44 protein-coding genes and 1 pseudogene (2 of these 45 cut by a window edge) are annotated in these 57,671 nt (G+C 63.6%); 21 read left to right on the top strand and 24 right to left on the bottom strand.

The features are described 5' to 3' along the window. Positions 1-558, bottom strand: partial view of a tetratricopeptide repeat protein gene (locus tag IVB12_RS37320; RefSeq protein ID WP_247307966.1) — the 5' portion only. Its footprint begins 2,283 nt before the window's first position; only the first 558 of its 2,841 coding nucleotides appear in the window; the start codon lies at positions 556-558; its stop codon lies beyond the left edge, outside the window. A gap of 197 nt (positions 559-755) precedes the next feature. Here IVB12_RS37320 and IVB12_RS37325 point away from each other — a divergent pair, with 197 nt between their 5' ends. The 4 genes and pseudogenes from IVB12_RS37325 (at position 756) to IVB12_RS37340 (ending at position 3,695) form a co-directional block, all read left to right on the top strand. Next, entirely contained in the window at positions 756-1,175 is a 420-nt protein-coding gene (locus tag IVB12_RS37325; RefSeq protein WP_247307969.1) for an organic hydroperoxide resistance protein, read from the top strand. A 34-nt stretch (positions 1,176-1,209) separates the two neighbouring features. Then, positions 1,210-2,238, top strand: coding sequence for an alpha/beta hydrolase (locus tag IVB12_RS37330; protein WP_247307972.1), 1,029 nt, complete (start codon positions 1,210-1,212; stop codon positions 2,236-2,238). Between the two features lie 71 nt (positions 2,239-2,309). After that, on the top strand, positions 2,310-2,873 hold the full coding sequence (locus IVB12_RS37335; RefSeq protein ID WP_247307975.1) for a cytochrome P460 family protein: 564 nt from the start codon (positions 2,310-2,312) through the stop codon (positions 2,871-2,873). A 1-nt stretch (position 2,874) separates the two neighbouring features. Then, positions 2,875-3,695, top strand: a pseudogene (locus IVB12_RS37340) (SDR family NAD(P)-dependent oxidoreductase). 12 nt (positions 3,696-3,707) lie between these two features. On the opposite strand, the gene IVB12_RS37345 reads toward IVB12_RS37340, so the two are convergent. The 6 genes from IVB12_RS37345 to IVB12_RS37370 form a co-directional block, all read right to left on the bottom strand. After that, positions 3,708-7,217, bottom strand: a complete 3,510-nt coding sequence (locus IVB12_RS37345; protein WP_247307977.1) for a PAS domain-containing hybrid sensor histidine kinase/response regulator — start codon at positions 7,215-7,217, stop codon at positions 3,708-3,710. Between the two features lie 172 nt (positions 7,218-7,389). Further along, complete coding sequence (hemA, locus tag IVB12_RS37350) at positions 7,390-8,619, bottom strand: 5-aminolevulinate synthase (RefSeq protein WP_247307979.1); 1,230 nt, start codon at positions 8,617-8,619, stop codon at positions 7,390-7,392. Between the two features lie 339 nt (positions 8,620-8,958). After that, on the bottom strand, positions 8,959-10,020 hold the full coding sequence (locus IVB12_RS37355; protein ID WP_247307981.1) for an MBL fold metallo-hydrolase: 1,062 nt from the start codon (positions 10,018-10,020) through the stop codon (positions 8,959-8,961). A 283-nt stretch (positions 10,021-10,303) separates the two neighbouring features. Next, positions 10,304-12,445, bottom strand: coding sequence for a HAMP domain-containing methyl-accepting chemotaxis protein (locus tag IVB12_RS37360; RefSeq protein WP_247307985.1), 2,142 nt, complete (start codon positions 12,443-12,445; stop codon positions 10,304-10,306). Between the two features lie 164 nt (positions 12,446-12,609). Then, positions 12,610-13,335, bottom strand: a complete 726-nt coding sequence (locus tag IVB12_RS37365; protein WP_247307988.1) for an outer membrane protein — start codon at positions 13,333-13,335, stop codon at positions 12,610-12,612. Between the two features lie 224 nt (positions 13,336-13,559). Continuing rightward, positions 13,560-13,880: a hypothetical protein gene (locus IVB12_RS37370; RefSeq protein ID WP_247281732.1), complete on the bottom strand. Its 321-nt coding sequence runs from the start codon at positions 13,878-13,880 to the stop codon at positions 13,560-13,562. A 184-nt stretch (positions 13,881-14,064) separates the two neighbouring features. On the opposite strand from IVB12_RS37370, the gene IVB12_RS37375 reads away from it, so the two are divergent. Continuing rightward, positions 14,065-14,349, top strand: coding sequence for a hypothetical protein (locus tag IVB12_RS37375; protein WP_247307991.1), 285 nt, complete (start codon positions 14,065-14,067; stop codon positions 14,347-14,349). On the opposite strand, the gene IVB12_RS37380 is transcribed toward IVB12_RS37375, so the two are convergent. The 8 genes from IVB12_RS37380 to IVB12_RS37415 all read right to left on the bottom strand — a co-directional run bounded on the left by IVB12_RS37380 (position 14,275) and on the right by IVB12_RS37415 (position 23,160). Further along, positions 14,275-15,300, bottom strand: a complete 1,026-nt coding sequence (locus tag IVB12_RS37380; RefSeq protein ID WP_247307993.1) for an AEC family transporter — start codon at positions 15,298-15,300, stop codon at positions 14,275-14,277. The two genes, IVB12_RS37375 and IVB12_RS37380, sit on opposite strands and share 75 nt — an antisense overlap. A 120-nt stretch (positions 15,301-15,420) precedes the next feature. Next, the gene (locus IVB12_RS37385; RefSeq protein WP_247281729.1) at positions 15,421-15,630 is read right to left on the bottom strand and encodes a hypothetical protein; all 210 of its coding nucleotides are present in this window, start codon (positions 15,628-15,630) and stop codon (positions 15,421-15,423) included. After that, on the bottom strand, positions 15,627-15,800 hold the full coding sequence (locus tag IVB12_RS37390) for a hypothetical protein (protein WP_247307996.1): 174 nt from the start codon (positions 15,798-15,800) through the stop codon (positions 15,627-15,629). The genes IVB12_RS37385 and IVB12_RS37390 overlap by 4 nt, the downstream gene beginning before the upstream one ends. Positions 15,801-16,159: 359 nt before the next feature. Beyond that, entirely contained in the window at positions 16,160-17,779 is a 1,620-nt protein-coding gene (locus IVB12_RS37395) for an ABC transporter ATP-binding protein (RefSeq protein WP_247307999.1), read from the bottom strand. A 2-nt stretch (positions 17,780-17,781) separates the two neighbouring features. After that, entirely contained in the window at positions 17,782-18,621 is an 840-nt protein-coding gene (locus IVB12_RS37400; RefSeq protein WP_247281726.1) for an ABC transporter permease, read from the bottom strand. Further along, positions 18,618-19,589, bottom strand: a complete 972-nt coding sequence (locus IVB12_RS37405) for an ABC transporter permease (protein ID WP_247308001.1) — start codon at positions 19,587-19,589, stop codon at positions 18,618-18,620. The genes IVB12_RS37400 and IVB12_RS37405 overlap by 4 nt, the downstream gene beginning before the upstream one ends. A gap of 199 nt (positions 19,590-19,788) precedes the next feature. Continuing rightward, complete coding sequence (locus tag IVB12_RS37410; RefSeq protein WP_247308004.1) at positions 19,789-21,339, bottom strand: ABC transporter substrate-binding protein; 1,551 nt, start codon at positions 21,337-21,339, stop codon at positions 19,789-19,791. Between the two features lie 270 nt (positions 21,340-21,609). Then, complete coding sequence (locus tag IVB12_RS37415; RefSeq protein WP_247308007.1) at positions 21,610-23,160, bottom strand: winged helix-turn-helix domain-containing tetratricopeptide repeat protein; 1,551 nt, start codon at positions 23,158-23,160, stop codon at positions 21,610-21,612. 134 nt (positions 23,161-23,294) lie between these two features. Here IVB12_RS37415 and mddA point away from each other — a divergent pair, with 134 nt between their 5' ends. Next, positions 23,295-24,080, top strand: coding sequence for a methanethiol S-methyltransferase (gene mddA / locus IVB12_RS37420; protein ID WP_247308020.1), 786 nt, complete (start codon positions 23,295-23,297; stop codon positions 24,078-24,080). An 85-nt stretch (positions 24,081-24,165) separates the two neighbouring features. Beyond that, entirely contained in the window at positions 24,166-24,588 is a 423-nt protein-coding gene (locus IVB12_RS37425) for a GFA family protein (protein WP_247308022.1), read from the top strand. 53 nt (positions 24,589-24,641) lie between these two features. Here the strand turns inward: IVB12_RS37425 and IVB12_RS37430 are convergent, their stop codons facing one another. After that, positions 24,642-26,201, bottom strand: a complete 1,560-nt coding sequence (locus IVB12_RS37430) for a winged helix-turn-helix domain-containing protein (protein ID WP_247308025.1) — start codon at positions 26,199-26,201, stop codon at positions 24,642-24,644. 371 nt (positions 26,202-26,572) lie between these two features. Between IVB12_RS37430 and pcaB the strand changes: the two genes are divergently transcribed. From pcaB to IVB12_RS37445, 3 genes are all read left to right on the top strand, one after another. Continuing rightward, positions 26,573-27,934, top strand: coding sequence for a 3-carboxy-cis,cis-muconate cycloisomerase (gene pcaB / locus IVB12_RS37435; protein ID WP_247308028.1), 1,362 nt, complete (start codon positions 26,573-26,575; stop codon positions 27,932-27,934). Positions 27,935-28,043: 109 nt separating this feature from the next. Continuing rightward, positions 28,044-29,300: an aminopeptidase gene (locus tag IVB12_RS37440; protein ID WP_247308030.1), complete on the top strand. Its 1,257-nt coding sequence runs from the start codon at positions 28,044-28,046 to the stop codon at positions 29,298-29,300. Between the two features lie 307 nt (positions 29,301-29,607). Continuing rightward, positions 29,608-30,063 carry a cupin domain-containing protein gene (locus tag IVB12_RS37445; protein ID WP_247308033.1) on the top strand — a complete coding sequence of 152 codons (456 nt, stop codon included), beginning with the start codon at positions 29,608-29,610 and terminating at the stop codon, positions 30,061-30,063. Positions 30,064-30,148: 85 nt separating this feature from the next. On the opposite strand, the gene IVB12_RS37450 is transcribed toward IVB12_RS37445, so the two are convergent. The 6 genes from IVB12_RS37450 to IVB12_RS37475 form a co-directional block, all read right to left on the bottom strand. Then, complete coding sequence (locus tag IVB12_RS37450) at positions 30,149-31,201, bottom strand: amidohydrolase family protein (protein WP_247308036.1); 1,053 nt, start codon at positions 31,199-31,201, stop codon at positions 30,149-30,151. A 110-nt stretch (positions 31,202-31,311) separates the two neighbouring features. Beyond that, the gene (locus IVB12_RS37455) at positions 31,312-31,833 is read right to left on the bottom strand and encodes a hypothetical protein (protein WP_247308039.1); all 522 of its coding nucleotides are present in this window, start codon (positions 31,831-31,833) and stop codon (positions 31,312-31,314) included. Between the two features lie 73 nt (positions 31,834-31,906). Further along, positions 31,907-32,851, bottom strand: a complete 945-nt coding sequence (locus tag IVB12_RS37460) for an EamA family transporter (protein WP_247308042.1) — start codon at positions 32,849-32,851, stop codon at positions 31,907-31,909. 71 nt (positions 32,852-32,922) lie between these two features. Beyond that, a complete protein-coding gene (locus tag IVB12_RS37465) occupies positions 32,923-33,738 on the bottom strand; it encodes an MBL fold metallo-hydrolase (protein WP_247308045.1) in 816 nt (271 codons plus the stop codon). Positions 33,739-33,845: 107 nt separating this feature from the next. Further along, complete coding sequence (locus IVB12_RS37470; RefSeq protein WP_247308048.1) at positions 33,846-35,372, bottom strand: permease; 1,527 nt, start codon at positions 35,370-35,372, stop codon at positions 33,846-33,848. Further along, positions 35,369-36,118 carry an ABC transporter ATP-binding protein gene (locus IVB12_RS37475; protein WP_247308163.1) on the bottom strand — a complete coding sequence of 250 codons (750 nt, stop codon included), beginning with the start codon at positions 36,116-36,118 and terminating at the stop codon, positions 35,369-35,371. Before IVB12_RS37475 ends, IVB12_RS37470 begins: the two co-directional genes overlap by 4 nt. A gap of 253 nt (positions 36,119-36,371) precedes the next feature. Here IVB12_RS37475 and IVB12_RS37480 point away from each other — a divergent pair, with 253 nt between their 5' ends. The 6 genes from IVB12_RS37480 (at position 36,372) to IVB12_RS37505 (ending at position 43,209) form a co-directional block, all read left to right on the top strand. Continuing rightward, positions 36,372-37,247 (top strand): branched-chain amino acid ABC transporter permease, encoded by an 876-nt coding sequence (locus IVB12_RS37480; protein WP_247308050.1) that lies wholly within the window; start codon positions 36,372-36,374, stop codon positions 37,245-37,247. Positions 37,248-37,252: 5 nt separating this feature from the next. Further along, positions 37,253-38,404 carry a branched-chain amino acid ABC transporter permease gene (locus IVB12_RS37485; protein WP_247308052.1) on the top strand — a complete coding sequence of 384 codons (1,152 nt, stop codon included), beginning with the start codon at positions 37,253-37,255 and terminating at the stop codon, positions 38,402-38,404. Further along, positions 38,401-39,159, top strand: coding sequence for an ABC transporter ATP-binding protein (locus IVB12_RS37490; RefSeq protein ID WP_247308053.1), 759 nt, complete (start codon positions 38,401-38,403; stop codon positions 39,157-39,159). The genes IVB12_RS37485 and IVB12_RS37490 overlap by 4 nt, the downstream gene beginning before the upstream one ends. Positions 39,160-39,163: 4 nt before the next feature. After that, complete coding sequence (locus IVB12_RS37495) at positions 39,164-39,952, top strand: ABC transporter ATP-binding protein (protein ID WP_247308055.1); 789 nt, start codon at positions 39,164-39,166, stop codon at positions 39,950-39,952. A gap of 78 nt (positions 39,953-40,030) precedes the next feature. Beyond that, positions 40,031-41,869, top strand: a complete 1,839-nt coding sequence (locus IVB12_RS37500; RefSeq protein ID WP_247308058.1) for an AMP-dependent synthetase/ligase — start codon at positions 40,031-40,033, stop codon at positions 41,867-41,869. Between the two features lie 140 nt (positions 41,870-42,009). Beyond that, positions 42,010-43,209, top strand: coding sequence for an ABC transporter substrate-binding protein (locus IVB12_RS37505; protein ID WP_247308060.1), 1,200 nt, complete (start codon positions 42,010-42,012; stop codon positions 43,207-43,209). A gap of 289 nt (positions 43,210-43,498) precedes the next feature. On the opposite strand, the gene IVB12_RS37510 is transcribed toward IVB12_RS37505, so the two are convergent. After that, on the bottom strand, positions 43,499-44,230 hold the full coding sequence (locus tag IVB12_RS37510) for a transglutaminase-like cysteine peptidase (RefSeq protein WP_247308063.1): 732 nt from the start codon (positions 44,228-44,230) through the stop codon (positions 43,499-43,501). Positions 44,231-44,882: 652 nt separating this feature from the next. Here IVB12_RS37510 and IVB12_RS37515 point away from each other — a divergent pair. Both IVB12_RS37515 and IVB12_RS37520 read left to right on the top strand, forming a co-directional pair. Next, positions 44,883-50,249, top strand: coding sequence for a VCBS domain-containing protein (locus tag IVB12_RS37515; RefSeq protein WP_247308065.1), 5,367 nt, complete (start codon positions 44,883-44,885; stop codon positions 50,247-50,249). A 146-nt stretch (positions 50,250-50,395) separates the two neighbouring features. Next, the gene (locus IVB12_RS37520; RefSeq protein WP_247308068.1) at positions 50,396-52,627 is read left to right on the top strand and encodes an adenylate/guanylate cyclase domain-containing protein; all 2,232 of its coding nucleotides are present in this window, start codon (positions 50,396-50,398) and stop codon (positions 52,625-52,627) included. A 139-nt stretch (positions 52,628-52,766) separates the two neighbouring features. Here the strand turns inward: IVB12_RS37520 and IVB12_RS37525 are convergent, their stop codons facing one another. After that, the gene (locus tag IVB12_RS37525) at positions 52,767-54,362 is read right to left on the bottom strand and encodes an ABC transporter substrate-binding protein (protein ID WP_247308071.1); all 1,596 of its coding nucleotides are present in this window, start codon (positions 54,360-54,362) and stop codon (positions 52,767-52,769) included. 200 nt (positions 54,363-54,562) lie between these two features. Here IVB12_RS37525 and IVB12_RS37530 point away from each other — a divergent pair, with 200 nt between their 5' ends. The 3 genes from IVB12_RS37530 to IVB12_RS37540 form a co-directional block, all read left to right on the top strand. After that, positions 54,563-56,221, top strand: a complete 1,659-nt coding sequence (locus tag IVB12_RS37530) for an ABC transporter substrate-binding protein (protein ID WP_247308074.1) — start codon at positions 54,563-54,565, stop codon at positions 56,219-56,221. Between the two features lie 212 nt (positions 56,222-56,433). Next, positions 56,434-57,387, top strand: coding sequence for an ABC transporter permease (locus IVB12_RS37535; protein WP_247308077.1), 954 nt, complete (start codon positions 56,434-56,436; stop codon positions 57,385-57,387). Between the two features lie 4 nt (positions 57,388-57,391). Next, positions 57,392-57,671, top strand: the start of a protein-coding gene (locus IVB12_RS37540; RefSeq protein WP_247308080.1) for an ABC transporter permease. The gene runs 623 nt beyond the window's last position; only the first 280 of its 903 coding nucleotides appear in the window; its start codon is at positions 57,392-57,394; its stop codon lies beyond the right edge, outside the window.

Raw genomic sequence — 57,671 nt, forward strand, 5'->3', positions numbered from 1 at the left:
GGCATCGGCGAAGGTCTCGAGCAGGTCATGAGCGATCGCGACCGCCACGGCCGTCTTGCCGACGCCGCCGGGACCGGCGATCGTGACGAAGCGCGAGGCGATGAGCTTGTCCGAGACGGCGGCGATCGCATCGTCGCGTCCGACCATCCGTTGCAGCCGGTTCGGCAGCTTCACCGGCGACAGGCCGCCTCGCGATGCCAGGCGCCGCTCTGCCGGGATGGCCGCCCGCGAGATCGGCGCCACAAAGCAATAACCGCGGCCGGAGAGCGTGGTGATGTAGCGTGCGCCGTCCCTGCCGTCGCCGAGCGCCTTGCGAAGGGCTGCGATTTGAAAGCGCAAACTGGCTTCTTCCACGGTCAGGCCGGGCCACACCAGCGCCATCAGATCCCACTTGCTGACGACCTCGTTCGGCCGCGACATCAGCGCGATGAGCAGGTCGAAGGCTTTCGCGCCGAGCGGCAGCGCGACGCCGTCGCGCGTCACCATCCTTGCGTGCGGTGTCACGGTGAATGGCCCGAACGATAGGGTTTTTGCCGCAGACCCGGCCGGTTCAGTCATGACGAATCCTGATGCTTTCCAATGGACTCGGTAGCAGATGGCTGCGATCCAGCAAGGCGCCTGCCTGCATCGGCATCAGACCGTGGATGCAGCCCTTGTGAGGCGAGCGAGCTGAGACCTCACAACTTCTCACAACTCCAAACGGGTGTCCTGCAGCAGCCGCTGCTAGTCAGTTGCGCAATGGCAAGGAGGCCTTCATGACGCAGGCGGCAAAACTGCTTTACACGGCGAAGACACACACCAGCGGCGGTCGACACGACGGCATGTCGCGCAGTTCCGACGGTCGGCTTGACGTCAAGCTGTCGCCGCCGGGTAGCGCAGGCATCGGCACCAATCCCGAGCAATTGTTTGCGGCCGGCTGGTCGGCCTGTTTCGAAGGCGCGATGGAGATCGCGGCGCGCAAGCGGAAAATCGATCTTCCCAGGAAATGCGCGATCGATGCGGAGATCGACCTCGTGCTCGACGAGGACGCTTACTCGCTGAGGGCGCGCCTCAATATCAGTCTGCCGGGTCTCGATCGCGAGGTCGCACGCGGCATCATCGATGAAGCGCATCAAACCTGCCCCTATTCCAAGGCCGTCCGTGGCAACATAGACGTCACGGTCGCGCTGATCTGACGCACTATCACCCACCATCAGCAAGGTAGCCACCATGAAGCAGATCATCGACCAACATCGCCGCCAGTTTCTCGGCGTCGCCGCGGGAACCGTTGCCGCCGGTCTCGGCGTGATCGAACTCGCCCGCGCCCAAACGGAAGCGTCGCGATCCCAAGCATCGAACGCGTCCTTCGGTACGATCAAGCAGACCGATGCCGGCGTGCTCAATGTCGGCTATGCGGAGGCGGGTCCCTCCAACGGGCCCGTGGCGATCCTGCTGCACGGCTGGCCCTACGACATTCACGCCTTCGTCGATGTCGCGCCGATCCTGGCAAAGGCCGGCTATCGTGTGATCATCCCTTACCTGCGCGGCTATGGTACGACGCATTTCCTCTCCAGCGAGACGCCGCGCAACGGCGAGCCGGCGGCAATGGCTGCCGATATCATTGCGCTGATGGACAAGCTCGATATCAAGACGGCCGTCGTCGCCGGCTTCGACTGGGGCGCGCGCACCGCGGACGTCATCGCCGCGCTGTGGCCGGACTGCTGCCGGGCATTGGTATCGGTCAGCGGCTATCTGATCTCCAGCCAAGCCGCGGGCAACGCGCCGCTGCCGCCGCAGGCCGAACTGCAATGGTGGTACCAGTTCTATTTCGCGACCGAGCGCGGCCGCGCCGGATACGAGAAGTACACGCATGATTTTGCCAAGCTGATCTGGAAGCTCGCCTCGCCGCAATGGAAGTTCGACGACGCCACCTTCAATCGAAGCGCAGCAGCGCTCGACAACAAGGATCATGTCGCGATCACGATCCACAATTACCGCTGGCGGCTCGGGCTTGCCCATGGCGAGACGAAATACGAGCATCTCGAAAAGAAGCTCGCGGCAGCTCCCGTCATCGACGTGCCAACGATCACGATGGAGGGCGACGCCAACGGCGCGCCGCATCCCGACCCGAGCGCCTATGCCAAGAAGTTCTCAGGCCGATACGAGTTTCGCCTGATCACCGGCGGCGTCGGCCACAATTTGCCGCAGGAAGCACCGCAAGCCTTTGCCAAGGCCGTCATCGACGCCGACCGCGCCTGAGCATTTGTCAGCACCTCGGTCCAGCCAGGCTGGACCAAGGATCGCCCCTCGTTCCAGCTTGATGAAACGTCATGACAACAACCGAACCTGAAAAGAAGAAGTCTCCCTACCCCACGATGGTCGTTCTGGCGGTGGTCCTCCTCGTCGTGCTCCTGACCTGCGTGCCGTATCTCGTCACGGTCGCCTTCGCGGAAGGTCCGGCGGACCGCAGCGCGGCGGACGCCTCGCCGATCTTCGGGGTCACGATTCCGCCGGGCTACAAGCAATGGGAGCTGATCGCGCCGGCCGAAGAGGCGGCGCCGCTCGACGAGCTTCGCGCTGTCGTCGGCAACCAGATCGCGATTGACGCTTACCACACGGGAAAGCTTCCGTTCCCGGACGGCACCGTTCTGGTCAAGCGCGCCTGGAAGCGGAAACAGTCCCCTGAATTTGCGTCCGCGACGATTCCCGGCGCCGCAACTACGGTTCAGGTGATGGTCAAAGACTCCAAGAAATACGCCTCAACCGGCGGCTGGGGTTTTGGTCGCTTCGTCGACGGCAAGGCGGTCGATGAGGCCCAGCACCGCACCTGCTTCTCCTGCCACGAAGCCCGTGCCAAGAGCCGAGACTACGTCTTCACGCGGCTGGCCCCCTGAAATGTCCAAGATCTGGTTCATCAGCGGCGGCTCGCGCGGGCTCGGCCGCTCCATCGTGGAGGCGACGCTCGCGGCGGGAGATCGCGTCGTCGCTTCGGCCCGGGACCCAAAGCCGCTCGAACCGTTGCTTGGGCGCTTCGGCGAAAGGCTTCGGCTTGCAACCCTCGACGTGACCGACGAGGCGGCAGCGCAAGCGGCGCTCGGCCTGGCCGTGGAAGCCTTCGGTGGCGTCGATGTTGTCGTGAACAATGCCGGTTACGGCGATCTCGGATCGGTCGAGGACACGAGCCTGGACTCGTTTCGTCAGCAGATCGAGGTCAACCTGATCGGCACCATCATCGGTACCAAGGCGGCGATCCCCGTCCTGCGCCGGCAAGGCCGCGGGCACATCGTGCAAGTCTCATCCGTTGGCGGGCGCATTGGTGCTCCGGCTCGCGCGGCCTATTCGGCCGCGAAATGGGGGATCGAGGGCTTTTCGGAGTCCTTCGCGAGAGATGGCGCTGATCGGTGTGCAGGTGACAATCGTCGAGCCCGGCGGCTTCCGCACCGGCTTTGCCCAGACCGCGCATGCGACCGGCGAGGGGCGAGCCGAGTACGACCTGGTTGTCGGCGCAGCCGTCAGGATGCAGCGCGATTACGATGGCCGCCAGCCCGGTGACCCGGCCAAGGCTGCAGCACTTGTGCTGAAGCTCGTCGACATGAAGCGTCCACCTCTGCGGATCGCCCTCGGAAGCGACGCGGTGAACGCGATCGCGGCGACGGACAGGCTTCGGCTCGAAGAGCTAGAGAAATGGCGCGCTCAGTGTGTCGACCGACTACTGACCGGCCCCGCATTCATTCCGCCGCGACCATCTGCTGCGTGCGCCACTGACCGAGCAGGGCGCGCAGCGAGGCCGGCTTGACCGGCTTGTTGAGCACCGCGACCTTTTCATCCCGCGCGGCGACCTGCACGGCGGGGCTGCGGTCGGCGGTGATCAGGATCGCGGGGATGCCGTCGCCGAAGCGGCGGCGGATGTCGCGGATGGCGGCAATGCCGTTACCGCGATCGAGATGATAGTCGACGAGCAGGCCGGTGACGCGCCGTCCCGCGGCTTCGATCGCCGCCATCGCGCCCTCGGGATCGGCGACGGCGATAACCTCGGCGTCCCACGCTTTCAGCAGCGTGCGCATGCCGTCGAGGATCGCCGCATCGTTCTCGATGCAGACGATCAGTGCGCCCGAGATCGGCGTGCGTGCCAGCGGCGTCGCGCTGGTCACCGCCGCCGTGTGGGTGATCGCCTTCGCCGTCGGCACCGTCACGGAGAATACCGAGCCGCCGCTTGCATTGCTCTCGATGGCGATGCCGTGCTTGAGCACGCGGGCCAGCCGCTCGACGATCGAGAGCCCCAGGCCAAGGCCGCGTGCGATTCGCGCCCCCTGCTCGAGGCGATGGAATTCTTTGAAGATCTCGCCGCGCTTGACCGGCGGGATGCCGACGCCGGTATCGTAGACGCAGATCTTGAGCGAGGCGCCGTGACGACGGCAGCCGACCAGCACGCGGCCTCGGGGGGTGTACTTGATCGCGTTGGAGATCAGATTCTGGAGCAGGCGCCGCAGCAGCAGCCGATCCGACTCAACGGGCAACGAGCAGGGCACGAAGGCAAGCTCCAGGCCCTTGGCGCGCGCGATCGGCGCGAACTCGATCTCCAGCGAGCGCATCAGATCGGCCATCTTGAAGCTCGTGATCGAGGTCGTCATCGCGCCGGCGTCGAGCCTGGAGATGTCGAGCAGCGCGCCGAGGATCTCCTCGATGGCCTGAAGCGACTCGTCGATGTTCTCGACCAGCCGGGTCTCCTCGCCATTGTGCTGGCGCTCGACAAGGCTGGTGACGTAGAGCCGCGCCGCGTTCAACGGCTGGAGAATGTCGTGGCTGGCGGCGGCGAGGAAGCGCGTCTTGGAGATGCTGGCGTCCTCCGCCGTGCTCTTGGCCAGCGCCAGCTCCGAGTTCAGCCGCGTCAGCTCCTCCGTGCGGTCGCGGACGCGCTTTTCCAGCGTCGCATTGGCGCGCTCCAGCGCTTCCGCCGCCTCGAAGGTGGGCGTGACGTCGGTGAAGGTGATGACGAAGCCGCCGCCGGGCATGCGGTTGGTGAGCACCTCGATCACCATGTGGCGTTCCGGCAGGCGTTCGAGATAGGGCTCGCTGTCGGTGGTGTAGGCGGCCAGCCGCCGCTCCAGCATGGCCTCGCGCTCGACCGGGTCGTCCGGATCGCTGACGCCGATGAACTCCAGGATTTCGCGAAGCGGAGTGCCGAACTGAATGAAATGCGGAGGAACGTTGAGGAGATCGCCGAACTGCCGGTTGGAGCAGATCAGTTGCAGATCGGCGTCGAAGACCGCGATGCCCTGGCGTACATGGTTGAGCGCGGTCTGAAGGATCTCGCGGTTGAAGTGCAGCGCTGCATGGGAATCGTCGAGCAGTTTCAGCGCGGCCTTCGCCGAGACCGTCCGCTTGCGCAGCAGGAGCGACATCACGAGCCGCGAGGACGCGGCTCCAATCGACGAGGCGATCAGGTGCTCGGCATGCTGCAACAGCTCGAAATCGGCGGGCGCTCCGGGTTCGAGCCGGACATTGCGCCGCGCCGAGAAAGCCTCAAACGAATGGCGGGCGCGGTCGGGCCCGAGATATTGCGCGACCGTGGTCTGGATGTCCTGCACGGTGACGGTGGTGCGCCAGCGGCGCAAGCTCGGGGAGATCGGCGCGAGCGTGTTGGGGACAAACAGATCGGCCTGCACCAGCTCGATCGAAGATGGCCGGCGCGCGAGCGAGAGCAGCACATAGGTGAGAATATTGAGCGACAGCGACCAGATGACGCCATGCATCAGCGGCGGCAGGTCGGCGCCGAACAGCGCCTGTGGCCGCAGCGCCTCGATTCCGAACGGGCCGTGCTGGAGCAGCAGGATTCCCGTCGTCGAGGAATCCATGAAGCTCGGAACGAACAGGGTGTAGAGCCACACCACGAAGCCGACCAGCATCCCGCCGATCGCACCGCGCGCCGTCGCCCGTCGCCACAGCAGCCCGCCGAAGAAGCTTGGTGCAAGCTGGGCGATGGCGGCAAAGGACAACAGGCCGATCGCTGCGAGCTGGGTGTTGCCGAGCGCGCGATAGTAGAAATAGGCCATCACCATGATGGCGAAGATCGCAAGTCGCCGCGAGCGCAGCAGGAAATCGCTGAAATCGGCGCCGCCGGTGCGTCCCTCCGGCCGACGTTGCAGCACCAAGGGCACCACGAGGTCGTTCGAGACCATGATGGAGAGCGCGACGCACTCGACGATCACCATCGCGGTCGCCGCCGACAGGCCCCCGACGAAGACGGCGACGCTGAGCAGATCCGCGCCGCCCTCCATCGGCAGGGCCAGGACGTACATGTCGGGGTCGGCGGCGCCGAACGGGAAGGTCACGAGGCCGGCAATCGCGATCGGGATCACGAACAGATTGATGGCGACGAGATAGAGCGGGAATAGCCAGCGCGCGCGGCCGACTTCGGCGTCGGACGAATTTTCGACGACGCTGACGTGGAACTGGCGCGGCAGCAGCATGATCGCGCACAGCGACAGCAGCGTCATAGTCAGGAAGTTGCCGATCGACGGCGAGTAGTTGATGGCGCGCACCGCCTCCGGCGTCTTCATGGCGCGCTCGATCAGTTCCTGCGGCGAGAACATCCAGAAGGTGACGAAGATGCCGGCGGCGAGGAAGGCGACCAGCTTGATGATGGATTCGGTCGCGACCGCCAGCATCAGGCCGTGCTGATGCTCGGTGGCGTCGGTCTGGCGGGTGCCGAACAGCACGGCGAAGGCCGCCATCGCCAGCGTCACCATCAGCGCCATGTCGCCGAGGATCGGGATGTGGGAGAAGGCCTGGTCCTCGCTCAGGATCGTGCCGAGCGATGAGGCGACCGCCTTGAGCTGCAGCGCGATGTAAGGCACCGAGCCGATGATGGCAATCAGCGCCACGGTGGCTGCCACCGCTTGGCTCTTGCCGTAGCGCGCGCCGATGAAGTCGGCGATCGAGGTGATGTTGTGGGCTTTGGCGAGCTGGATGACGCGCCGGAGCACGCCGGCGCCCAGTCCGATCATCAGGATCGGGCCGACATAGATCGCCAGGAAGTCGGTCGAGGTTCGGGTGGCGAAGCCGACCGAGCCGAAGAAGGTCCAGGAGGTGCAGTAGATCGCCATCGACAGCGGGTAGATCAGCCCGGAGGCGCGGCCGGGCCCGGCCGGCGAGCGACGGTCGCCATGGCTCGCCACCAGGAACAGAAAGCCGATGTAGCCGAAGGCGGCGGCGATCACGCCCCAGTCGTGCAGCATGGCGAGCGCGCTTCTCCCTGGGCGCTGGCAGCGCCCGATCTCATTTTCCTAGCAAATCTAGCGCGTTGCGCGGTCGCAAGCGACAGCGAAATGCCCGGTGGAGCCCGGAACTGGAGTTGTCGTTAAGGTGCTTGCGGCAGGGCTCCCCTTCAGGGGAGGGTGGAAGCGAAGCCTACTCCGCCGCCAGCGGCTTTTGGCGCAGCGGCAGGCCCAGGCGGTCCCACACTTGCAGCAGGGCTTCGGCGAGCTGATCGATCAGACCGTCGTCGTGATAGGGCGAGGGCGTGATGCGCAGCCGTTCGGTGCCTTTGGCGACGGTCGGATAGTTGATCGGCTGGATGTAGATGCCGTGCTCCTCGAGCAGAAGGTCGGAGGCCTGCTTGCACTTCTCGGGATCGCCGACGAACAGCGGCACGATATGGGTGTCGCTCGACATCACCGGCAGGCCGGCGGCATTGAGGATCGCCTTGACGCGGGCGGCGCGGTCCTGGTGGCGCTCACGCTCCCAATTCGAGGTCTTCAGGTGCTTGATCGCGGCGGTCGCGGCCGAGCAGATCGCCGGCGGTAGCGCGGTGGTGAAGATGAAGCCCGGCGCATAGGAGCGCACGGCGTCGATGATCTGACCGTTGGCGGCGATGTAGCCGCCGAGGCAGCCGAAAGCTTTCGCCAGCGTGCCTTCGAGGATGTCGATGCGATGCATGACGCCGTCACGCTCGGCAATGCCGCCGCCGCGCGGGCCGTACATGCCGACCGCGTGGACCTCGTCGACATAGGTGATCGCGCCATACTTTTCAGCGAGGTCGCAGATCTTGGCGAGCGGGGCGATGTCGCCATCCATCGAATAAAGGCTCTCGCAGGCGATCAGTTTCGGCCGATTCGGGCCGGCCACTTTCAGCAGCTCTTCAAGATGGGCAAGGTCGTTGTGGTGGAACACAACCCGCTCACAGCCGGACTGCCGGATGCCCTCAATCATCGAATTGTGGTTGAGCTCGTCCGACAGGATCAGGCAGTTCGGAATGAGTTTTGCGATGGTGGCGATGCCGGTCTGGTTCGAGACGTACCCCGAGGTGAACAGAAGTGCGGCTTCCTTGCCATGGAGGTCGGCCAGCTCGGCCTCGAGCTGGACCAGCGGATGATGCGTGCCGGCGATGTTGCGGGTGCCGCCGGCCCCGGTGCCGACGCGGGTTGCGGTCTCGACCATGGCGCCGACCACCTTCGGGTGCTGACCCATGCCGAGATAATCGTTGGAGCACCAGATCACGACGTCGCGTTTGCCCTTCGGCGAATGCCAGACCGCGTGTGGGAACCGGCCGGCCGTGCGCTCGAGGTCGGCGAACACGCGGTACCGCCGCTCGGTGTGAAGACGGTCGAGGGCGGAACTGAAGAACTCGTTGTAATCCATCGGCAAACCTGCAGCGGAACCCGGCCCAAGGCGGCCGTTCAATTTTTAGAGCTTTTCCAGCTCCGATGTCCATGCACCTGCTCACATTTGCGGCAAGGCGGAGCGTGCCAATTGATAACGCCGGCCCAGCCGCGATTGTTGATTTGGATCAAGTGCCTAGCGCACGCGGGCGGCCGGGACCGGATTGTCGGGAAGGTGTGGCTGCCGTGGACATTTTGTCCATGGTGCACGCTCCTGTATCATTGCGGAGCCGGCCGCGCCGACGCCATCGCCTCAAGCTGCGCTTCAATTCGGCGTCTCCCCGCAAGCGGGGTGCAGGCGGGGAGAGGCGAAGGCAACTCAGGTCGTCCTGAACTGCAACACGCCGTCTTGCGTCTCCGCCCTCAGCCGGCCCTCGACGATCATGTAGTTGACGTGGGCGACCAGTTCGCCGGCGGCAAAGCCCATCTGATGCTCGTCCAGCACATGCTTGTTGAACACGACGGGCACCAAGGCGCGCGAGGTTTGCGGCACCTCGCGGCAGGCTTCCGCGATCAGGCGGCAGCGCTCCTCGTGATGGTCGGCGAGCTGTTTGATGCGGGTCTTCAAGCCGTAAAACGGCACGCCGTGGCCAGGCAGCACCAGCACGTCGTAGGGGAGCGTCGTGGTGAGGCTGGCGAGCGAGGCCAGATATTCGCCGAGCGAGTTCTGGTCGGGCTCGACCGCCCAGACGCTGACATTCGGCGAGATCTTGCTCAGCACCTGGTCGGCGGAGAGGAACAGCTTGTCGTCGGCGCAATACAGCATCACCTGGTCGAGCGCGTGCCCGCCGCCGGTGATCACCTTGAAACGGCGTGAACCGATCACGACGTCGTCGCCATGGGAGATGCGGCGGTAGGACGGCGGCAGCACGGAGACGCGCTTGAGATAATCCTGACCGCGGCCGAGCAGTTTCTCGGTGAGCGATTCGTCCATGCCATGGCGGCGGAAGAACAGCCGCTGCGCCTCGCGTCGCTCCTCGGTGCCGCGGTTCTGGTGATAGACTGATTGCAGATATTCGACCTGCGACATCACCAGCGGGCAGTTGAACCGTTCGACGATCCACCCGGCGAGACCGACATGATCGGGGTGCGAGTGGGTGACGATCAGCCGCGTGATGTTGACGCCTTTCAGCGGGCCCTCGAACAGCTTTGTCCAGGCCTCGATCGTCTCCTGGTTGCCGAAGCCGGCATCGATCATGGCATAGCCGTCGACGTCGGCGAGCAGGTAGATGTTCACGTGATTGAGGCGGAACGGCAGTTTCAGCCGCGCCCACAGCACACCGGGCCGCACCTCAACCACCTCTTCGGGGCCGGGATGCTGTTCCCAGGGGTAGCGCAAGGCCTCGGCCGAGGACTGCGCGGTGTCGGTTTTCGAATTCATGCTACCGGCTTAAACCCGCGGCGCGCGGGGCGCCAGCCGAAAAGGATGGGAGTCGACCGTCGCATGGCCGTCATACCGGTGGTTTTCCGTGATGTGGGACGCTCGTGCTCCGAACTCGGTCACCTCTCCCGCTTGCGGGGGAGGTCGGCGCGTAGCGCCGGGTGGGGGCTCTCTCCGCACGGGGATATTCTCGACACGCGGCGACAACCCCGTTGCGAAGATACCCTCTCCCCAGCCCTCTCCCGCAAGTGGGAGAGGGAGCGCAGCCCCGAGCCGCAGGCGTCTACGCCGCGCGCATGTTGTTGAGGAACGCGTCGATCTCCCCGCGCAGCATGTCGGCCTCGCGGCGCAGTGCATCGGAGGCGTTCAGCACTTCGCCTGCCGCAGCGCCGGCCTCGGCAGACGCCGTGGAGACGCCGACGATGTTGCTGGAGACCTCGCTGGTGCCGCCGGCGGCGTGCTGGATGTTGCGGGCGATCTCGCGGGTAGCGGCGCCCTGTTGCTCGACCGCAGCCGCAATCGTCGTGGTGACGTCGTTGATCTCGCCGATGATCCGGCCGATGCCCTGGATGGCACCGACCGCCGAGGTCGTTATCTCCTGCATGCTGGCGATCTGGGTGCGGATTTCTTCCGTCGCCTTGGCGGTCTGGCTCGCAAGGCTCTTGACCTCGGACGCGACCACTGCGAAGCCGCGGCCAGCCTCGCCCGCGCGTGCCGCCTCGATGGTGGCGTTGAGGGCGAGCAGGTTGGTCTGCGAGGCGATGGTCTGGATCAGATCGACGACGACGCTGATGCGGCTCGCGCTGTCGGCGAGACTCTGCACCGTCGCGTCAGTGGCGCCGGCCTCGTCGACCGCCTTCTTGGCGATCTCCGCCGAGGTCACCACTTGACGGCTGATCTCGGCGATCGAGGACGACAGCTGCTCGGTGCCGGCTGAGACCGTCTGCACATTGACCGAGGTTTCCTCCGCGGCGGAGGCGACCGCGTTCACCAGCGCGTTGGACTGGTCGGCGGTATTCGACATGCTCTGCGCCGTCGATTGCATCGAATTGGCCGATTGCGCGAGATTGTCGAGCGCGGAGCGCACCGTGCTTTCAAACTCGGCGATCTTCGCCTCCATGCGCGCGGCACGTTCGGCTTTCGCGGCACGATCCTTGTCCTGCTCGCTGGCCAGCGACCGGGCTTCGATCATGCTGTCGCGGAACACGTGAAGCGTATCGGTCATCGCGCCGATCTCGTCATTGTGCTTCGCGCGTGCGATCTCGGTTTCGAGATCGCCGGCCGAGAGCAGCTGCATGGCGCGCTGCAGGCCGCTGATGCGGCGGAGGATGTTGCGGCCGACATAGAGCCAGACGAACAGCGCCGAGCCGACCAGCATCATGGCGCCCAGAGCTAGCATCGCGGTCGTAGCGAGCGAAATCTCCTGCTGCGCCTGGAAGGTCGACGTGTTGGTCTCTTTCTGCACGGCGTCGACGAGCTGCTGCACGCTGATGCCGAGGCCGACATTGAGCTTGCGGGTCTCGTCCAGGATGGTCTGGCCGTAATCGACGGAATCGAGCTCCTTCTCGCGCAAATTGAATACGCCGGTCCTGCCGGTGCCGAGCGCGAGCAGCTTTTCTGCCGTCTCGCGCAGCATCTTGTTGCCCTGATTGTCTGGCAACAGATCGAGGTTGGACCGCAGGCGCCCCTGTGCCGTCTTGAATTCCTTCTGGATGTCGTCGAGCTTGTCGCTCGTGTTCGCCGAGAGCGCCGCGCTCATATCGGCGGCTGCGAGATTGCCGCTGGCGACGACGTTGCCGAGCTGGCCGACGGTCTGCGCGGCGTCGGTGGCATCTGCAGCGGACAGGTCGGCAGAGCCGAGAATGGCGTTGACTCGGGTCTGCGCGTCCAGCATCGCCGGACTGGCCGCGCGGACGAACGCGCCCTGCGCGTTGCGTAGCGCGTCATATTGCTTGTCATGCAGGGCCGCAATGTCCAGCCGTTCGCGGGCAGCCTTGGCCAGGCTCTGGGCCGCTTCGTTGATGCTCTTCATCGTCTCGCTGAGACCAGAGACGACGGCCTTGTCGCCGCCGAGCTCGATGATCTCGTTGAGTTTCTGCTGCGTCTGCTCCTGCAATTCCTTCAGCTTCTTGGTGCGCTCGTTCAGGGCGTCCTCGGTTTGAGCCGCAAGCAGGGCAGGTCCCTGTGCCGCAAGGCTGGCGCTCAAGGCCGACAATTGCAGGCTCGCGGCAAGGCGCGGAATGTCCCGTCCGCTCAGTTCAGTCATGCGCCCGCCGAGTTTCTGCAGCGCCAGGCCGGCGCCGGCCGAAATCACGAGGCCCATGCCGGCGATCACTGCGAAGGCCGCGAACAGGCTGCCGCGCACGCCCCATTTCGGCAATTTGAAACGCGGCTTGAATCGGCCGAGACTGAAACGGATCGCCATCGAAATTCCCCCACGCCCTTGCTTCTGTTTTGTGGCCGGGAGTATCGGGCACGCCGGTTAAAAAATCGCAATCTGTGCAATCGGTTGCGCGCGTTCCGCAGGGCGAAAAAAAGAAGGGCCGGCAACATCGCCGGCCCTTCGTGATGATAACGTTTTGCTAACGCTCAGTAGCGCGCGACGGCCGGGCTGGCCCAGTTGAAGCGGTAGTTGATCCCCGCCTTGACGGTGTGGTCGTCGGTGGTGAAGTTGCCGGTGCCGACCAGCGGGCCCGCGGTGAAGTGCGCGTCGCCGAAATTGTAGTACTGGTACTCGGCCTTGGCCGACCAGTTCGGTGCGAACATGTATTCGAGGCCGGCGCCGACGGTGTAGCCGTTGCGGTGATCGCCATCGATGATGAAGCCGGACGGTACGCCGCCGACCATCACTCTCTCGTTGTTGTCCGAATAGGCATAGCCGCCCTTCACATAGAGGAGGCCCGGACCCCAGGTGTAGCCGACCCGGCCGGTGATCGAGCCGAGCCCGCGCTGGTCGTTGGTGTAGGCGATGCCGCCCGGGAACACCGCGCCGACGCTGCCGGAGAGCCAGGAATACTGGCCTTCGACGCCGACCACGAAGTTCGGGTTGAACTGCCAGTCCGCACCGACCTGCACACCGCCGAGGAAACGGCCGTTGCCATTGTTCCCCGTGGAGAGACCGTTGAAATTGTTGTCGCTGGAGAACGCGCCGCCGACATGGCCGCCGATGTAGAAACCGGTCCAGTTGTAGATCGGTGCCGCATAGGCCGGCGCGGGTGCCTTGTAGTAGTTGCGGTTACCGAGATCGGCCCCCACGGCCGGCGCGGCCGCGCCCAGCACGAGCAGCGCAACGGTCGCAAACAGAATCTTCTTCATCGTCTTGAACTCCAACACGTAAGGTCCCCGGCAGGCGCGCTTTCGCGCCGTCGTTGGTTTTGCAGATAGCTCGCTTTTGACGAAAATGCTGTCACATGCGTGACACAGCGGGCCCCAACCTAACCTATTGGGCCCCAAATGATTTTCGTGCTTAATGGCGGCTTAAGAAATGCTGAAGGAAGGCTTAACTTCGCCCGTCGCCGGTAACTTGCGGGCGCCTCCTCTTAACCAAGACGTCGCCGCGCCTCGTCGCGCATCTGCGCGCGAAAGGCCGCGCGCTTTGCCGGGCGGTCTTCCTCGCGCACGTCGTGACGATCGAAGATGTCGAACTTTTCCAGGATCGGATACCGCTCGCTCGCCATCGCGAGCACGCGCAGCACCTTGGTCGCCGCCGGTGTCGGGCCGCTGACCTCCCAGCGCCTTATCGTCTCGGCGCCGCCTTTCTCCGGCAGCCCGCATAGCCTGGCCATGTCGGCCGCGGTGAGCTTGCGCTCAAGGGCGTCGGAGAGGTCGTTGCGGAGTTGCTTCAGTTCGGCGCCGGTCATGCTGCTTGCGTCCAGGAAAGTCACTGAAGCCAATGCACTAGCGCTGATTCGGGTTCATCCGAAGGCGGCGAGCGCGCAGCCCCCGGCACGTTCGCGCGCGCACGGAGTTATGAACGCAGACCTATGGAAATTTTCCGATGAATGAACACTTGGCATACCGGGCACGGGGCGAAAGGATCAGGCCATGACAACCATCAAACTCGCCATTGCCGCACTCGTCACTGCCGGGCTGCTTGCCGTGCCCTTTGCGGCCGAAGCGAAGAAAGCCCGGTCGAGCCGACATTACAGCACCGGTGTGGTGGCGCCGACCAATAGCGGTGCCGGAACGCCGTCAGCGCAGCCGAGCGCGTCCTATGGGTCGTCCGGACAGACGGTCGGCACCGTCACGGCGCCGTCAGTCGGCTCGTACAATTGGCCCTCGGTCGGCGTGACCAACTCGGTCCCCACCTGGAGCAACACCACGAGATAGACCGATGCCGGTCAGCGGGGCGCCAATCGCGAGGCCGGAGAGCAGATAGAGCGCGACCAGCAACGTTGCGATGGACAGCATCGTCGTGATCGAGACCGTGGCCGCAACCAGCTTCTCCTCGACCTTGTGCTCATGCGCGAGGACGTACACGGTTTTCGCCGTCGGCACGGCCGCGCAGACGACGGCGGCGACCGTGTAGAGAGGATCGAGGCCCAAGATCACGCAGAGTCCGTAGACGATCAGAGGCATGATCACCAGTTTCACCGCCGCGAGCGCAAACGATGCCTTCAGGTTGGATCGCAGGCCCTCGACGGACAAACCAAGCCCGATGGCAAACAGCGCGCAAGGCGTGAGCGCTGCAGCGATCATGTTCAGATAGGTCGCGACCGGCGCCGGAATCGGCAAGCCCGTGATCGCCCACACCAGCCCAATGAGCGTCGACAGCACCATCGGGTTGAGCAGGATCTGCTTTGCCAGTCCCGTGGGATGCGCGGGCTGGTGCGGGTCGCGTCCTTTCAGGAGGATGACCGTGATCGGAAACATTACGGCGGCCACGAACACTGTCGCTACTGCGGCGGGCAGGACGGCGGGCTGGCCGTAGATCGCGTGCAGGATCGGCAGCGCGACAAACCCGGTATTGGTCATTGCCGCCGCCATCCCATGAATGGTGCTGCTGGCGATATCGTGCTTGCCACCCGCGCGGACTGCCAGAAACACCAGCCCGAAGCAGATCAGTGAACCGCCGCCGAATGCGAGCAGGAAGCGCCATTCCAGCAGGTTGCGGGCCGGCTCCCGCGCGATCGTGACGATCAGCAGCGCCGGCATCGCCACGTTGTAAGCAAAGTGCACCAGCGCATCGGCAAGCGAGCGGGAGAGATAGCCGAACTCGCCTGCGAGCCAGCCGGTGACGATGATCGCGAATACGGGAAGAACGAGGCTGGCGACCTCCATCCGGCTTCCCCTCATTGACGAACGGCGGCGAGGTTAGCCCAGCGATGGATTGTCGTCACTGCGGGATTTAATGGAGCCGTCCCGGGTGATCGTCAATCGCAAAGGACGAAATCTTCCTCGTTAGATTCCCCTCCGGTCCTGCTTCCCAATTACGCAACGCCATGCCGCCAGGCGCTCAGCCGGATGCTGGTTCATCCATTCCGCAAGCTGCGGGGCGCCCATCAGGCAGGACTGCACCGAGACCTGAGCAAAGTCCGAGCTGGTGACAATCTGCTCGTGGCAATTGGTCGGGGAGGAGAGACTGCAAAGCACGGCAATGATCTTGATCACGAGAGGTTATCCCTGTCGCCGCCGCTGATCGTGCGGCCCGTTGCTTTATCCTGCCCATCACTGACCGGATCGGATGGCGGAAAGATGCTGTCGTAGATTGCGCGTGCCTCCTGAATGAGGCGCGCGCGCTCGCGCTCGGATCTTGAGACAAATCGAATAATTTCGCCCATGTTGGCTCCGAATATCAGTGGGGCAAGCAGGTCATGAGATGACGATGATCATCCTAATCGCATCTATGGCGTCCCCTCGGCTTTGAAACGGCGTCCCGTTCACGACGGAATAAAAAACCTGTGACCGCGCGGGCATCCCAACGCCGGGGTGTTCTTGCGCCAGGTACGGGGGCCGTTCACCGCTCTTATCGCGCTGCTGCAATTACCGCGCGAGCGGACGCCGATGACAGCTTACTCTTGCCGCACCGGCAAGGCAGTCTCTGCAAAGCAAATGCCGATCGACCAAATATGTTTCGCCGGCATCACGTGCAAGTTTTTGGAACAATCTTGCAGCTCGGCGAACTGGTCACGACCATCGTTCATGCCGCCGGCGCGCGCGCCTTCCGCCCCGGTACCGCCGCCAGCAGTTCACGCGTATAGGCGTGCTCGGGCGCGGCGAAGAGCTGCGCGGTCTGCTTGAGTTCGACGATGGCGCCGCGCTGCATCACCGCGATGCGGTCGCAGATTTGCGCCGCGACGCGCAGATCATGGGTGATGAACAGCATCGAAAGGCCGAGGCGCGCCTTGAGGTCTTCGAGCAGCTTCAACACCTGCGCCTGCACGGAAACGTCGAGCGCGGAGACGGCTTCATCTGCGACGATGATCTCGGGCTCGAGCGCGAGCGCGCGCGCAATGCCGATACGCTGGCGCTGGCCGCCGGAGAATTCGTGCGGATAGCGCTCGAGGGCGCCGGCGTCGAGGCCGACCATCCTGAGGAGATCGCGAGCGCGGTCGAACGCGACCTTCGGATCGGTGCCGGCCGCGATCGGGCCGTCGGCGATGATGTGGCCAATCTTGCGCCGCGGATTGAGCGAGGCGAACGGATCCTGGAAGATCATCTGGATGCGATGCCGTTCGGCGCGCAGCGCCCTGCCCGAAAGAGAGGTGAGATCGGTGTCGCCGATCCGCACCGTGCCGCGGTCGGCTTCGATCAGCCGCATCACGAGCCGTGCCACCGACGACTTGCCGGAGCCGGATTCGCCGACGAGGCCGAGCGTCTCGCCCTTGAGGATGTTGAAATTGACCTCGCGCGCCGCCTCGACGCGGCGGTCCTCGCGAAACCAGCCGCCCGACGTGACGTAGGTCTTGTCCAGTCCGTTCACCTCGACGGCGTGGGCCTGATCGTCGAGCGGTTTGCGCACCGGCGGGTCCATCGACGGCACGGCGGCGAGCAGCGCCTTGGTGTAATCGTGCTGCGGATCGTGGAAAACCGTCGCAGCGGGACCTTCCTCGACCACCTTGCCGTGTCGGAGCACCACGACCTGGTCGGCGATGTCGGCGACCACGCCGAAATCGTGGGTGATGAACATCACCGCCATGTTGCGGTTGCGCTGGAGATTGCGGATCAGATCGAGAATTTGTCCCTGCGTGGTGACGTCGAGCGCGGTGGTCGGCTCGTCGGCGACCAGCACCGCGGGCTCAAGCGCGAGCGCCATCGCGATCACGGCGCGCTGGCGCTGGCCGCCGGAGAGCTGGTGCGGGTAGGCGCGCACGATCCGCTCGGGGTCGGGCAGGCCGACCTCGCGCGCCAACGCGAGTGCTCTTGCGCGCCGCTCCTTCGGCGTGAGCAGGCCATAGGCCTCGAACATCTCCACGATCTGGTCACCGATCCGCATCAACGGATTGAGCGCGGTCATCGGTTCCTGAAAGATCATCGCGAGCCTGCGGCCGCGCAGATCGCGCCAGCCGTCGTCGCCCAGCTTGAGCAGGTCGCGACCTTCGAACTGGACCTCGCCGGAGGCGACCGACACGGTGTCCGGCAACAAGCCCATCAGCGCATGCGCGCACATCGACTTGCCGGAGCCGGACTCGCCGACGACGCAGACGATCTTGCCGGGCTGCAAATCGAGCGAGACGCCGTCGACGGCGAACGGACGCTCGGCGCCCTTGGGCAGCGCGATCCTCAGGTTCCTGATGGAGATGGCGGGCGGTGCGGTCATCGTCAGCGCCCCTCCCGAGAGAGTCGCGGATTGAGCGCGTCGTTGAGGCCTTCGCCGATCAAATTGAGGCCGAGCACCGAGATCAGGATGGCCACGCCGGGAAAGACCGTGATCCACCAGGCCTGGCGGATCACGGTGCGGCCGGCGCCGACCATGTAGCCCCAGGAGATCAGATTGGGATCGCCGAGGCCAAGGAACGACAGCGAGGATTCCAAGAGGATTGCGGTCGCCACCATCAGCGAGGCCAGCACGATCACGGGCGACAGTGCGTTCGGCAGGATCTCGCGCAAAATGATCCAGGTGTTGCTCTGTCCCGTGACCACCGCGGCCTGGACATATTCGCGCGTGCGCAGCGACAGCACCTCGCCGCGCACGAGGCGGGCGACCGGGGGCCAGCTCACCACCGCGATCGAAGCCACGATGGAATAGATCGAGGGCTGCAGGATCGCGACCAGCACGATCGCGAGCGCGAAGCTCGGAATGGTCTGAAAGAATTCGGTGAAGCGCATTAAGGCATCGTCGACTTTGCCGCCGAAATAACCGGCCATCGCGCCGATCGGCACGCCGACGATCAAGGCTACGAGCGTCGAGACGAGGCCAACGAGCAGCGACACGCGCGCGCCAAAGATCATGCCGGCGAACACGTCGCGGCCGAGCGCATCGGTGCCGAGCGGCACGGCCTGCAGCGTGAAGGGCGGCAGGAACGGCCGCTGCACCATGCGCCAGGGCGAGTTCGGGAACAGCATCGGCCCGAACACCGCGACCGAGATCGCAAGCAGCAGGATGACGAGCCCAATGACGCCGCTCGGGCTCTTCAGCATCGATTTCCAAAACTGTTTCATGAAGCGAATTCGATGCGCGGGTCGACCAGGCGGTAGACCAGGTCGGTGATGAGGTTGAAGATCAGCACCATGGCGGAGCAGATCACGAAGACGCCGAGCAGCAGGTTGTAGTCGCGTTGGAGTAGCGCGTCGTACATCAGCCGGCCGATGCCGGGCCAGGCGAACACGGTCTCGGTGATGACGGCGCCCCCGATCAGCGTGCCGGAATGCACGCCGGCGAGCGTCACGACCGGCAGCAGCGCGTTGCGCAGCACGTGGCGGCGCTGGATCACGGCGTCGGACAGGCCCTTGGCGCGCGCGGTCTTGACGAAGTCGAGCCGCTTTACCTCGAGCATCGAGGCGCGCGTCATGCGGGTGTAGGTCGCCATGAAGAACAGCCCGAGGGTCATCGCCGGCATGATCAGGTGCTTTGCGACGTCGATCGCGCGGGCAAGGCCGGTGAGATTGGCGCCGACCGTCTCGTAGCCGAAGCTCGGCAGCCAATCCATGGTGACCGAGAACAGCAGGATCCCCATCAGCGCCACCCAGAAGATCGGCATGGCGTAGAAGATCAGTGCAAAGACGGTGATGGCCGTGTCGAGGAAGGTTCCGGCAAAGCGCGCGGCGAAGGTGCCGAAGAGAATGCCGAGCACGAGCGAGATCGCGAATGCGGTCAGTGTCAGCAGCAGCGTTGCCGGCAGCCGTTCGCCGATCAGCTTTGCGACCGGCGCCTGCTGGCGGAAGGAAAAGCCGAGGTCGAGAGTGACGACGCCCTTGACGTAGATGAAGAGCTGCTCGGGCGTTGGCTTGTCGAGGCCGAACTTTTCCCGGAGCTGCTTGACGAAGATCGGGTCGCTGGCGCCGGCTTCGCCCGCCATCACCACCGCAGGGTCGCCGGGCGCAAGTCGGATCAGGAAGAAATTGAGGACGATGATCGCGAGCAGGACGATCACGCCCTTTAGGACACGCTGAGCGACGAAGGAGAGCATAATTAGATGGCGATCAGATCAGGTTGAACGCAGCGGCGATCGCGGTGCGCTCCCTCTCTCGCTTGCGGGAGAGGGTAGGGGAGAGGGTATTTCCGCAGAGAGGACACCGGGTGGAGAAAGCCCTCTCCCGCCGCGCTCTGCGAGCGCGTCGACCTCCGCCGCAAGCCGGGAAGGTGAAACAAGCGTGCGGCGTGCACCATCACTTGTCGAGCCATGCGTCCTTGAAGCCATCATTGACCCCGATCCCCGTGGTGATCAGGTTCTTGACCTTGCAGCGCATGATGGTCGGGAATTGCAGCTCGAGCATCCAGGCCACCGGCACGTCTTCGACCAGGATCTTCTGTGCCTTCTCATAGATCTCCTTGCGCTTGGAGTCCGGGGTCGCGACGGCGCCGTCGGCGAATAGGTTGTCGATCTCCGGGTTGGAGTAGCCTTCGACGTTATTGAAGACTTGGCCCTTGGCGATGGCGCTGGAGACGTAATTGCGTCCTACCCCGAGTGCGGGATCGCCGTACTGATAGAGATAGGTAAAGGCGATGTCATAGTCCCAGTCGCCGATCTTCTGGTTGCCGCCAGCAACGTCGGTGGCAATCGTCTCGATGTTGATACCGGCGTCCTGGAGGTTCTGCTTCACCGCTTCACCCCAGCGCTGCCAGGTTTCGCCATAGGCCAGCGGCAACAGGCGGATCTTCTCGCCCTTGTAGCCGGCTTCCTTCAGCAGCGACTTGGCCTTTGCCGGATCGTACGGGTATTTTTTCACGTCGTCGGTGTAATATTTGATGGTCGAGGCCGACGGGCCGGTCGCGACCTTGCCGAGCCCGTTCCAGATGACGTCCTTGGCGAAATCGCGGTCGATTGCATACATGACCGCCTGCCGCACCCGCTTGTCCGCGAGCGGACCCTGGCGGTTATTGAGCCAGAGCCAGGCCAACGGGGAGAAGAACTCCCAGCCGGCACCGGTGACGCAGGTGTCTTTCAGCTTGGACAGCCGCGGCACGTCGAAATTCTCGACCGAGCCGCCGGGCAGCACGTCGACCTTGCCGGTCTCATACGCCACCGAGCGCGCCGCGGCGTCAGGAATGATCTGCCAGTAGATCTCGTCGAGATAGGGCTTGCCCTTCTCATGGTAGTTCGGGTTCTTGACCAGGCGGATGAACGAGCCCTTCTGCCACTCCTTGAACATGAAGGGACCGGTGCCGATCGGCGCGTTGTTGTAGGGATTGGTCTTGAAGTCGGTCCCTTCATAAAGATGCTTCGGCACCATCGGCATCGAGCCAACCTCGAAGATGCCGAGAAACGGGCCGAACGGCTGCTTCAGCGTAAAGACCACCGTGTAGTCGTCGGGCGCCTCGACCTTGTCGACCTGGGCGAGGTTGTTGCGGGCGCGCGCGTGGGTCTGCCTCAGCATCTCGACCGAGAACAGCACGTCTGCGGCGGTGAAGGGCTTGCCGTCATGCCAGGTCACGCCCTTCCTGAGCTTGAAGGCGTAGGTTTTCGCGTCCTCGCTTACGCTCCAGCTCTCGGCGAGCTCCGGCTGCGGCTCGAGCTTGGGGCTGTAGCGCAGCAGCCCCTCGAAGATGTTGCCCGACACCATCTGGGTCGGACCGTTCTGGACTATTGCAAGCATCAGGCCGGGCGGCTCGGGCTGGATCACGGCATTGATCACGCCTCCTGTTTTCGGCTCTTGCGCCGGCGCCGGGGCCGTGAGGCCGCAAGCCAGGAGGAGACCAAGCAACACTCGTTTCGGCATGTCTAAACTTTATCAAGCGAGGTCAGCCGGTAACGCTTCGCAACGTGCTCGCGCGCAAAGCGACGGCCGGCCCATCCCAGTCCCCATCCGGTAGCGAGGCTCACATAGTCTCGCTCGGCGCCGCAAGATGAAAGTCGCGACAACGTTCGCACAAAAAATGTACAGCGTGTCCTGTTTTGATTTATCTGCCGCTTATCGCTGTGTAGCGCTGATGTCGGTCGTTGGCCGACATGACCCGCGGCTAGCGACACAGCGTCGCGGGCAGGCCCGTCATCGCAACCCCGCCCGCCGAAATCCTTCCAGATAGTGATTGCGGTCGGCGTCATTGGCCCACGGCAGTTGCGTCGCGATCCAGTGCAGCGAGATTCCGGGCTGGGCGCGGCGGAGTTCGCTCAGCGCCATCTCTGCAAGCTTTGCGTCCCCGGTCATGCCGGCGGAGACCGCGAGCACGCGGTAGGCGCCGGTGAGGTCGCCGCGGTGCCGGATCGCCTCGCGCGCGAGCGCGATCGCCTCGTCATAGTGCCGGTCGGTAAAGCGCGCATAGCCTGCAATGCCGTGATAGATCGCCAGCGAGGGATCGCGCGGCGAGAGCCGGATTGCCGTCTGCGCCGCCTCGAACGATTCCTTCGAGCGTCCGGCATAAGACAGTGCCAGCGCGTAATAGCCCTGCGCCAGCGAGAAGTTCGGATTGAGCGCGAGCGCCTGCTCGAACTCGGACAGTGCGTCGGCCAGCCTACGTGTCGAGAACAGGACGCTCCCGAGCGCGGCATGCGCCCAGGCATCCTCATGGTCGCAGCGCACGGCAGCGAGCGCGGCGGCTTCCGCCACTGGCGCCACCGCGGCAAGCTCGGCCCAGCCGAGATGCACGCCGAACATATGATTTGCCGCCAACACCGACAGCGCCTGACCATAATTCGGATCGATTCCGATCGCGCGCTCCAGCAGCGTCCGGGCGGCCTCGTGATCCTGCCGCGTCACGCGCCAGTAGTGCGACAGTGCCCGCATCAGCAGATCCCAGGCGTCCAGGCTCGCAGGCGGCTTGCGGTGAGCGCGAAAATTTTCGGCCGCGTGGATCTGCGGCTCGATCGCCGCCACGATCGCGTTGGTGATCTCGTCCTGCACGGCAAAGACGTCGATCAGCTCGCGGTCGTAGCGCTCGGCCCAGAGATGGCTGCCCGACGTGGCATCGTTGAGCTGTGCGGTGATGCGCACCCGGTTGTCCGCCTTGCGCACGCTGCCCTCGACGATGTAGCGGACGCCGAGTTCCTCGGCGATCTGCCTGATGTGGACCGCGCGTCCCTTGTAGGTGAAAGACGAGTTGCGGGCGATCACCATGAACCAGCGCTGTTTCGACAGCGCGGTGAGGATGTCCTCGCTGATGCCGTCGCCGAAATAGTCCTGCGCGGGATCGCCGCTCATGTTCTCGAAGGCGAGCACCGCGACTGCCGGGCGGTCTGTGGCGGTGTGCGGCCGGGCAGAAACGGATATGGCGGGCGCAGGCGACGCCGCCACCTCTTCCTGGACCTCGCCGACGAAACGAAAGCCTTTGCGCGGAATGGTCTTGATCAGCCGCTGGGTCGCGCCGTCGTCGCCGATCGCCTTGCGCGCGGCGTTGATCCGGCTGTTCAGGGCGGAATCGGAGACGATGCGGTCGCTCCAGATCTGGCTGATCAGGTCATCCTTACTGACCACACGCGCGCGTTGAGCAACCAGATAGAGCAACAGATCGAACACCTGCGGCTGCAACGGCACGGCTATCCCGGCGCAGGTGAGTTCCCGCAGGTCGCCGTCGAGCACGTTGTTTTCAAAGCAAAATCGCACGTTTTGTGTCGTCTCAAGCAAAAATCAATGGCGTCTCAGGCGAAAATCAATTGTCGGCGAAAGTCTCAGGCCCGTCCGAAGCGCATGGTGGGGCGACCACATAGTGCCGATGTTTTGGCACAACGGAGCTTTCCATGTCTCAGATTGATCAGGTTCATTCGATCAGCCCGGCGGTTGCGGGCTCACGCATGTTCAAGTTCGTCGCCTTTCTGTACGGAATTGCGGCATATCTCGTGTTTTTCGTCACCATTCTCTACGCCATCGGCTTCGTCATGGGGCTGGTCGTGCCGAAGACCATCGACACCGGAACCGCCACGCCCCCGCTTGAGGCCGTCATCATCAATCTCCTCCTGATGACCCTGTTCGCCATCCAGCACAGCGTGATGGCGCGTCAGAGCTTCAAGGCCTGGTGGACGCAGTTCGTCCCGAAGCCGGTCGAGCGCAGCACCTATGTGCTGCTGGCGAGCCTGTCGTTGCTGCTCCTGTTCTGGCAGTGGCGGCCGCTGCCTTCAGTCGTTTGGGAGGTCCAGGATCCCGATTTTGCCGTGACGCTGGTCACGCTGTCCTTCGCAGGCTGGGTGCTGGTTTTCACCTCGACCTACATGATCAACCATTTCGAGCTGTTCGGCCTGCATCAGGTGACCAACCATCTCGTCGGCAAGGAAGCGGCGCCTGCGCGGTTCAAGACCCCGCTGCTCTATAAATTCGTTCGTCATCCGATCTATCTCGGCTTCATCATCGCGTTCTGGGCGGCGCCGGTCATGACCGCGGGCCATCTGCTGTTCGCCGCCGTGACCACGCTCTACATCTTCGTCGGCATCGCGCTGGAGGAGCGCGACCTCGTCGCTCTCTTCGGCGACGAGTACCGGCAGTACAAACAACGCGTGTCGATGCTTATTCCCTGGCGCAGATCGGTATAGTCTTCGCCTCGCGCCAGGCGTCCACCGAAAGGAGGACGCGTGGCTGGCCCGACCAGCAATATCGATCCCAATGGAGACGAGCAAAATGAAACATGTCGGAAACTGCTTCTGTGGCGCGGTCACGATCGAGGTCACGGGCGAGCCGGAGGCGATGGGCTATTGCCATTGCCGTTCTTGCAGGTCGTGGTCGGGCGGACCGGTGAATGCCTTCAGCCTGTGGAAGCCCGAGGCGGTGCGCATCACCGAAGGCGCCCAGAACGTCGAGACCTTCGCCAAGACGCCGCTCAGCCAACGCAAATATTGCAAGAAGTGCGGCGGTCATCTCATGACCAACCACCCGCCGCTCGGCCTGATCGACGTCTTCACCGCCACCATCCCCACGCTCGCATTTTCGCCAGGCGTCCACGTCAATTATGCGGAGACGGTGCTGCCGATGCGCGACGGCCTGCCCAAGCTGAAGGACTTTCCCGCCGAGTTTGGCGGCAGCGGCGAGATGATGCAGGAGTAGGACTTTTCTTGCCCTCCCCTGGAGGCCCCCAGGGGCCGGTAAGCTGTGGCGAGCTACCTCATCCCTGCGCGCCGCAGCCCTTCCAGGTAATGCGCGCGATCCTCGTCGCGTAGCATCGGCAGCTCGCGCGTGATCCAGGCAAGCGAAATGCCAGGCTGGGCGCGGCGCAGGCCGTCCAGGGCGGAGGCGGCAAGGGCCGCATTTCCCGATATACCGGCGGCGGCTGTCAGCACACGATGCGCGCCGACGAAATCGCTGCGTTGCCGCAGCGACTCGCGCGCCATCTGCACGGCTCCTTCGTAGTCGCGGCCGATGAACCGGGCGTAGGCCGCAACTCCACCATAGATCGCGGCGAGCGGATCGCGCGGGCTCAGCCGCAGCGCACGGCGCGCGGCGGCGTCGCCGTCCTGCCATCGCCCCGCGTAGCACAGCGTCACGCCGTAGAAGGCGTACGCCATCGCGAAATTCGGATTGAGCTTGAGAGCCAGATCGAACTCCGCCAGTGCGTCGTCGAAGCGGCGGCGGAACAGATAAGTATAGGCGAGGCCGTGATGCGCCCAGGCATCGTCGCGATCGGCCTCCACCGCGGCCAGCGCTGCGCGTTCGGCGATCGGCACGGTCGCAGCCATTTCCGCCCAGCCCATATGCGCACCGAAGATGTGGCTGGTCGCGAGCAGGCCCAGCGCCTTGCCATAGGCGGGATCGATCGCGATTGCCTTTTCCAGCAGCTCCTGCGCAGCGGCATTGTCCTCGCGCGTGATGCGCCAGTAATGCGACAATGCGCGCATCACCAGATCCCAGGCATCCAGGCTGCCCGGCGGTTTCTGCTGCGCGCGAAAGCTCTCGGCGGCGTAGAGCTGCGGTTCGATCGCCGCGACGATCGCCTCGGTGATCTCGTCCTGCACGGCGAAGACGTCGGCGAGCTCGCGGTCGTAGCGCTCCGCCCACAGATGGCTGCCGGTCGAGGCATCGTTGAGCTGCGCCGAGATACGCAGGCGCTCGCCGCTGCGCCGCACGCTGCCTTCGATCACGTAGCGCACACCGAGCTCGCGTGCGACCTCGTGGATGTGCACAGCGCGCCCCTTGTAGACAAAGGACGAGTTGCGCGCGACGACGAAGAACCAGCGCAGCTTCGACAGGGCGGTGATGATATCCTCGCTGATGCCGTCGGAAAAATAGTCCTGCTCGCGGTCGCCGCTCATGTTGGTGAAGGGCAGCACGGCGATTGCGGGCCGGTCGGGTAGCGCGAGCGTGGTCTGCGCCACCGGCGCCGCGGGACCGGGTTCCTGAACGGCCGCGCCGCGCTTTGCCTCGACGTCGCCAACGAAGCGAAAGCCCTTGCGCGCGATGGTGCGGATCAGCGCCTGGTTCGCGCCATTGTCACCGATCGCCTTGCGTGCCGCGTTGATCCGGCTGGTCAGCGTCGATTCGGAGACGCTGCGGCCGTGCCAGATCTTGTCGATCAGCTCACCCTTGCTGACCACCCGGTCGCGGTTCTCCATGAGATGCACGACCAGATCGAAAACCTGAGGTTCCACGGCAACGGGAACCTGCTCGCGGCTCAGCTCGCGCCGGTCGGTATCGAGGAGATGGTCCCGGAACAGAAATTGCACGTCGAAAACTCAGTCCTTCCCACGACATCGGGCAATACTAAAACCAAATGGATTTCGACTTGAAAATCTGTAAGTCCGCCGAAGGGGCTGTCAGGTTCACCACGATCGCGTGATGCCAGTTATGCTGTCTTCGGATGGGGAATACGACCTCGATAGAATGTGGAGGCTTGGCGCAGAATGCCGCTGGGTTAATCCGCAAGTGTAGCTGCGTCCGCAGTGTCGGACACTTCCCCAGCGTCGTCCTGGCGAATGCCCGGCGAATGCCCGTGGGCATCCGCCAGGACGACCCGGTCGTATGGCAGGCATTGTCGAATAGCATGGCCCGCGTAAGCTGCCTTCACAGAGAACACTCCAACCACGAAGAAATGCCCATGCCCGCTTTTCCCACTGGGACCACCGTGCTCGACTCCATGCTGTTCCGCGACGCCTTCGGCACGCCTGAGATGCGGGAAGTGTTCTCCGATCTCGCGCTGGTGGCGCGCTATGCCGAGGTCGAGGTGGCGTTGGCGAAGGCAGAGGCCAGATGCGGCGTGATACCGCAGGACGCCGCTGATCAGATCTCGGCCGGGACCAATGTTTCCGCGCTCGATTTCGATCTGTTGCGGCAGGAGACCGACATCGTGGGCTATCCGATCCTGCCGCTGGTGCATCAGATGGTGAAGCAGTGCGGCGAGTCTGGCCGCTACGTGCATTGGGGCGCGACCACGCAGGACATCATGGACACCGCGGTGGTCCTGCAACTGCGTGCCGGGCTCGAGATCGTCGAAAGGGACATTGCCGAACTGCGCCGGATTCTTGCAGACCTGTCCAAGCGTTATCGCGATACGCCGATGGCGGGCCGCACCCATCTGCAGCAGGCGCTGCCGGTGACGTTTGGCTACAAGACCGCGATCTGGCTCGCGATGTTCGACCGTCATGCCGAGCGTCTGGCGCAGTTGAAGCCGCGCGTCCTGGTCGGCCAGTTTGCCGGCGCTGCCGGCACGCTGGCTTCGCTCGGCGACAAGGGATTCGAGGTGCAGGAGGCGCTCTGCGCCGAGCTGAAGCTCGGCGTTCCCGCCTCGACCTGGCACGTCGCGCGCGACGGCTTTGCCGAGGCCGTGAACTTCCTGGCGCTCGTCACCGGCTCGCTCGGCAAGATCGCGCTCGACATCATGATCATGGCTTCGACCGAGTTTGCCGAGGTCTACGAACCCTTCGTCAAGGGGCGCGGCGCCTCCTCCACCATGCCGCAGAAGCGCAACCCGATCTCCTCCGAACTGATGCTTGCGGCGTCCAAGGCGGTGCGCCAGCATGCAGGCCTGATGCTGGATGCGATGGTGCAGGATTTCGAGCGCGCCACCGGCCCCTGGCACGCCGAATGGATGGCAATCCCAGAAAGCTTCGTGCTGACCGCCGGCGCGCTGCACCAGGCGAAGTTTGCGCTCGCAGGCCTCATCGTGGATGAGGCGAAGATGAACGACAATCTCGCCATCAGCCGCGGCCTGATCGTGGCCGAAGCGGTCATGATGGGGCTCGCGCCGCAAATCGGGCGGCAGGAGGCGCATGACATGGTCTATGACGCCTGCCGGCTCGCCAGTGAGAAAAGTCTGTCGCTGGCGGATGCGCTTTCATCCGACTCCCGCGTCTTGAACTGCATCGACCGTGCCACAATCGAGGCACTCACCTCGCCAAGAAATTACCTCGGCCTTGCGCCGGCCATGGTCGACCGGGTGTTGAAATCGGCAACGCGTTGAAAACCAACATGCGTGAAACTGCGTATCTTATCGCTGTCGCAAGGTGCTCGCGCACTTGCGCCTTGCGATCCTAGGCTTAGATTGAACGAGAGACGGCAGAGGGCCCCGTATGACTGATCACCGCAATTCCGCTTCTCCCATCGATCCCGCGAAACTCGACCGGCTGGCCGAGGTGGCGGTGAAGGTGGGGCTGGGTTTGCGGCCGGGGCAGGATCTTCTTCTGACGGCGCCTGCGATCGCGCTGCCGCTGGTGCGGCGGATCGCCGTGCACGCCTACAAGGCCGGCGCCGGGATCGTAACGCCGATCCTGTCGGATGAGGAGATGACGCTGGCGCGCTACCGCTTCGGTCACGACGATAGTTTCGATCGTGCTGCCGGCTGGCTGTATGAGGGCATGGCCAAGGCATTCTCGGACAACACCGCACGGCTCGCCATCGTCGGCGACAATCCGATGCTGCTGTCGGGCGAGGATCCCTCCAAGGTGGCGCGCGCCAGCAAGGCCAATTCCATGGCCTATCAACCGGCGCTGGAAAAAATCGTCAATTTCGACACCAACTGGAACATCATTGCTTACCCGAGCCCGTCCTGGGCCAGGCAGGTGTTTCCTGACGATCCTGAGGACGTCGCAATCGGCAAGCTCGCGGATGCAATCTTTGCGGCGTCCCGCGTCGACCGTGAAGACGCGATTAGCAACTGGGCGAGCCACAATGCGGTGCTGCGCGAGCGCACCAGCTGGCTCAATGGCCAGCGTTTCCGCGCGCTGCAATATTCGGGGCCGGGCACCGACCTCACCATCGGACTTGCCGATGGCCATGAATGGGAGGGCGGCGCCTCGCTCTCCAAGAACGGCATCAGCTGCAACGCCAACATCCCGACCGAAGAGGTCTTCACCACGCCGCATTGCCGCCGCGTCTACGGCCACGTCGTGAGCTCGAAGCCGCTGTCCTACCAGGGCACCCTGATCGACAACATCTCGGTGCGCTTCGAGGACGGCAAGATCGTCGACGCAAAGGCCTCGCGCGGCGCGGAGGTGCTGAATAAGGTGCTCGACACCGACGAGGGCGCGCGCCGCCTCGGCGAGGTGGCGCTGGTGCCGCATTCCTCGCCGATCTCGCAGAGCGGACTGTTGTTCTACAACACGCTGTTCGACGAGAACGCGGCGTCCCACATCGCGCTCGGCCAGTGCTACTCGAAATGCTTCGTCAACGGCGCGCAGCTCACGCCGCAGCAGATCGCCGCGCAGGGCGGCAACCAGAGCCTGATCCATATCGACTGGATGATCGGCTCGGCCGAGACCGACATCGACGGCATTCTCGCCGACGGCAGCAAGGTGCCGGTGTTCCGCAAGGGCGAGTGGGCGAAGTAACCTGCTTTACCTCTCTTGTAGGAGAGGTGAGCACGGTGGTTCGCTGTCAGAACCTCGAGCGCGAGGAGCCTCCATGACTCCCTCGATGGTCACGTTCGCGCATTTTGTCGCACCCCCGGAAAAGATGGGTTCACATAGGCCAATTGGCAGGAAATCACGGCGTTAACGCGCTTTGCGGCTTCAACTACGGTCGATTGTCGAGGCCTGCGTAAGGAAGAATTAAAAGCCGATCACTAGCGTTGCGAGGATCATTGAAACAATCCGGGCTCCGACCCGGTCAAACTTATTTCATTCCCTGAGGAAACAGATGTCGCGCGCCATGATTGAGATCGGCAGTTGCAATGTGGATCTGGAGCTGCGGCCGATCGAGCCGTCCTGGATCATCGAGGGTAACCCGGTGTCGCGCTCGCGCGTCCTGTCCACCAGCGCCGACGGCACGGCCCAAACCATCATCTGGGCCTGCACTGAAGGGCGCTTCAACTGGTACTACGATATCGACGAGACGATCATGATCATGGAAGGATCGATCGTGCTCGAAAGCGACGGTATGCCGCCGAAGCGCTACGGTCCCGGCGACGTCATTTTCTTCCGCGACGGCGCGCATGCCAAATGGCATGTCGAAGGGCACGTCAAGAAGATCGCCTTCTGCCGCAAGACCAATCCGGTGATGATCGGCCTTCTGATCCGTGTGGTCAACAAGCTCAAGAAGATGTTCACCTCCAGCGGCGAGCGCCGTCCAGCTTCGTTGATGGGCGCCGGCTAGAGCCCGAACAATACGTTTTCAAGGACGCTTCCCAGCGGCTACGACGGAAGAGGGGTCGGGATCAACATCCCGGCCCCTCTTCTCGTCACGACGGCAGTTCGAGCCGATAGAAATCGATCGCGGTCTGCGAGAACAGCGCCGTCTTTTCGGCCTCGCTCAGGGCCGCTGCGATGCGCTTGAAGGCGTTGAAGATCACGTGATAGCTGCACTGGCCCTTGTCCGGCGGGAAATTGCTCTCGAACATCGCGCGCCTCGGGCCAAATGCCTCGATGCAGGTTTCGACATAAGGCCGCCAGGCTGTGGCAAGCTCCTCGGATGATGGCGGCCTCTCGCGCAGATGGAAGTCATAGCCGAGCAGGCACATCGCGAGCCCGCCGAGCTTAACCACCACGTTCTCGCATTTCGCGATCTCGCGGATCGAGGCGCGCCATTGCGAAAACACCTCCTCGCGCCGTCCCGCAAAGCGGCCGACGCCGGCGGGGCCGCCACAATGGTCGAGCACGATTCTGGTGTCGGGGAAGGCGCGCGCAAGCTCGGTCAACTCCCCGATCTGCGGATGAAACAGCCAGGCATCGAAGCTGAGGTTCAGCGGCGCGAGGCAGGCAAATCCCTTGCGGAAGGTCGAATCCTGCAAAAGGCCCTTCGGCCGGTTCGCATACATGCCGGCGACGACGGGGTCTTCGTCCCAGGCCGAGGAATGCCTGATGCCGCGGAAGCGGCCGTTGCCCGCCGCGATCTCCGCTTCCAGCACCGGCTTGGCCGCGTCGCCCAGCAGCAGATTGGCGTGGCTGACGATGCCCGCACAGATCGCCGCCCTGCCGTAACCACCGCTCGCGCTCATCGCGGCGACGCCATTGGCGAACTCGACCTCGCCGACGGGCCGGAACGCCTCTGGCCCATGCGCACGATACATCGAGCGGCAATCGACGTAGACGGTTGCGACGACGTTGTGGCCGGAGGCGATGTCGGCCGCCATCTCCTCGATCAGATAGCGGTGCCCGCGATTCCAGAGATGGTGGTGAGGATCGACGATCGGCCGGGGCGCATCGATGATCTCCTCCTGGTGCTGCGCAAGCCAGTCCTCGCGCGGCTCGACAAACAGTCCGCTCGTATTGGCGGGCAACCCACTTGCGGCCATCGGCGTTCGCTCCCTCTGTTTTTGTGCTGAGAGCCTAACACCTCATTTCGTCACGCGGCAGCGCGCGTCATGCAACCGCACCCGTCATCGCGAGCACAGCGGCACCCTCGTCAGCCCTCGCGCCGCTTTGCTTTCACATCGACCATCAGCCGCCAGTCCGCTACGGCGGCCGGCCTGACCTCCCCGAGCCAGTGGAAGGAATCGTCGGTGATCTCCGTAAAGCTCCAGCGCGTCAGCTCACCGGCTTCGGTCGTGCCTTCCTGTACGATATCGTCGCCGCGCGGACGGCCGATCTGCTGGCGGAACACGCTGCGGCCTGGATCGAACCAGGAAATCCGCCACGCGGCAATGGTTGGGTCATAGACACGTAGCGTCGTGCCGTACCAATTGCCGGCGATCGGAAAGGCCGGGCTGCCGGCGGGACGAGGAATCATCCAGACGTCCTGCACGGCGCGCCCCTCCAGTACCCAGCCGAAATGGATTTCGCCTGACGCTGTGTGTTTGGTTCCATCGAGCCCGTGGGCGGTGATTTCGGCGTCCCAGTCGCCGACAAAACGACCGTAAAGCTGCAGCGCCGCCGCGTGCTCTGGGTTCGGTCCGTCCGCATGCAACAGTCTCGCAAAATCTGTCATGTCGATCTCCTCTTGCGACGAGATCAGCACGAACGTGCCTTAGTGACTTGGAGAAAATTGCCGTCCGCGGTCGTCAGGTCTGGCGTGGCGACAGATGCCTCACGCCGCGATCGGTCGCGTCGTTCGTTCGCCGGCTCGCTGAACGTTCCGCCAGCCAGATGACGATGATGGAGACAATGACGAGGCCCGCGCCAAGCAGCATCAGACGTGAAAATGGCTCGCCCAGTATGACAGTACCGAGCAGCACTGCGATCACCGGGTTGACGAAAGTGTAGGTCGATACGAACGAGGTCGAGACGTTTTCCAGTAGCCAATTGTAGGCGACGAATCCGATCACGCTGCCTGAGATGATCAGCCAAAGCGCCGCCGCAAGCGAAGTCAGCGAGACGTCGCTCGGCCTGAAGCTTCCGATCTCGCCGGTCAGCCAACTGATTGCGAACAACACGGCACCGCCGATCGTAAGCTGCATGCCCGACAGCAGGATGGCCGACGCCTGGTGCGACATGCTCCGGGACAGGACGGTCCCGACCGACCATGACAAGGCCGCAGCCAGGAGAAGGACGACGGGAAGAATGCTGATGCCGGCCTGCTCGACGTTCTGCCGCGCCACGAGGCCAACGCCGAAGAAGCCGGGCACGAGCGCCAGCAGGGCGAGGGGCTTTGGTCGCTGATCGCCGGGGAACAAGACATCGATCAGCAAGATCCAGAACGGGATGGTAGCGAGCACGATCGCTGCCGCGCCCGAAGGAATCGATTGCTGGGCATAAGCGAGCACGCCGTGGCAGCCGACGAAGAAGAGCAGTCCGCAAAGGCTCGCCCGCGCCCACGCCTGCGAGGATATGCTTGCGACCTGCCCACCGCTCATCGCCAATAGCGCAATGCCGCCGCAGAACGAGCGGAGCGCCATCAGCAAAAATGGCGGGATCGATTTTAGGCCCAATGTGATGGCAAAGTAGGTGGAACCCCACAGCAAATATATCGCGGTGAATGAGCCGAGGATAAGAAACCGTCTGCTCATGATTGCTCCGACCAAGGATGATCTTGAAGCAAACCAAGTCAGAGGACGTTCATGTGTTCCGGCTTCGCGCGTCAGACCCCGTCGAGGATGATCACCGTCGGCTTCGACGGCAGCGCATCCCGCGAGATCCGGAACGACCGCTCGATGCGCTGATCGATCTCGAACTGCTGGCCGATCCGGCGCATGAAATCGTCGAGCGGGGTGGCGAAGCGGTGCATCGGCAGCACCACCGAGGCGCGCAGCCGTTTGGTGATCTCGGAGATGCCGTCCAGTGACATGGTGTAGGTGCCGTCGATCGGCACCATCACGATGTCGAGCCGCCCGATCTGGGCGAAATGGCTGTCGTCGAGCTTGTGATGAAGATGACCGAGATGACCGATGCAGAGGCCGGCGACCTCGAAGATGAAGATCGAGTTGCCGTCGCGGATCATGTCGGCGCCAGAATCGTCGCCGAAATAGCGGCGGATGTCGGTGGTGACGTTGCGGATGAAGGTATCGCCGATGCGCTCCGATATAATCGCCGGCTTGCCATCCACGCCCCAGCCGTGCAGCACATGAGGAATGCGCTTGTCCGGGAATAGGGTGTAGTGCGTGCTGTGCGCACGGTTCATGGTGACGACGTCGGGCAGCGGTCCCACCTGATAGGCGCCGCTATAGTCGGTGGCGATGCGCAGGCCCCCGGGCGTATCGATGAAATAGGTGGAGTGGCCGGCATAGGTGATCTCGACCTCGGCTGAGCCGGCGGCCTGCCGGAACGCGACCGGCAGCGCGCGCGGCGCCGCGTTCGCCATCGCCAGACACTCGCTGAGTTGAGGTGGCTGTTGGGCGAGGGTAGGTGCGAGGGATACGCCGAACAGCACCAAAGCCGCCCAAACCAGTCGCCACATGCATCCGTCCCCGATGACTTCACGAGAAAGTCTAGCGTGCAATGCGGCGCGTGGCCAATGGGCTGCGATCAACAGCGCGTCAGTGTCGCACCTTTCGCTGGCGTGGCTTATTCACGCCGCGGGCTGAACTTCCAGGTGATGGCAATGAGGCTAGCTGTGATCAGGCCGCTGATGAGGCCGGCGATGGGGAGAGCGAGCAGCAGCGCCGCAGTCGCGGCCCAACCGATCGAGGAGAAGGCTTCGGCAAAAGTCGCAAGCCGCGAGGAGGTCTGGCGGCGGCGGAATTGGCTGCGCCGGGCCTGCACCCGGAACCAGAGCTGGATCGCGGTGGCGGAGGCCGCACTGATGATGATTGCGCCGGCGCTAATTGCCGCCTGGATTGGCGAGGCGAAGGCCAGCGCCGCCACCAGAGGGCAGAAGATCACGGCGGTCGCGATCAGCACCACCTCGATCTTGGCACGGATGACGCTGGATGGCGTCAGCGGCGCGGTCGCGACCAGGTCGGGCGCGTCCTCGCCCGAGATGGTCAGCCAGGCAAGCCCGCCGGCGAGCTGTCCGGCCGCCATTACGATGACAGGCGTGATCAGCGTCAGCGCTGCCGAGCTATCGGCAAAATTTCGCCAGAGCAGCAGCGCCGGCGGCACCAGATAGAGCAGCTGCATCAGGGTCTGCGAGATCAGCCAGGGATCGCGCCAGAGCAGCGAAAATTCCTTGCGTCGCAGCGCCTGCTGCCGCGATCCGCCGCGGAACGGGCGCTCCTTCGCGCGCACGCGGCCGGATGCGCCATACGCCGCCGCATCGATGGCAGTATCGGCAAAGCGGCCCGAAAAGATCGCCATGACGCTTCCGAGCAGCACGAGCCCGAGCGCGAGAAGCAGCAACAGCGCCTCGCAGTCGCCCATGGTCGCCCGCGCCGGCCACCACCAGATGCTGTCGACATCGGGCGCGTAGGCGGCGAGGCTACCCGAGGTCAGGATGGTGAAGCGCGACAGCGTGCCGTAGGACATGATCGCGGCGACCTGGAGCGCGATCACGAAGCCAGCGCCGATGACCGCGGCGAGGATCTGGGCGATCAAGCGCGTCCGCGCCGGCCCGATCAGCCGAAACAGGAGAATGGTGACGGCAATAGCGATCGCCGCCGCCGACAGGCCCATCGCGACCACGACGCCCAACGCGCTGAGCCATCGCGCACCGCCGCCGATCACCAGCACGTCGATGAAGGGCGTCGAGAACAGCAGCGCCATCACCGTGACGGTCAGCGCGATCGCGGCAATGCGGACCGAGAACAGGTTGGCCAGCCTCGCCGGCGAGGACATGATGAGGTCGAGATCGGCACGGGCGTAAAACACCCGTGTCACCGATTCGATCGCCTGCGACAGCATCAAGCTCCAGGCCAGAAAGATCGTCGCCGAGATCACGATCAGCGAGGACTTGTCGAGCGGCAGTTGCAGATCGGCGAAGCGGCCGATCACCGCCCAGGCCGGCACGTGCAGGAGTGCTGCGAAGAACAACAGGCCGATGAGGGCGGCGCGCGCTCGCTTGCGCTGGCCGCCGGTCATCATGGCAAACCATTCGCGCCAGGCGAGCCGGAGCTCGTGACGAGCGAACCAGGAGATCGCGGTCGCCGAGCTCATGCGGCGTCCGGAAACGTCACCAGCGCGATGAAAAGGTCTTCCAGGCTGGTATCATCATGGCCGTTCTGCCGGCGCAGTTCGTCAAGCGTGCCTTCGGCGACCAGATGGCCCGATGCGATCACGCCGATGCGGTCGGCCATGCGCTCGGCGACCTCGAGAATATGCGTGGTCATGATGACGGTGCAGCCGGCGCGGACGCGCTCGCTGAGGAGGCCCTTCACATGGCGGGCGGAAACGGCATCGAGCCCCGTCAGCGGCTCGTCGAGGATGATGAGGCGGGGATCGTGCACCAGCGCGCCGGCCAGCGCCACCTTCTGGCGCATGCCTTTGGAAAAGCCTTCGCAGCGTTCGTGCCGATGCGACTCGAGGCCAAGCGAGCCGAGAAGCTCCTGCGCAACAGGTTCCGAGCTGGACGGCGCGATACCCCAGAGACCGGCGACGAACTCGAGATATTCGAGCGGCGTCAGCTTGTCGTAGATCATCGGCTCGTCGGACACCCATGCCATCATCTGCTTGGCGGCGACCGGATTTTGGAGCGCATCGATGCCGAAGATCGAGACGCGTCCGGCATCGGGCCGCAGCAGGCCTGCAACCATGCGCAGGGTGGTGGTCTTGCCGGCGCCGTTAGGGCCGACCAGGGCATAGAATTCGCCGGCATGAATAGTGAGATCGAGGCCATCGACCGCCAAACGGTCAAAACGCTTCGTTAACCCCAGGACTTCCAGCGCCGAGCTGTCCGGCTTCATGACGGCCACACCATCCGGTTTTGCATCGTCCGCGACCATGACTTTAAGATGTTTCGGCACCGTGAATTTACGGCCGACAAATTCCGTCATCCTAAAGGCAAGTCACCGTTTGTTGACAGCGCTTGGCGGTTCAGGCTGAATTGGCCTCGGACAAATGGCGCTGACGCAGCGAAACGACTGCGTAGCGACTGGACACAAGATGCAACAAGGCGGTCAAGAAGAACCGTTGGTTGCGTCGGGAGGATGCGCGGCGATGCTGGATTTCGTTCAGCAGCTGGTCAGCGGTGTTGCGCTCGGCTGCGTCTACGGCCTGATCGCGCTCGGCTTCGTGCTCGTCTACAAGGCCACCGAGGTCGTCAATTTCGCCCAGGGCGACCTGATGATGCTCGGCGGTTTCTTCGCCTTCACCTTCATCGGCATGATGGGTCTGAACTACTGGATCGGCTTTGCCGGTGCCATAGCCGCCATGGCGCTGTTCGGCATGCTGGCGGAGCGCGTGGTGGTGCGGCCGATCCTCGGCTATCCACAATTCTCCATCATCATGGCGACGATCGGCCTCGGCTATTTCTTGCGCTCGATCGCCGGCATGATCTGGGGCACCGACGACTTGAAAATCGAGACCCCCTTCAGCCAGGGGGTGCTGCGCATGGGCTCTCTGGTCCTTGCCTACGACAAGCTCTCGGTGATCGCAGCAACAATGATCCTGTGCGCGCTGCTATGGCTGTTCTTCAACAAGACCACGCTTGGCACTGCGATGCGTGCCAGTTCCGAGAACATGCTGGCGGCCTATTACATGGGTATTCCGGTCAAGCGCGTGGTGTCGATCGTCTGGGCCATTAGCGCGGCGGTCGCCACCTGCGCCGGCGTGCTGCTGGCGCCGATCACCTTCATCCATTCCAATGTCGGCCTCGTGCTCGGCCTAAAGGCCTTTCCCGCCGCCGTGCTCGGCGGCTTCGGCTCGATCCCGGGCGCAGTCGTCGGCGGCGTGCTGATCGGCGTGATCGAGAGCATGGCCGGCTTTTATCTGGCCGAAGGTTGGAAGGACGTCGCACCCTATATCGTGCTGCTCGCCGTGCTGCTCTTGAAACCTGAAGGCCTGTTCGGTCTCCACGTCCGCAAGAAGGTCTGAACGCCATGCGCTTTCTGTTCAAGACCGATTATGAGGACGACATCAAGCTGTTTCCGCACTCGGGCTACGTCGCCACCTATGGCGTCCTGCTCGCACTGCTGCTGATCGCGCCGTATGTGCTCTCCAGCTACCTGATGAGCCAGCTCGTCTTCGTCTGCATCTATGCGACCGTCGGCGTGGCGCTGCTGATCCTGACCGGGTTTACCGGCCAGGCCTCGCTCGGGCACGCAGCGTTCCTCGCGATCGGGGCCTATACCGCGGCGTATTTGCAGAAATACAACGTGCCGTTCCCGGTCTACTTCCTCGCCGCAGGACTGCTGACCGGCATCATCGGCGCGATGGTCGGCTTTCCCGCCCTGCGCCTGACCGGCATCTATCTCGTCATCGCCACCATCTCCTTTGCCTTGATCGTCGAGGAGATCCTGGCGCGCTGGGAGAGCGTCACCAACGGCAATGAAGGCATGCGGGTCAAGACGCTATCGCTGCTCGGCGTCACGGTCCCGCGCGACAGCCCGACCTTCTATTACCTCTGCCTTGCCGTGCTGGTGCTGACCATCGTCGGCACGCTCAATCTGCTGCGCTCGCCGACAGGCCGCGCCTTTGTTGCGATCCGCGACTCCGAGACGGCGGCGCGCAGCATGGGCGTCAATGTTGCGCTCTACAAGGTGAAGTCCTTTGCGATCTCGGCGGCGATCACCGGTTTTGCCGGGGTGCTGTTCGCGCACAAGCTCTCGTTCATCTCGCCGGAGATGTTCACGCTGCAGCTCTCGATCGAGTTCATCATCGTGATCCTGATCGGCGGCGCCTTCAGCCTGCACGGCGCGGTTCTGGGCGCGATCTTTATCGTGATGATCGATCCGTTCCTGACCTATCTCAAGGACGACATGCCCGGCATGATCGCCGGCATCGCCGCGACATTTGGTGCGAGCTCGGCGACTGCGGGCAACATTCAGTCCAAGGTCGCAGCCTTCGCCTCGCTCAACGGCCTGAAAGGCGCGATCTACGGCATCATCATCGTGCTGTTCGTGCTGTTCGAGCCGCTCGGCCTCTACGGCCGCTGGCTCAAGATCAAGCTCTTCTTCCAGCTGTTCCCGCTCTACAAGCGCGCCACCTTCAAGCGGCAGAAGATCTACGTGAAATCGGAGCGCAACCGATGAGCTATTTCCGCGCTGAGAACCTGTCGCTGCACTTCGGCGGTCTCAAGGCGGTCGATGCGGTCTCGTTCGCGATCGAGAAAGGCGAGATCCTCTCCATCATCGGTCCCAACGGCGCCGGCAAGAGTTCGATCTTCAACCTGATCTCGCGGATTTACCGGCCGACCTCGGGCCGCATCTTCTTCGAGGACCAGGACATCACCGAACAGCCGCCCTACGACATCGCCAAGCTCGGTATTGCCCGCACCTTCCAGAACATCGAGCTGTTCGAGAACGCGACCGTGCTCTCCAATCTGCTGGTTGGACGCCACCGCCATTCCACCACGCAACTCTGGCAGGAGCTGCTGTTCCTGCCGAGCGTACGGGCCAACGAGAAGGTGCACCGCCGCCGGGTCGAGCAGGTGATCGAATTCCTCGATCTCGAACCCTATCGCGACAAGCTGATCTCGGGCCTTCCCTATGGCGTGCGCAAGGTCATCGAGCTGGCGCGCGCGCTGTGCTCGGAGCCGAAGCTGATCCTGCTGGATGAGCCGTCCTCCGGCCTCAATGTCGAGGAGACCGACGACATGTCGTTCTGGATCCGCGACATGAAAAACGAACTCGGCGTCACCGTGCTGATGGTCGAGCACGACATGTCGCTGGTCAACCGCGTTTCCGACCGCGTCATTGCCCTCAACTATGGCCGGGTGCTGGCGATGGGCTCGCCGGCCGAGGTGCAGCAGCACCCCGATGTCGTCGCCGCGTATCTGGGGGCCTGAGTCTATGGATGCGACCGCGACACCCGAGACCATCTTGAAACTCTCGAACATCGAGAGCTATTACGGGCCGATCATGGCGATCCGCGGCATCTCGCTGGAGGTACCGCGCGGCCGCATCGTCACGCTGCTCGGCGCCAATGGCGCCGGCAAGACCACGGTGCTGAAGACCATCTCCGGCATCCTCGATCCGCAGAAGGGCGCGATCGAGTTCATGGGCAAGCCGATCCAGCGCATGGAAGCCGACAGGATCGTGCGGCTCGGCCTCAGTCACGTGCCGGAGGGGCGCGAAGTCTTCCCGTTCCTCTCGGTGCGCGAGAACCTGATGATGGGCGCCTATCCGCGCCGGGACCGTGACGGCGTCGCGGAAGATCTGGAGCGCGTCTACGACTATTTCCCGCGCCTGAAGGAGCGCATCAACCAGCCGGCCGGTCAGCTCTCCGGCGGCGAGCAGCAGATGTTGGCGATCGGCCGCGCCCTGATGAACCGGCCGACGCTGCTCCTGCTCGACGAGCCCTCGCTCGGTCTATCGCCGCTGCTGGTGAAGGAGATCTTCACCATCATCCGCCGCGTCAACGAGGAGCAGGGCATGTCGATCCTGCTGGTCGAGCAGAACGCCAAGGTGGCGCTGGAGACCGCGCATGACGGCTATGTCCTGGAGATCGGCCGAATCGTGATGAACGACACCTGCGACCGCTTGATGCATTCCCAGGACATCCAGGAATTTTACCTTGGCGCCAAGGAAGTGGGCGCTAGAGGCGAACGGCGCTGGAAAAAGAAGAAAACGTGGCGTTAGATGGACGAGCCCCTCCGCAAGACATAGACCGCCGGCAAGGCAGGCGACGGAGGGGATCGCGACAAGGAGGAGAGGTGCATGGTCCGACCGGCGGTGCTGACGGTCGCTGATACGATCGCGAAGAGCTTCCTGCGCGCCGTCGAGACGCGGGGCGACAGGCCGGCGATCCGCGAGAAGAAGTTCGGCATCTGGCAGCCGACGAGCTGGCGCCAATGGCTGGATATCTCAAAAGAGGTCGCCTATGCGCTTCGCGCGATCGGCTTCTTGCCCGGCGACGTCGCCTCCATCATCGCCAATGCCGTGCCCGAATGGGTCCATGCCGACATGGGCATCCTGTGCGCCGGAGGCGTCTCCTCCGGGATCTATCCGACCGACGCATCCTCCCAGGTCGAATATCTCGTCAACGACTCCAGAACAAAGGTGATCTTCGTCGAGGACGAGGAGCAACTCGACAAGGTCCTCGCCTGCCGGGCGCGCTGTCCGACCTTGCAGAAGATCATCGTGTTCGACATGGAGGGCCTCGGCGGCTTCTCCGACGACATGGTGATGTCGCTCGACGAGTTCCGCGCGCTCGGCCGCAACCACATGGTCGGCCGCGAGACGCTGTGGCAGGAGATGATCGACAGCCGCGGCGCCAGCGATCTCGCAATCCTCGTCTACACGTCGGGCACGACAGGGCCGCCCAAAGGCGCGATGCATGCCAACCGCAGCGTGACGCATCAGATGCGGCACGCCAGCGACTTCATTCCCGCGCAAGAGGACGAGGACCGGCTGATCTTTCTGCCGCTCTGCCATGTCGCCGAGCGCGTCGGCGGCTATTACATCTCGGTCGCGCTCGGCTCGGTGATGAACTTTGCCGAGAGTGCGGAGACCGTGCCCGATAATTTGCGCGAGGTGCAGCCGACCGTTTTCCTCGCAGTGCCACGGATCTGGGAAAAATTCTATTCCGCCATCACCATCGCGCTGAAGGATGCGACGCCGCTTCAGCAATGGGTCTATCGCCGCGCCATCGGCATCGGCTACCGCATGGTCGATTGCCGGCTCGAGGGCAGGAGGCCGCCGCTGACGCTGCGCCTCGCCAACCGTCTCGCCTATCGCGTCGCTTTCCGCAACATTCGCCGCATGATTGGGCTCGACCGCTGCCGCATCGCCTTCACCGGCGCCGCGCCGATCGCCCCCGAACTGATCCGCTGGTATCTCGCGCTCGGCATCGACATGCACGAAGTCTATGGCCAGACCGAGAATTGCGGGGTTGCCACCATGATGCCGGCGGAGCGGATCAAGCTCGGCTCGGTCGGCACGGCCGTCCCCTGGGGGGAGGTCGCACTGTCGTCCGACGGCGAGATCCTGATCAAAGGTGACTTCCTGTTCATGGGTTACCTGAACCAGCCGGAGAAGACCGCCGAAACCATCGATTCTCGCGGCTGGCTGCACACCGGCGATGTTGGCACCATCGACAATGAAGGCTTCGTCCGCATCACCGACCGGATGAAGGACATCATCATCACCTCGGGCGGCAAGAACATCACGCCGTCTGAGATCGAGAACCAGCTCAAATTCTCGCCCTACATCTCGGATGCCGTGGTGATCGGCGACAAGCGGCCTTATCTCACCTGCCTCGTGATGATCGACCAGGAGAATGTCGAGAAATTTGCGCAGGACCACGACATCCCGTTCACCAATTACGCCAGCCTGTGCCGGGCGACGGAGATTCAGGACCTGATCTGGCGCGAGATCGAACGGGTCAACGGCAATTTTGCCCGCGTCGAGACCATCAAGAAGTTCTACCTGATCGAGCGCCAGCTCACCCCGGAAGACGAGGAACTGACGCCGACCATGAAGCTGAAGCGCGGCTTCGTGAACAAGCGCTACGCTGCCGAGATCGAGGGGATGTATCGCCAGCGTGCGGTAGCGTGACCCACATGCCCCCCGAAGAGTGGGAATCGGTTTTCCGACAGGGCGCATGTGCAGAAAAGAAAAGCCAGCCATTCGAGCAAGCGGAGGAGCGATGGCCCTCGCCCTTCGTCCAACACGGGCCTTTAGGAGAGGAGACGTCAATGTCGAAATCGTTCAGCGCGTTCGGCCTTGCTGTGAGTGTCGTAGTGCTCACCTGTCTGCCGGCCGCGGCGCAAACCAAGGTCACCAACGAAGGCATCTCGCCATCCGAGATCGTCATCGGCACTCACCAGGACCTGTCGGGACCGATCAAGGGTTGGGGCGTCCCGGTCGCAAACGGCATGAAGATGGCGACCGAGGAGATCAATGCGTCCGGCGGGATCAATGGCCGCAAGATTCGACTGGTCATCGAGGACAGCGGCTATGATCCGAAAAAGGCCGTGTTGGCGTCGCAAAAACTGATCGAGCGCGACAAGATCTTCGCGATGGTGGGGCCTATGGGATCACCGACGGTCCTCGCCGCGCAGGACATCCTCTTCGACGCCGGCGTACTGCAGCTCTTCCCGCTGACGGCGGCCGAGTTCACCTTCAAGTTCGATCCGGCCAAGCCGCAGGAGCGGTTGAAGTTCAACAACCTGTTGCCTTACGTCGAGAGCACGCGGGCCGCGCTGAAATTCATGATGGAGTGGAAGGGCTTCAAGAAGCCCTGCATCATGCATCAGGATGACGAGTACGGTAAGAACGTGCTCGACGGCTTCAACCAGCAGCTCACCGCGATGAAGGCTCAGCCGGCTTCGATCACGAGCTACAAGCGGGGCGCCTCCGACTTCAGCGCGCAGATCGCCAAGATGAAGTCCGACGGCTGCGACCTCGTCGTGCTCGGCACTGTGCTCCGCGAGACCATAGGAGCGATGACCGAAGCCAAGAAACTCGGCTGGGACGTCACCTTCCTCGGTGCCACGCCGACCAACGTGATGGAGGTGCCGATGCTCGGCAAGGAAGCCGTCGAAGGTCTCTACGCCGCCAGCGGCTTCGAGATTCCTTACGAGGACACCGCTAAGGGCAAGGTCAAGGACTGGCTGGTCAACTACAAGAAGATGTTTGGCACCGACGCCAACACGCAGGCGATCATCGGCTACAACGCGGTGATGACCTTTGCGTTCTACGCGGAGAAGGCGGGCAAGGATCTCACAGGTCAGAAGATGCTGGACGCGCTCGAATCGGGCGAGAAATTCCTCGACATCTTCAACTCGCCCCCGACCAAGTTCTCCAAGACCGACCACCTCGCCAACACCATCACTCAGGTACAGCAGGTCAAGGGCGGCCGCTGGGTGCTGGTGAAGGACAATCTGATGTTTTGATGCGCTCGCTCTGCCGCGCGAACGCTTCACCCTCTCCACTGGCCGGAGAGGGTGGCTTCGCGAATGCGACGTCGGTGAGGGGTTCTATCCTCACGAGCAGTCTTGCGAGCGGAGACAGAGCCGGCGCTTCGCGCCACCTTCTGCCGCAAGGGGAGAAGGAAGAAAGCGCGACCGGCTACGATCCCCACCCGCCGTCCCCGAATTCACCGGGGCCAGTTCGTCCTCCCTGCAACGGCAGCGGGCAGCGCCTTGCGCCGGCCCGTTGTCTTCATGCGCGCTACAAAGTCGATCACCGCGGCTCGGTGGCTGCGATCGAGAACCGCGCGGGTTCGTCGACATATTTCATCACGGCCGACTGGTAGAGCACGAACAGCGGCTGATAGCTCCGCGCAGCGTCGTCCTCGACCATTGCCATGCGGCGATTGTCGAGCATCAGCCAGTGGCCGTCGAGCCGCGCGGCGGCCACAGCATGCGCCTCGCCGGCGCGGGTGTCGCGCACCACGACGATGCGGAGGTCTTCAGCGGCAATGCCGGCGAGCCGCAGTGCGGCGAGCTTGGCAATAGCGTAGTCTTCGCAATCGCCGGCGCCGCGCTGGAAGGTCGCAAGCGGCGAGCTCCAGACGTCATCGGTGCCGTCATTGACGGCTCGGACGGCGAGGTTGATGGCGCGGTTGGCTTCGCCCAGCCGTGCACGGCCGTCGCGATCACGAGCCTGGTCGACGATGGCGAGCAGCTTCAGGGCCGCAGGCGATGCGCAATTGTCCCGATCGCCATCGCACAGCGCGAGCTGCACCATGTCGTCGTCGAGCTTGTCCTTCAGCGCGAGCCATTTCCGTTGCAGGCCGCCCGACGAGATGGCGAAGGCGAACACGCCGAACGGCTCGGCGGATTTGCGCACAAGGACGCCGGCGCCGGGCGATAGCAGCGTCCCGGCGCGAAGCTCAGCGGCCGATCCGAGCAGGACCAATCCGCACATGACAAGGATTGCGCGCCAAGCGCGCCAGCGAGCAGCGGTCTCCATCTGACATCCCCTTCCGGGCTTCGCGAGATCCCTCTCGATCTCGACGTGCCGGCTTCGTTGCTTTCGGGCAGATAGTGCGAGATGGGCCGTTTTGTTCTGCTTAACGCGCCCGGCAGGGGTCACAAAACCGGGGAACAGGCTGAAACGCGCCTGCTCATATTGCGTAAAATTTTACGGGCCGCAGGCGAGGGGGGACGCCACCGACGCGAAATGGAGCCAACTGCAAGTGATGGTTGTGCATTCGTGATTTCACGCGCTATGGCTAACGACTCGCTATTTCACGCGTTCTGTTAACTGGATCACAGATTTGGCTCCATATTTGCCCCAGTGTGCTGCCGGGCATCCGAATAAAAGCTGACACAAGTATTCCTTACCTATTCTATACTATAGAATACGTGGAGATCGACGAAATGAGCTCGGGCAGCTGAAAATTATACTTCCGAATGTTGCCGGTATTGCCGCGCGTCCTCCAGGAGACTTGGTTCGATGGGCCTCTGCGGCTTCGGTGACGCCAAATCACACAAGCAATAGATGGTTTCGCTAAGGAGTTGGTAATGCTATGCAAGCTTAGGCAGTCGATACTTACTTAGATTTTAACCCTTTTTACGGTGCGCGGTTGAACTACGCTGGCAAATTTGACGCCGCGATCTCCTTGGACGGCCCGGGTTCCCGTTTACCCGCCGATGTTCATGTCGATTTCTCTGCCGCCAAGCCCTTTATCGCAAAGGCACATGGCAATGTGCCCGATGGCGCGTTCGTTGTTCCTGACCCCAGGCTGATCTTCAACGGCGAGTTCAAGCGCGCAGGTCTCGACCTCGTGCTGTCCCATGAGGGTCGCGAGTTCGTCGTTCACGATTATTTCAGGGGCGACAAGCGGACAGCGATCGCCTCGCAAGACGGCGCCCATCTCACCGGCGACATCGTCAATACCCTCACGGGCCATGTACAATATGCGCAGGCTGCGCCCGGCACCGCAGCGGCCCAGGTCATCGGTCACGTCACAAAACTCTCCGGCAGCGCGACCGCGATCCGTAACGGCGTATCGGTCATCCTGAACAATGGCGACAATGTCGAGAAGGGCGACGTGGTCTCGACCGCCGCCGATTCGACGCTCGGCATCACCTTCATCGACGGCACCGTGTTCGGCCTGTCCTCCAATGCGCGGATGGTTCTGAACGAGATGGTCTACGACCCCAACGGGTCGAGCAATTCCTCGCTGCTGAGCCTGGTCGCGGGTACCATCACCTTCGTCGCCGGCGAGACCGCCAAGCACGGCGACATGAAGGTTGACACGCCGGTCGCCACGATGGGCATCCGCGGCACTGCGGTGCTGACCCAGATCAACTTCGTCGTCCCCGCCGGCGGGGGCGATCCGCAGCCGCAGGCGAGCTTCCAGGTGCTGGTCGAGCCGAACGGCACCACGGGCTCGTACATTCTGTTCGACAAGATCACGCTGCTGCCGATCGCGACGGTCAACCAGGCCGGCCAGATGATCCAGATCAGCGGCGGCAACGTCTCGATCACCAATGCGCTGATGTCGCCCGACGTGCAGAAGCTGATCACGGACGTGTTCACGCTGAAGTTCACCGACAACAACAGCAACACCAAGCTGACCACGAACTTCACCGACACGATCACGCAGACCAGCGACGGAATCTTGATCAAGACCCCGGCCGGCTACATCGTGACCGCGGTCTTCACGAACTTCAATCCGCAGGGACAGGAAGCCCCTAGCAACTCCACGCCCGCGGCCACCCGTGTTCCCGGCCAGCCGCTGGTGCAAAGCCTCGATTCCAGTGGCAATGTGAAGACCGCGTTCGCGCTCACCGAGCGCGCGGACGCCACGGGCGACACAACGCATGCCGACACTGTCTCAGGCCGGATCACCTTCGTCGACCAAAACCTTGGCGACCGGCCGTCGGTGTCGGTGAGCCTCGCCGAGGCGCCGAACTACGTCTACAAGAACGCCGGCCAGCAGGACGTCACCGGCTCGCTCACCGCGCTCCAGAAGCAGGACATCGCGGCGACGCAGATCCAGATCAGTGTCGTCGCCGATGGCGGCAACACCAACAACGGCTCCGCGGTCTGGACCTACACGATCCCCGACAACGTTTTCGACTTCCTCGCGGCCGGTGAAACGCTGACGCTGACCTACATGGTTCGCGTCGATACCAATTTCGCGGTGAGTCCGGAGTCCAAGTTCATCCCGATCACCATCACGATCACCGGGACGAACGACAAGCCCGCCATCGCGACATCGGGTGGCACCGTCATCGAGAAGGTCGGGACCGGCAACCAGGCTCTGGACACCATCACGGGCACGGTCACCTTCACCGACGTCGATCTGACGGACCGGCCGATCGTGAGCGCGGCGCTCTCGTCGACCCAGCCGTTCAAATATCTCGATGCGGAAGGCAACGATATCACCGCGACGCTGACGCCGGAGCAACGCGCCGCGATCGCCGCCGTTGAGGTGCCGCTGACCGTGGTGCAGGGCGCGGGAAACAGTAACAACGGTTCGGCGATCTGGACCTACAGCGTTCCCGACCATCTCTTCGATTTCCTCGCCGAAGGCGAGACGCTGACCCTCAACTATGTCGTGCAGGTCGATGACGGGCACGGCGGTGTGGTCAGCACGCCGATCACCGTGTCCATCAACGGTGCGGACGTCAATGTCGAGGGCACCAACGACCTGCCGACGATCGTCGAAGACTCCACGATTCCAACCGGCGCGGTGATCGAGGACACGGCGGGGACGCTCGCGGCGAGCGGCACCATTGCCTTCAACGACCCCGATCTCACGGACACGCACACCGCGAGTTTCGCGCTGAAGTCGACGACGTCGAGCGCGCATCTACCCGGCTTCAGCGACGGCACCTCGCATGTCGGCACTTTCGCGCTTGCGGCGGTGAGCGAAAGTCCCGGCGTCAGCACGCGAGGTTCCGTGGGCTGGACCTTTACGCTCCACGATAGCGATCCGGTGCTCCAGTCGCTGGCCGAAGGCCAGACCATCACGCAGGTCTACACCGTTACGGTCGACGATCATCACGGCGGGACGGTCACCCAGGACGTCACGGTGACCATTACCGGGACCAACGATGCGCCGACCGTTACGAGCGATGCCGACGCGGCAAGGGGCAAAGTCATCGAGGACACGGGCCTGACGCTGTCGATCGGCGGCACGCTGGCGATCCAGGATCTGGACCTGATCGACACCCATACGGCGCAGGCGGTGTTCAAGTCCTCGTCCTCGAGTGCGCATCTGCCTGGCTTTGCTGAGGGCGCCACGAATATCGGCACCTTCACGATCGATCCTTCGGTGCTCGAATCCAACACCGACACCAACAATGGCGCCACGCTGGGTTGGCACTTCACGCTCGACAACGGCAATGCGATGCTGCAGTCGCTGGCGGAAGGGCAGACTATCACCCAGGTCTACACCGTCACCTTCACTGACGATCACAATGCGACGGTCACGCAGGACGTCACCGTCACCATCACGGGCGTCAACGACGCGCCGACCATCACCAGCGATGCCGCGGCGGCAACGGGCGCGGTCACCGAGGATGAGGGCTCGTCGCTGTCGGCATGCGGCACGCTGGCGATCCAGGACGTCGACCTGATCGACACCCATACGGCGCAGTGGTCGTTCAAATCGTCGTCCGTCAGCTCGGCTCTGGCGGGCTTCGGGACCGGTTCGCATATCGGCACTTTCTCGATCGATTCGTCGGTGGCTGAATCCAGTAGCGACACCGGCAACGCTGCGACGCTGGGCTGGCACTTCACCTTGGACAACAGCGATCCCGTGCTGCAGTCGCTGGCGGAGGGACAGACCGTCATCCAGGTCTACACCGTCACGTTCGACGATCATCACGGCGGCACCGTCAGCCAGGACGTTACCGTCACGATTACGGGCACCAACGATGCGCCGGCCGTTTCCTATGTGACGTCGAACTACATGAATTTCGACGGCGAGACGATCGCGGTTGGCGACGTGCCGACCGTCGCTACTGATGACGTCACGCTGGACGGTTGGGTGAATTGGAGCGGGGCCGCCCATCCCGGCGACGGCCAGATCCTGTTCTACAACGGCAACACCTCGACCACCGGTTTCGGTCTCCTCGGTACGGTCAACCACGATGGTACCCTGGAGCTGCAGATTCTTGCAGGCGGCGTCGATATCGAAGATACCGGCGTGGCGCTCACGGCGTCGCAGTGGCACAACATCGCGCTGACCCGCGACAACGGCACCTTCACGCTCTATCTGGATGGAAAGCTCGAATATTCGCAGTCATGGGCGTTCAATCCGATCGACGGCAGCCCGTCGAATCCGTCGGCGTCCTACATGATGATCGGTGCGGCCAGTCATGAATGCGGACCCGGCTATAAGGGGGAGGGCTTCACCGGCTCGATCGCCGATGTTAGCGTTTGGACCACCGCGCTCACGCAGACGCAGATCCAGTCGATCGATTTCACCGGTCTCACCGGCAACGAGGCGAATCTTGCCGCGTATTATCAGCTCGGCGACGGCAGCGGGACCATGGCCGCCAATACGGTCAACTCCGCCCACAGCCTCGCGATCGAGGGCACTGCGGCTTGGGCCAGCGGGACCTCCGGGCCGGGCGGCGCCGTTGCCGGTCTGATGGAAACCAACGCCGGCCAGCTCTCGCATGGCGTGCTGACGGTCTCCGACGTCGACGCGATCGACCACGTCACCGTGTCGGTCAGCCAGGTACAGGTCTCTCTCGACGGCGTGCCACAAACCGGCTGCGTCGGCGGGCTGTCGCATGCAGATCTTTTGAACTATCTCACCGTGCCGTCCCGCGACATCCTCGATGGCACGGCCACTTATGCCCAGTTCTCCTGGTGTTTTAATTCGGGTAGCCAGGCCTTCAACTTTCTCGCCGTCGGCCAGACTCTGTCGCTGCAATACACGATTGTTCCGTCGGATGCCGAGGGCGCTGGCACAGGCGCTATCGTCACAGTCAACATTGCCGGCAGCAACGATGCGCCGACGCTGTCCGATCTTCAGATCGGCCCGCTCACGGACACCGCCGAGGACGACACCTTCTCCAACCTCACCGGGCAACTGGCCGGCACCGACTCCGATAGCGGCGAGACGGCGACGCTGACCTTTGCCGTCTTGAACGCGGATCACCATGCCACGACGACGGTTGCGGGACTGTACGGTTCGCTCACGGTCAACCCGGACGGCAGCTACAGCTACGTTCCCAATGCAGGGGCCATCAACGCGCTGTCGGACGGGTCCTATGCAGATATTTTCACGGTCCAGACCACGGACGCGCATGGTGCCACCGGCACGGCAACGCTCACGGTAGACGTGATCGGCGCCGACGACGCCAGCGGCCCGGTTATCGACACCGATGCCGACGCTGCGACGGATGAGTTCCAGATCAGGACCGTAACTGCACATGATCCGGACAGCAGTGTCGCCCCGGGGGCGGCGTGCGGCTCTCTCGATGACATCAACTCGGCCCTCGCGGATGGGGTCACTTATGATCCGGGCCAAACGCCGCCGGACAACGATCAGATCACGCTGACGGTGAAGGACAAAACCACCGGCCTGTTCGATACCGTTCACTTCATCTTCAACGAGGCGGGCGACGCCAGGCACGGCATCATCCTGCAGGGCACCGACGGCAAGGACGTCATTTTCGCGACCGAGACGGGCGATACGTTGACCGGCGGCGGCGGCAAGGACCAGTTCGTGTTCTCGCCGGGTTCGATTGGTTATGGCCACGGACACCATACGGATTTCACGCACACCATTGCCGATTTCGCGATAGGTCTGGACAAGATCGATCTCCGCGAGTTCTCGGACATCAGCTCCATCGGCAATCTCACCATCGTCCAACAGTCTGAGGATACGTCGGCTGCGTGGCAACAACAGATCACTCATCGCGAGGGTCCATCGGTCACGGAGCACGAGTCGCTGCTGCTGAAGAACGTGATCGCGGCAAATCTCAAGGCCAGCGATTTCATCTTCCACATGACTTGATCGCCCCCCGGGGCTCCCGGCGCCGGCTCGCGGCCTGACCACGGCAAAAAATCCATAATCCTCAGTAGCCAGGGCATAGTAAATCGCGCGCGGACGCTCCATGATCGGTGCGCACGGCAGGAGGCGGGACAGGAAGCCCGACCGGCATGAAACGTCTAAAAATCCTGCGGCGGTGGTTTGCGCGCAAGTTCGGCTTTGCGCGGCTGATGTGCCTCGCGCTGCTGGTCCTGTTTGCCGGCGCTCGTCTCTGGGATCCGCCGCCGATTGAGGAATTGCGGCTGCGCACCTTCGACATGTTCCAGCTGATCGATCCGCGCCACAAGACGGCGCGGCCTGTTACCATCGTCGATATCGACGACAAGAGCCTCGCCAAGCTCGGGCAATGGCCGTGGCCGCGCACGCGAATTGCCGATTTGATCCAGAACCTCACCAAGAACGGCGCGGTGGCGATCGGCTTCGACGTGGTGTTTTCCGAGGCCGATCGGCTCAATCCGGATCTGGTCGCGAACCAGATGCGCTATCTCGACGACGCCACCCGTGCCAAGCTGCGCGAGCTGCCGACCAACGACCAGATCCTCGCTGAGGCGATCAAGGGCTCCCGCGTGGTGCTGGGCGAGACCGGGCAGCCGGCGATCTCCTCCGAACTCGACAAGTCCCTGCCCTTCACCGGCGTCGCCACGGTCGGCGAAGAGGGCGCTGAGCGCTTCCTGTTCGAATTCCCCGGCCTCTTGCGCAACGTGCCCGTCATCGAAAAGATCGCCGCCGGCCGCGGCCTGTTCACGATCAAGACCGAGCGCGACGGCCTGATCCGCCGCGTGCCGATGGTGATGCGCGCCCAGGGCAACATCATGCCTTCGCTCAGCCTTGAGATTCTGCGCGTCGCCACGGGCACGCCGACGCTCCTGATCCGGACCGACAAGACTGGCATCAGGGCCGTGCGCCTCAAGGGCCTCGAGATCCCGACCGACAAGAACGGTCAGCTCTGGGTGCATTATGCGCGGCAGGATCCCTCGATCTACGTCTCGGCGGCCGACGTGCTCGACAGCACCGCGCCGCCCGCCAAGCTCGCCGGCAAGCTGGTGCTGGTCGGCACCTCCGCGGTCGGGCTCAACGACATCAAGACCACCCCGGTGTCCTCGACCATGCCGGGGGTCGAGATCCATGCTCAGGTGCTCGAGAGCGTGCTGAGCGGCGCCGTGATCTCCCAGCCGAACTATGCGCTCGGGGTCGAGCTGATAGCGGCGCTAATCATCGGCCTCCTCGTCATCATCTTTACGCCAAACCTCGGCCCAGTGCGCCTCGTGCTGGCGGGCGCGGCCTTCGCCGTCATTCTGGTCGGCGTGTCCTGGTTCTTCTACGCGCAGTACCGCTACCTCATCGATTTCACCTATCCCCTGCTGTCGACCACCGCGATCTATCTGACGCTGATCTTTGCCAGTTTCGTGCGCGAGCAGCGACAGCGCGTGCAGATCCGCGGGCAATTCGCGCAATACATGTCGCCGGTTCTGGTCGAGCAACTCGTGCAGTCGCCGGAGAAGCTCGTGCTCGGCGGCGAGGAGCGCGAGATGACGATCATGTTCTCCGACGTGCGCGGCTTCACTACCATCTCGGAGAGCTACAAGCACGACCCGCAAGGGTTGATCGCGCTGATGAACCGCTTTTTGACGCCGCTGACCGACGTCATCATCGAGCGCAAGGGCTACATCGACAAATACATGGGCGACGCCATCATGGCGTTTTGGAACGCGCCGCTCGACGATGCCGAGCACGAGGTCAACGCCTGCGAGGCCGCGATCCAGATGCTGGAGCAGATCGACGCCGTCAACAAGGAGCGCGAGCAGGAAGCCGCCGACGGCGGCCACGTCTACATTCCGCTCAATGTCGGCATCGGTCTCAACACCGGCATCGGCGTGGTCGGCAACATGGGCTCCGATCTGAAGAAGAACTATTCCGTGCTCGGCGACAGCGTGAACCTCGCCTCGCGCCTTGAGGGGCAGACCAAGGAATACGGCTTCCCGATCATCGTCGGCTCAAGAACTGCGCTCGCGGCCAAGGACAAGTTCGCGATCCTCGAGCTCGACTTCATCATGGTCAAGGGCAAGACCGAGCCGGAGGTGATCTATGCCATCGCCGGCCGCGAGGACGTGATGCATTCGGGCGCTTTCCAGCGCCTGCGCAACATCACCATCGAGATGCTCGGCTGCTACCGCAATCGCGACTGGCAGGGCGCACTGGACGCCATCGAGCGCGGCCGCCGCAGCGAAGACGCCGACACCCTGGAGAAGCTGTTCAGGCTCTATGAAGCGCGAATCAGGGATTTCCAGCTCACGCCGCCACCGGAAGGGTGGACCGGGGCTTATGCGCTGCTGGCGAAGTAGGGGCGTGTGACTTAGCTCCTTCCGAGCGTCATAAAGGACGACAGTTGATGCTTTGCGCAAGTCCGCAGCCGCACCAAAATGTCGTCCCGGCTTCCCGTGCACTAGGCTGGGAAGACGCCGGTAGGTTGCGCGCAGCCCCTCACTCCACGCCGATCGTCGTCAAATCCTGGAACCAGTGCTGCGCCTGCACGAACTGCTTGATCTTCGGCGAGAGCGCATGCGGATTGGTGTCGTGGACCACCCAGACCAGCGTGGCATCGTTCACGATCAGCGCATGCGCCTGCGCCAGCAGAGCGTCCTGTTTGGCGGAATCGAACGTCTGCTTGGCCTCGTCGATCAGTGCATCGACCTCAGGGTTCTTGTAGCCACCCCAGTTGACGCCGACCGGCGCGATCTGCCCGGAATGGAAGAAGCGAACGATGGCGTAGAGCGGATCGGAGGTGACATAGGCGATGTTGTTGGCGGTGATGCCGGCGTTCATCTCGTCAGCCGCGCCTTTGCGCCAGTGTGTATATAATGTCTCGAGCTCGACCACCTTGAAGTCGATCTCGATGCCGATCTCCTTGAAGCTCTGCTGCAGGAATTCATTCATCGGCAGCGACAGCATCTGGCCGGTGCCGCCCTGCGCAATGATGAAGGTGGTCTTCAGTGGCTTCGCCTTGGAGTAGCCGGCCTCTTCGACCAGCTTCTTGGCCGCGGCGAGATCATATTTCAGCTCGAAGCTCGGCTTGCCGAACCACGGGCTGGAGGGATCAACCTGACCCTTGGCAGGTTTTGCCAAGCCGTTCATCAGGGCGACCACCGCCTCGCGATCGATCGCGAGGTTCAGTGCTTTGCGCAGGCGGATGTCCGTCCAGGGCGAGCCCGGCAGCACGCTCAGATGATAGTTCCAGACATGCGGCGTGACGTTGTCGACGAGCTTCATGCCGGCCGCTTTCAGCTGCGGCACGGCGTCTGGCGCCGGCGTCTCGATCAAATCCACTTGGCCGGCAAGCAGCGCGTTGGTGCGCGTCAGGGCCTCCGGCATAGGCACCAGCACGATCTTGTCGGCTTTCGGAATGCGCTTCTTGTTCCAGTAGTCCGGGTTCTTGGTGAGCTCGGCGAGCTCGCGCGGCACCAGCTTTGTCAATTTGAATGGACCGGTCCCGGAGGGCTGGCTTGCGAACCTGTCCCAGTCCTTTCCGAGCTTTTCGTATTGCGCCGGGCTCGACACCAGGAACCACAGCATCTGATAGGGAAAGAAGGAGTCGACCGTCTTGGTAGTGATCTCCACCGTGACATCGTCGATTTTGGCGTAGCTAGCGACCGAGGGAAGACGAGTCTTCACCTGCGCGCTCTGCCGCTTGTCGAATTGCGGCGCCTTGTCGTTGAGCACCTTGTCGAGATTCCAGATCACTGCATCGGCATTGAACTCGCTGCCGTCGTGAAACGTCACGCCTTTGCGCAAAGCAAAGCGCCATTTGGTCTTGTCGGTATCATCGACCTTCCATTCGGTGGCGAGCCCCGGCACCAGCCTGCCGGGGCGGTCGGCGACGTCCATCTCCCAGGCCACCAAGGGATCGTAGATCGTGTAGGCGGTGAACTGATAAGCACCGGCACCGCGATCCGGCTGGCCCGTCGTCAGCGGAATATCCGCCATCGAGATGCCGTAGCGCACCACCGTTTCGGCGCGCGCCGCCATCGCGGACAACGCCAGCGCAAGCACGGCGAGACAGGTCGACAATCGAATACGCATTGGCCCAAAGCTCCCAGGAGACGTCGGGGCCGAACCTGCAATCTTGATGCCAGAATAGGCAGCGCGATGCATTCGCCCGCGCGCCAGCCACAAGGACTTGTCGTCGCAGTGACAAATGGCAGAATAAGTTTCTCTTTGGCATAGCCATTGCATACGATTGCATCAAAAATAGTCATCCAGGCCGGAAAAGGATTGAGGCGATGCTTATCAAGAAGACCACACGCGCGGCATTGATCGCGGTGCTCGCTCTAACGACCGCCGCCGCATGGCCGCGCGTGGCCAGTGCCGAAACTGTGCTGCGCATTGGCATGACCGCCGCCGATATTCCGCGCACGCTGGGCCAGCCTGACCAGGGTTTTGAGGGCAATCGCTTCACCGGCCTTACCATGTATGACGGGCTCACCGGCTGGGACCTGTCCTCGGCCGACAAGGCGAGCGTGGTAATCCCCGGCCTTGCCACCGAGTGGAAAGTCGACGATGCCGACAAGACCAAGTGGGTGTTCAAACTGCGCCCCGGCGTCACCTTCCATGACGGCTCGCCGTTCAATGCGGACGCCGTGGTGTGGAACGTCGAGAAGGTCTTGAAGCAGGACGCGCCGCAATTCGACGCCAGCCAGGTCGGCGTTACGGCCTCGCGCATGCCGACGCTGGCGTCAGCGAAGAAGATCGACGACATGACGGTCGAACTCACCACCAAGGAACCCGACAGCTTCCTGCCGATCAACCTCACCAACCTGTTCATGGCGAGTCCGACGAAGTGGCAGGCCTTCTACGACAAGGCGGAAGGCCCTGACGCCAAGGCGAAGTCGCAAGCTGCCTGGACGGCGTTTGCCAGGGACGCCTCGGGCACCGGCCCGTGGAAGATGGCGAGCTTCACCCCGCGCGAACGGCTCGAACTGGTCAAGAACGCGAACTATTGGGACAAGGCGCGCGTGCCGAAGATCGACAAGATGGTGCTGTTGCCGATGCCCGAAGCCAATGCGCGCACTGCCGCGCTGCTCTCCGGCCAGGTCGATTGGGTCGAGGCCCCGGCGCCGGATGCGCTGCCCGAGCTCAAGCAGCGTGGCTTCAAGCTCTACGCTAACGAGCAGCCGCATGTCTGGCCCTGGCAGTTCTCGCGTGTCGAGGGCTCGCCCTGGAACGACATCCGCGTGCGCAAGGCCGCGAACCTTTGCGTTGATCGCGAGGGCCTCAGGGACGGCTTGCTCGCCGGCCTGATGGTGCCGGCGACCGGCACCTTCGAGCCCGGCCATCCCTGGCGCGGCAAGCCGAGCTTCGAGATCAAGTACGACAAGGCGGCTGCGCAAAAGCTGATGCAGGAGGCCGGCTTCGGCCCGAACAAGAAGCTGACGGTGAAGACCCAGACATCAGCCTCCGGCTCGGGCCAGATGCAGCCGCTGCCGATGAACGAATATCTCCAGCAGGCGCTGGCCGAATGCTATTTCGACGTGCAGCTCGATGTCATCGAATGGAACACGCTGTTCACCAACTGGCGCCGCGGCGCCAAGGACGCTAGCGCCAACGGCGCGAACGCGACCAACGTCACCTATGCGGCGATGGACCCGTTCTTCGCGCTGGTGCGCTTCCTGCAATCGGGCATGGCGCCGCCGGTGTCGAACAATTGGGGCTTCATCAACAACCCCAAGTTCGACGAGCTCGTGAAGAAGGCGCGCCAGACCTTCGATCCTGCCGCGCGTGACGCCGCGCTCGCCGAGCTGCACGCAGCCTCCGTCGACGACGCCGCCTTCCTCTACGTCGCCCACGACGTCGGCCCGCGCGCCATGAGCCCGAAGGTAACAGGCGTCGTGCAGCCGAAGAGCTGGTTCATCGACTTCTCGCCGGTGTCGATCGCGCGGTAGTTCGCGCAACACGCTCGGTGCACCCTCTCCCCTTGTGGGGGCCCCTTGTGGGAGAGGGTGTCTCGCCGCGCAGCGGCGAGACGGGTGAGGGGTTCTCTCCGCGGGAGCCTCTCTTGCATTCGGAATGATTGTACTCGCGGATAAAACCCCTCATCCGGCGTGCTGCGCGCGCCACCTTCTCCCACAAGGGGAGAAGAAAGAAAGAACTCAACGTGCTCGCCTACACTGCCAGACGCATCGTCTATGTCGTCCCGATCGTCATCAGCGTGGCGCTGGTGTGCTTTCTGCTCGTGCACATCACGCCTGGCGATCCCCTGGTCGCCGTGCTGCCAGCCGATGCCTCGCAGGAGCTCGCAGCGCAGCTGCGCGCCGCCTATGGCTTCGACCGACCGTTACCGGTGCAGTTCGGGCTTTGGCTGCTGCGTGCGCTCCACGGCGATCTCGGCAATTCCATCGCTACGGGCCGTCCCGTGCTGGCCGAGGTCATGCGCGCGGTCGGCAACACCGTCACGCTGGCGATTGCCGCAGCCATCATCGGCTTCACCATGGGCGTCCTGCTCGGCTTGATCGCCGGCTATTTTCGCGAGACCTGGATCGACAAGGTCGCGACCTCCTTTGCGATCGCCGGCGTCTCGGTGCCGCATTACTGGCTCGGCATGCTGCTCGTCATCATCTTCTCGGTGCAGCTGAACTGGCTGCCCGCGATCGGCGCCGGGCCCAACGGCTCCAACTCGTGGGCCTGGGACTGGGCGCACCTGAAATATCTCGTGCTGCCGGCGATCACGACCTCGGTGATCCCGATGGGCATCGTCACCCGCACCGTGCGTGCGCTCACCGGCGACATTCTCAGCCAGGATTTTGTCGAAGCATTGCGCGCCAAAGGCCTGCGTGAAACCGGCGTATTCCGCCACGTCATCAAGAATGCAGCGCCGACCGGGCTCGCGGTGATGGGGCTTCAGCTCGGCTACATGCTCGGCGGCTCGATCCTGATCGAGACCGTGTTCTCCTGGCCGGGCTCCGGTTTCCTGCTCAACTCCGCGATCTTCCAGCGCGACCTGCCGCTGCTGCAAGGCACGATCCTCATCCTGGCGCTGTTTTTCGTGTTCCTCAATCTGCTGGTCGACATCGCGCAAGCCGCAATCGACCCGCGCATCAAGCGGGGCTAGCGGGATGAGCGAGCTTCCGTTGTCCGCCACCAGCGACGCCGCACTTCAGGCCGCACCCGCAACAAAGGCGCGCGGCTACTGGGCGACTGTCGGCCGCCGCATCATGCGCGACAAAGTCAGCATGGCCTGCGCGCTGGTGCTGCTGCTGATCTTCCTGTCCGCGATCCTCGCGCCATGGCTGGGTCTCGAAGATCCCTATAAGGGCTCGATGATCCGCCGCCTCCGCCACATCGGAACGACGGGCTATCCGCTCGGCACCGACGAGCTCGGTCGCGACATGCTGG

It is taken from the genome of Bradyrhizobium sp. 179, from assembly GCF_023073535.1.
In the GTDB taxonomy this organism is placed as follows: Bacteria; Pseudomonadota; Alphaproteobacteria; order Rhizobiales; family Xanthobacteraceae; genus Bradyrhizobium.

Excerpts from the sequence above, each read along its gene's own strand:
- IVB12_RS37325 (WP_247307969.1), top strand. The coding sequence starts at position 756 with ATGACGCAGGCGGCAAAACTGCTTTACACGGCGAAGACACACACCAGC.
- IVB12_RS37330 (WP_247307972.1), top strand. The coding sequence starts at position 1,210 with ATGAAGCAGATCATCGACCAACATCGCCGCCAGTTTCTCGGCGTCGCC.
- IVB12_RS37335 (WP_247307975.1), top strand. The coding sequence starts at position 2,310 with ATGACAACAACCGAACCTGAAAAGAAGAAGTCTCCCTACCCCACGATG.
- IVB12_RS37345 (WP_247307977.1), bottom strand. The coding sequence starts at position 7,217 with ATGCTGCACGACTGGGGCGTGATCGCCGCCGCCTTCGGCTACATCGGC.
- hemA (WP_247307979.1), bottom strand. The coding sequence starts at position 8,619 with ATGGATTACAACGAGTTCTTCAGTTCCGCCCTCGACCGTCTTCACACC.
- IVB12_RS37355 (WP_247307981.1), bottom strand. The coding sequence starts at position 10,020 with ATGAATTCGAAAACCGACACCGCGCAGTCCTCGGCCGAGGCCTTGCGC.
- IVB12_RS37360 (WP_247307985.1), bottom strand. The coding sequence starts at position 12,445 with ATGGCGATCCGTTTCAGTCTCGGCCGATTCAAGCCGCGTTTCAAATTG.
- IVB12_RS37365 (WP_247307988.1), bottom strand. The coding sequence starts at position 13,335 with ATGAAGAAGATTCTGTTTGCGACCGTTGCGCTGCTCGTGCTGGGCGCG.
- IVB12_RS37370 (WP_247281732.1), bottom strand. The coding sequence starts at position 13,880 with ATGACCGGCGCCGAACTGAAGCAACTCCGCAACGACCTCTCCGACGCC.
- IVB12_RS37375 (WP_247307991.1), top strand. The coding sequence starts at position 14,065 with ATGACAACCATCAAACTCGCCATTGCCGCACTCGTCACTGCCGGGCTG.
- IVB12_RS37380 (WP_247307993.1), bottom strand. The coding sequence starts at position 15,300 with ATGGAGGTCGCCAGCCTCGTTCTTCCCGTATTCGCGATCATCGTCACC.
- IVB12_RS37390 (WP_247307996.1), bottom strand. The coding sequence starts at position 15,800 with ATGGGCGAAATTATTCGATTTGTCTCAAGATCCGAGCGCGAGCGCGCG.
- IVB12_RS37395 (WP_247307999.1), bottom strand. The coding sequence starts at position 17,779 with ATGACCGCACCGCCCGCCATCTCCATCAGGAACCTGAGGATCGCGCTG.
- IVB12_RS37400 (WP_247281726.1), bottom strand. The coding sequence starts at position 18,621 with ATGAAACAGTTTTGGAAATCGATGCTGAAGAGCCCGAGCGGCGTCATT.
- IVB12_RS37405 (WP_247308001.1), bottom strand. The coding sequence starts at position 19,589 with ATGCTCTCCTTCGTCGCTCAGCGTGTCCTAAAGGGCGTGATCGTCCTG.
- IVB12_RS37410 (WP_247308004.1), bottom strand. The coding sequence starts at position 21,339 with ATGCCGAAACGAGTGTTGCTTGGTCTCCTCCTGGCTTGCGGCCTCACG.
- mddA (WP_247308020.1), top strand. The coding sequence starts at position 23,295 with ATGTCTCAGATTGATCAGGTTCATTCGATCAGCCCGGCGGTTGCGGGC.
- IVB12_RS37425 (WP_247308022.1), top strand. The coding sequence starts at position 24,166 with ATGAAACATGTCGGAAACTGCTTCTGTGGCGCGGTCACGATCGAGGTC.
- pcaB (WP_247308028.1), top strand. The coding sequence starts at position 26,573 with ATGCCCGCTTTTCCCACTGGGACCACCGTGCTCGACTCCATGCTGTTC.
- IVB12_RS37440 (WP_247308030.1), top strand. The coding sequence starts at position 28,044 with ATGACTGATCACCGCAATTCCGCTTCTCCCATCGATCCCGCGAAACTC.
- IVB12_RS37445 (WP_247308033.1), top strand. The coding sequence starts at position 29,608 with ATGTCGCGCGCCATGATTGAGATCGGCAGTTGCAATGTGGATCTGGAG.
- IVB12_RS37450 (WP_247308036.1), bottom strand. The coding sequence starts at position 31,201 with ATGGCCGCAAGTGGGTTGCCCGCCAATACGAGCGGACTGTTTGTCGAG.
- IVB12_RS37455 (WP_247308039.1), bottom strand. The coding sequence starts at position 31,833 with ATGACAGATTTTGCGAGACTGTTGCATGCGGACGGACCGAACCCAGAG.
- IVB12_RS37460 (WP_247308042.1), bottom strand. The coding sequence starts at position 32,851 with ATGAGCAGACGGTTTCTTATCCTCGGCTCATTCACCGCGATATATTTG.
- IVB12_RS37465 (WP_247308045.1), bottom strand. The coding sequence starts at position 33,738 with ATGTGGCGACTGGTTTGGGCGGCTTTGGTGCTGTTCGGCGTATCCCTC.
- IVB12_RS37470 (WP_247308048.1), bottom strand. The coding sequence starts at position 35,372 with ATGAGCTCGGCGACCGCGATCTCCTGGTTCGCTCGTCACGAGCTCCGG.
- IVB12_RS37475 (WP_247308163.1), bottom strand. The coding sequence starts at position 36,118 with ATGAAGCCGGACAGCTCGGCGCTGGAAGTCCTGGGGTTAACGAAGCGT.
- IVB12_RS37480 (WP_247308050.1), top strand. The coding sequence starts at position 36,372 with ATGCTGGATTTCGTTCAGCAGCTGGTCAGCGGTGTTGCGCTCGGCTGC.
- IVB12_RS37485 (WP_247308052.1), top strand. The coding sequence starts at position 37,253 with ATGCGCTTTCTGTTCAAGACCGATTATGAGGACGACATCAAGCTGTTT.
- IVB12_RS37490 (WP_247308053.1), top strand. The coding sequence starts at position 38,401 with ATGAGCTATTTCCGCGCTGAGAACCTGTCGCTGCACTTCGGCGGTCTC.
- IVB12_RS37495 (WP_247308055.1), top strand. The coding sequence starts at position 39,164 with ATGGATGCGACCGCGACACCCGAGACCATCTTGAAACTCTCGAACATC.
- IVB12_RS37500 (WP_247308058.1), top strand. The coding sequence starts at position 40,031 with ATGGTCCGACCGGCGGTGCTGACGGTCGCTGATACGATCGCGAAGAGC.
- IVB12_RS37505 (WP_247308060.1), top strand. The coding sequence starts at position 42,010 with ATGTCGAAATCGTTCAGCGCGTTCGGCCTTGCTGTGAGTGTCGTAGTG.
- IVB12_RS37510 (WP_247308063.1), bottom strand. The coding sequence starts at position 44,230 with ATGGAGACCGCTGCTCGCTGGCGCGCTTGGCGCGCAATCCTTGTCATG.
- IVB12_RS37520 (WP_247308068.1), top strand. The coding sequence starts at position 50,396 with ATGAAACGTCTAAAAATCCTGCGGCGGTGGTTTGCGCGCAAGTTCGGC.
- IVB12_RS37525 (WP_247308071.1), bottom strand. The coding sequence starts at position 54,362 with ATGCGTATTCGATTGTCGACCTGTCTCGCCGTGCTTGCGCTGGCGTTG.
- IVB12_RS37530 (WP_247308074.1), top strand. The coding sequence starts at position 54,563 with ATGCTTATCAAGAAGACCACACGCGCGGCATTGATCGCGGTGCTCGCT.